This window comes from Ensifer sp. Root127, assembly GCF_001425225.1.
GTDB classification, from domain to species: Bacteria; Pseudomonadota; Alphaproteobacteria; order Rhizobiales; family Rhizobiaceae; genus Ensifer; species Ensifer canadensis.
Map to the genome: position 1 here is coordinate 57,672 of NZ_LMDX01000052.1, position 56,536 is coordinate 114,207.

The window sequence follows — 56,536 nt, forward strand, 5'->3', positions numbered from 1 at the left end:
CGTCACGTCCAGTCTACCGATGGCATGCATCGGCTGACGCTTTCCGGCGGCGGCGGCTTCGGCTCGCTGATGCCGCCGGCCTTGCGCCCGATGTTCGAGGGCCAGACCAGCATCGATCTTGCTGCTGCCTTCGACGGCAAGGGCATGGTGCGCGTCGACAAGGGGCACGTGGCGACCGGCGCGCTTGCCTTCGCCGCCTTCGGCACCTTCGACAGCAAGGGCGAGAACAATCTGCAGGCAAGGCTCGCCGGTACCAATGGCGCCATCGATTTCCGCTGGCCACTGGAAAAGGGCGAGGCCCGCGTCCTGATCAATACCGTTAATCTGTCGCTGATCGGCGATGCCCAATCGGCAATCCTTGACGCGGCCGCCGACGTCGCCTCTGTCGCACTGCCGGACGTGGCCCTCGGCGCCATCAAGCTGTCGGCTGCGAGCGATGGCTTCAACCTGGCGACACAGTCGGGTCCGATCAAGACGACGGTCGAGGTCGGCCAGGTCGGCTTCGACAATGCCGATCTCGTCCGGCTGGTCCAGGCGCCGATGAAGATCGTCGGCGACATCACTGTTGCCAAGGACAGCATCACCTTTGCGCCGGTGACGCTGGAAAGCCCCGGCGTTGGCGGCACCGTCGAAGGCGCCTTCTCGCGCGAAACCAATACGGTTGCCGCGACCTTCAAGCTCTTCACGGTCCCAGGCGCCCTGCCGCCCGCTGCCGCTGCAAAATTCGACGGCACGATTGCGCTTGCCGGGAGCATCAAGACCGGCGCCAACGGCAGCGTCACCGTCGAAAACATCGATCTCAAATCCGGGACGATCGAGGCTGCCGGCTCCGTGGCGCTCGCTGAAGGCAATCTGACGGCGGATCTTAAAGGTGTCCTGCCGGATCTCGGCAAGCTGCTCGCCGACGCCAAGGGCAAGGCCGACTTCACCGCCGCTGTGACCGGACCGCTCGCCGAACTCGGCATCAAGGCGGAACTGTCCTCGAGCGGCGCGACGCTCGCCGGTCGCACGCTCAGCGACCTGACCATCAAGGCCGACGCCACCGCAAACCAGAGCAGCCCGCAGGCCAAGCTGACGGCAACCGGTGCGCTCGACGGTCAACCGATCGACGTGCGTGCCGACGTCGTCTCGAAGGACGGTCGCACATCGATCCCGGTGCTCGAAGCCACGATCGGCGAGAACACGCTCAACGGCGCCATCAACTTCACCCCCGACTTCAAACCCGACGGCACTGTCGATTTCAATCTTCCGGACCTTGGGCTGCTTGCCGCCATGGCCGGCCAGAAGGCGTCCGGAGATCTCTCTGGATCGGCGGCGATCCGGACGGCCAACGGCATCACCTCCATCGTGCTCAAGGCCGGCGGCAGCGGCATCAAGCGCGATGACCTGACGATCGCCAAGCCGACGGCCGACATCACCATTGCCGACCTTTCGGCACTGGCGATCAAGGGCAGCGTCCGGGCAGAGACAATTGCCCAGGGGGCCAACCGGGTTTCCGGATTGAGCCTCGACTTCACCCAGCAGGCCGGCAAGACAGGCTTTGCCATCGACGGCAAGTATGACGGCGGGCCTTTGACGGCGAGGGGCGACCTGACGAGTTCGAACGGGCGCACGGAAATCCGTCTTTCCTCCTTCGGCGCGACGCCGAAACAGATTGCACTAAAGCTCGCGGCGCCGACCGTGATCGCGATCGAGAAGGGCACCGTGCGCCTGAATGCGCTCACGATCCAGGCATCGAAAGGCACGATCGCGGTCAGCGGCACCGCCGGCCAAAAGCTCGATATTACCGCAAAGCTGAACGCCCTGCCGGCAGCCCTGGTCAATGCCTTCGCACCGGGCCTCGGCGCGGAAGGGGCAATCGGCGGCACCGTCGATGTCGGCGGAACGGCGGCAGCGCCGGTCGTCGCCTATAACCTCAAATGGTCCGGCGCCTCGCTGGCAGCCGCGCGCACCGCCGGCGTCGGTGCCTTCGACATCTCGGCCAATGGCAAGTTTGCCAACAACCGCGTGACGCTCGACACCACGCTCTCCGGCGCCGGCGGCCTCGCATTCAAGGGCGGCGGCAATGTCGATATCGGCGGCAACATGCCGATCGCCATGAAGTTCAACGGCAATGTGCCCTTCGCGCTCGTTGCCAACCTGATGGCCCAGCAGGGCTTCACGCTCACGGGCCAGGCCTCCGTCGACCTTTCGATTTCCGGCTCGGCCAAGGCACCGCAGATTGCCGGCACGATCACCACCTCAGGCGGACGCCTTGTCGACGTCCGGCGCAACCTCGCGCTCAACAACCTGACGGCCAACGTGGCGCTCGACGGCAAGCAGGCGACGATCTCCAAGCTTTCCGCCAACCTCGCGACCGGCGGCTCGGTCGAGGTCACCGGCACGGTCGGCACCGTACCCAGCTCCGGCTTTCCGGCCAACCTGATCATCAGGCTCAACAACGCCACCTATGTCGACGGCACGCTGTTCACTGCGCAGCTTGCCGGCGAGATGACCTTGACAGGTCCGCTGGTCGCCACCCCGACACTCGGCGGCAAGGTGACGATCCGCAAGGCAGCAATTACCATTCCCGAGAAACTGCCGACCTCGCTCTCGGCTATCGACATCAAGCACAAGAATGCGCCGGCCAAGGTCAAGCGGATGGCCAGGGACATCCGCAAGGACGAGAAGCCGGCAGGCGCCAATGCCAGCGGCGTCATCGCCTTCAACCTTGGCGTCACGGCCAATCAGGTCTTCGTGCGCGGCCGCGGCATCGATGCCGAACTCGGCGGCGACCTGACGATCCGCGGCACGGCCGTGCAGCCGACCATTTCGGGCGGTTTCGAGATGCGCCGCGGCCGTTTGGAAATCCTCGGCAAACGCCTGACCTTTACCGATGGCACCATCGGCTTCGGTGGCGACCTGATCCCGACACTCAATCTCAAGGCGACATCGACCGCCGGCGCGACGACCATCACCGTCAGCGTCACAGGCCTTGCCAACAATCCGCAGATCACCTTCTCGTCGTCGCCAGCCCTGCCCCAGGACGAAATTTTGGCGCAGCTGATCTTCAACCGCTCGCTGTCCAACCTCTCGGCCTTCCAGATTGCTCAGCTTGCCTCTGCCGTCAGCCAGCTGGCGGGCGGTGGCTCGACCTCGCTGCTCGACGGTCTGCGCAACAAGCTCGGCGTCGACGATCTCGACGTCACCACCGACGAGAACGGCGGCGCCTCGGTGCGCGCCGGCAAGTATCTTAACGACCGCACCTATATCGAGCTGCAGCAAGGCTCGGATTCAGGCTCCAGCAAGGCCGTGATCAATCTCGATGTCGGCAAGGGCGTCAAGCTGAAGGGTGCGGCCGGCGGTGACGGCTCCGCATCGGGCGGCATCTTCTTCGAAAAGGAATATTGAGGCGGCGCGTCATCAATACCGTTTTGACTGACGGCGTGCCTACCTTCGCCACAAAGAATACGCCCGCGGGTCGCTAACGATCCGCGGGCGTATTCTTTGTCGTCTTCCGTCTTCGGACGGCCGGGACGGATCAGTCGTCCGTCACAGCCCCGGGCGAAAATAGATGCCACTGAGCTTGCCGCCGGGGGCAAGCATCAGCCCGCATTCCAGCGTTCCCTTTTCGAAGCGCACGTCATAGACATCCCAACCTTCTTGCAGCACGCCCTTGAACGCCACGCTCTGCAGTGACCCCAGGCGGTCGAGTTCGGCTTTGGCGAGGGGCGCCTGCTCGCGCGCCACCGCTGCGAGCGGCGGCGTCATGCCTTCGTAGTCGGGCTCGCCGCGCTGGTGCTCGGCGATGACGCGGCGAAGCAATGCCTCACTGTCGGGAAACGGGATCTTATCCTTCACGCGCTTCTCCAGGTCGTCGGCAACGGCACGCGCCTTCGTCTCGTCGATGCGTTTCGCCGCCTGTTCGTAGCCGCCCTGATGCAGCACTACGCCTTCCACCTCACCTTGCTCGTTGCGGGTGAAAGAGAGTTGCGCCTGGACGATGCGATAGAAGAACAGGTCATCCGCTTCGGGATAGATTTCGAGCGCATTCTGCCCGGTCAACTGCGCCATCAGTCCGCCCTCGCGGCGGGTGACGCTGAGCACATCGCCGGCCTCGAACTGGAAGTCGCCCACAACAGAGCCGTGTTTTTCGGGATCGAAACGAACCTCGGTTCGAGGCCGTGCCTGCTCATAACGTCGCCACGCGACGGTATCCGGCGATAGGTCGGTCATCCTGGTCTCCTTGGCAAGAGTGATGAGTTCGCTGATAGAGACGGCCCGACCGCTCGATATTTTCTGCAGCGCCGCGCCGATCAGCGACAGGCTGTGCTCGACCCGATCACGCAGATCGACGAGCGCGGATTGCTGGATCGTCAGTGTCTGGCCGAGATCCGGCGCGGCGCCCGCCAGCAACACGGTGATCCGGGTCAGGCTCAGGCCGAGACGCTTCAATGCGAGGATCTCGGTCAGCCGGGCGATTTCCGCAGCGCCATAGAGCCGCCAGTTCTTTTCCGTCCGGCGCGGTGCGATCAGCCCACGATCCTCGTAGACACGCAGCGCCCGCACGGTCAGGCCGAGACGATCGGCACATTCGGCGGCGGACAAAAGGGGATCATGGTTTCGCTTGTCGCTCATGGGAGCCTCCTGGAACTATCTTCTAAGGTATGACCTTAGGTTCGGCTCAAGCGATATTTGGTGTGGGTAGAATCAAGATTTCGCGGAGGATGCTCGCGCTTGGGTCGGGTCGCCATGGATTTTGCACAATTCCGTCCCTACCTGCCCTCTCGCGCAAATTGCATGTTTCCCTAAATCGTATCCGATTTAAGGCTAAAAACATGCAACGGTTCATAGTGCCACAGCGACCTTTGTACGTCGAAAAAGACGCGCGGCGCTGTAGGCCGCAATTTCGGAACAACCCGTATTTTCAGGTGGTTTTTTGTCTCTCCAGCTTCTCGATATCGATCTTCCGCCCACCCTGGCACCGCTGCTCGCAGGTTATGACTGCCGAAAGGATAGCCTCGGCCAGTCAGACTCCAGCGTCTTCCTGTTCGACGCAAAAGACCGCCCGCCCCTCGTTCTCAAGGTCGAAGAGGCCGGTCCCTTTGACGAGCTTGTCGATGAGGCCGAGCGGCTCGAATGGCTGGGCAAGCAGGGAATGCCCTGTCCGCGCGTCGTCGCCCGCGACGTGTACGCGCAAAAGAACTGGCTGCTGATGGAGGCGGTCGAAGGCATCGACCTCGCCTCAAGCACCCTTGCCGCCTCGGAGCAGGTTGTTCTGCTCGCCGAAGCGCTACGCCGCATGCATGCGCTCGATGTCGATGCCTGCCCGTTCGATCACCGGATTGGTGCGCGTGTCGCGATCGCCAGGCTGCGTGCAGAAGCGGACCTGGTCGATGAGACCGACTTCGACGACGAGCGCCTCGGCAAGACCGCCGACGAACTCTTCGTCGAGCTTCAGGCGCGCATCCCTCAGGAGGGAGAGCCGGTCGTCACCCATGGCGACGCCTGCCTTCCAAACATCATCGTCAGGGATGGCCGCTTCGCCGGTTTCATCGATTGCAGCCGTCTGGGCGTCGCCGACCCCTATCAGGATCTGGCGCTGACCTGCCGCAGCATTGCCTACAATCTCGGGGAGGAATGGGTTCAGCCGTTTCTCGATCTCTACGGCATCCGTCGTGCCGATCCCGAAAAACTCGGCTTCTATTGCCTTCTCGACGAGTTCTTCTGACCTCGGGGAAAGCAAGCGCAGGATGGCCCGCGCCGCCTTATGCGGCGTCGCGGGCCTCGATATTGAGATCGACGATATCGGCATCGCCGAGGTCGATGTCTTCCAGGGCGTTGAACAACGCCCAGATATGGCCGAACGGGTCGATGAAGGCACCGACGCGGTCTCCGGTCGACAGCGTCTCCGCCGGGTTTCTGAGGGCGGCACCCGCCCCGATCGCCCGGCCGATGACCCGGTCGACATCCTTCACATGCAGTTCGAGAATGACCGCCGTCGTGCCGAGCGCATGCGGCGATCTCGGCCCGCCTAGTTTCGGCTCCGCGTCCCGCCGCGGATTGGCACCGGCGATCCGGAAGACGGATTCGCCGATCCTGAGATCGGCGCTGGTTAAAATCCCGCTCGGCCATTCATGCCGTTGCACCAGTTCGGCACCCAGCACATCACGATAAAAGGCAATGGCGCGATCCTCGTCGCCATGCCGGACAAATAGCTTCACACAGATCTGCCGATCGGCCAGCCTGCCGCCATTGATGACCATGACATCCTCCAATCTCGGGTGAGGCGCACATCATATACAAAAACGAGAACAAATCAAGAACGACTGGCGCAAAAACGCAACTTTCGACCCTCGCCCTCCACGCGGAAAGAAGGCACTAAAATGCGCCCGTCAGCTTGCTGGTCTTCAACAGGATGTTCGTCTCCGTCACGGTAATGCCGTCGATCAGCCGGATCCGCCTCAGCGTCTCGTCGAACGACACCAGGTCCCTGTCCTCAAGCTCGGCGATGAAGTCCCAGCGGCCGTTGGTGCTGTGCAGCGCCCTCACCTGTGGCAGACCGCGCAACTGCCCGGCGACCCGGTCGGCCATCTTGCCGTGGACCTCGATCATCACCACGGCCCGCACGCCGGAGGCCGGGATTTCCTGTCCCGTGCGAATGGTAAAGGCGGCGATCGTCCCGTTGGCGACCAGCCGGTCGATGCGTGCTGCAACGGTTGCGCGCGATACGCCGGTCCGCGCCGAAAGGGTCGAAACAGGCAGACGGGCATTTTGGCGCAGGGCACTGATCAGCGCCTGATCAAGGTCGTCCATATCTCTCACTTTGCAAAATCGGACTTAGCAATCTGTCGATCTTACCTTTCCAATCGACAGTTTTCCATCTTTTTGCTGTCACGCGTTTTGAGGATAATCCGCGCCATCCACGGGAATCATGACAGAAGGAACAGGGCGGATATGACGACCATCACGCTGATCGGCGCACCCATCGAGGAAGGTTCTGGACGACGCGGCGCGGCCATGGGCCCCACGGCACTTCGTATCGCCGGTATCGACACCGTTCTGCGCGAACTCGGCCACACGGTTTACGATGAAGGCGACGTCAAGCCGCTGCCGGCACGCGACCTCGCCAACCACCCCGGCGCCAACAACCTGCAGATCGTCGCCGCCTTCGCCCGCGCGCTGCACGATTCGGTCCATGACACCGTTCGCAAGGGCCATTTCCCGATCATTCTGGGCGGCGACCACGCGCTTTCGATGGGCAGCGTTTCCGGCATGGCGCGTTACGCCGCCGAAGTCGGCCGACCGCTGTTCGTGCTCTGGCTCGACGCCCATGCCGACTTCAACTCCCCGGCAACCTCGCCGTCGGGCAACATGCATGGCATGCCGGTCGCCTTCTACTGCGGCAAGGCCGAGTTTGCCCCGATCCTGCCTGCGGACCGGCCTATGGTCGATCCGACCAAGGTCTTCCAGGTCGGCATCCGCTCGGTCGACGACCGCGAACGCGAAGAGATCGCCGAACATGGCGTGCGTGTCTACGACATGCGTGCGGTCGACGAGCTCGGCATGGCGCACATCATGCGTCATATCCTCGATGAAGTGCGCTCGGCCAACGGCCTCCTGCATGTCAGCCTCGACGTCGACTTCATGGATCCCGAGCTGGCACCGGGCGTCGGCACCACCGTTCCGGGCGGCGCCACCTTCCGCGAAGCCCACCTGATCATGGAAATGCTCTGGGAGAGCGATCTCGTGTCCTCGCTCGACGTCGTAGAACTTAATCCGTTCCTCGACGATCGCGGCAAGAGCGCGCGTGTCCTGGTCGAGCTGACCGCGAGCCTTTTCGGCCGCCGTGTCCTTGACCGCCCGACCCGCAGCGCCTGAAATAGAAACAACGGAGGACGACGGATGAACACCACGGCAGACCTGATCGAAACCGAATACCGGCTCGGCGCACACAACTATAAACCGCTCGACGTTGTGCTTTCACGCGGCGAAGGCGTCTATGTCTGGGACATGGAAGGCAACCGCTACCTCGACTGCCTGTCGGCCTATTCCGCCGTCAACCAGGGCCACTGCCACCCGAAGATCTTCCAGGCGATGATGGAGCAGGCGCAGAAGCTGACGCTCACCTCCCGCGCCTTCCGCAACGACCAGCTGGCGCATTTCTATGAAGAGATCGCAGCACTCACCGGTTCGCACAAGGTGCTGCCGATGAACTCGGGCGCAGAAGCCGTCGAGACCGCCGTCAAGGCGGTGCGCAAGTGGGGCTACGAGGTCAAGGGTGTCGCGGAAAACAAAGCGGAGATCATCGTCTGCTCCAACAATTTCCATGGCCGCACGATGGGCATCGTCGGCTTCTCGACCGATCCGGACGCCCGCACCGGCTTCGGCCCGTTTGCGCCGGGCTTCAAGGTCGTCCCCTTCGGCGACATCGACGCCTTCCGCGCCGCGATCAACGAGAACACCGTCGCCTTCCTGGTCGAACCGATCCAGGGCGAAGCAGGTGTTCTGGTTCCCACCTCCGGCTATTTCCCGGCAGTGCGCGAGCTTTGCACCAAACACGGCATCACGCTGATCCTGGACGAGATTCAGACCGGCCTCGGCCGCACCGGCAAGCTGCTGGCTGAAGAACACGAGGGCATCGAAGCCGATGTGACGCTGATCGGCAAGGCGCTTTCGGGTGGTTTCTACCCGGTCTCGGCCGTGCTTTCGAACTCGGAAGTGCTCGGCGTGCTTAAGCCCGGCCAGCACGGCTCGACCTTCGGCGGCAATCCGCTTGCCTGTGCCATCGCCCGCGCGGCGCTGAGGGCCCTGACCGAGGAAGGCATGATCGAGAACTCGGCGCGCATGGGCGACCGCTTCCAGAAGGGCCTGACCGACATCCGTTCGAACATCATCAAGGAAGTTCGCGGCCGCGGACTGATGCTGGCGGTCGAGCTGGTGCCGGAAGCCGGTGGCGCCCGCAAATATTGCGAAGCGCTGAAGCAGCTCGGGATCCTTGCCAAGGACACCCATGGCGACACGATCCGCATCGCGCCGCCGCTGGTGATCACCGCCGAACAGGTCGATTGGGCGGTGGAACAGTTCGCCAAGGTTCTCGCTTCCGCTTGATCCCCTGACATTCTTTGTGTTCCATTGCGCCCCGGCTTCGACCGGGGCGCAATGTCTTACTACCAACCTGCGCCGATACTGGCCTATTGCGCCGGAGCGATTTTGGTTTCCGGCAAGGAGAAAACCGGAACCGGACCCAGCGTCCGGTGAGGATCGACGCAGGCTGGAGGCCAATATCGGCACAGGTTGGTATTAGCACTTGCAAAAGCAAGTCTTAACGAATCCCGGCCTATAGTCCCTTCCCAAAGCGCAAAGCGGTTCCTCCGCGCATGATGCAGCTGCGCCCCGCCGGATGTCGTCGGCGGACTTTTGAAAACTCTCCCCATCGGCTCAATGGCCGCGCCAGCCGCGACCGCACCGCACGGAGATGTAACGAGTTTGGCGGTGTCGCGCGCCTTAAGGCGTCGACCGGAAAGCTGGAAGGACCTTCGATGACAAGCACACTCAGGACGGCTGGTTTCGACGGCGAGACGCTGGAAATCATCGCGTTCCGCCTCCACGATCAGGAATTCTGCGTCAAGACCACCACGATCCGCGAGATCCGCGGCTGGGCCCCCTCGACCCCCATTCCGCATTCGCCACCCGAGGTCATCGGCGTGATGAACCTGCGCGGCACCGTGATCCCGATCATCGACCTTGCCCACAAGCTCGGCATGAAATCGACCACGGCCAATGAGCGCAGCGCCATCGTCGTCGCCGAAGTGCACAACATGGTGATCGGTCTCGTCGTCGACCGTGTCTCCGACATCCTCACGGTCCAGGGCAACCAGGTGCAACCGGTTCCCGAAGTCACCGCATCCTTCGACAAGAGCTTTGCCGAAGGCATCATCGCCAACGAGAACGGCATGATCTGCTTCCTCAACCTCGCTCGCATGTTCAAGGAACGCGAAGTCGAGGAAATGGCCGCCTAAACAACAGATTCTGCGTCGCATCAAGGCCCGCTTTGCCCTGGGCAAGGCGGCCTTTTTGCGTTCGGGCGGCGTGGCCCCGTGGCGCCACCCATGATTCGTAAACGATGAGTTGCTAATTCAACCTAGAAACAGCATACGAGTTTTCACAACTAAAATTTGATGTTTGCTATTTTAACAGCTGCTTAATAAGCCTGCCACTAATCTAGATTGTATAAGCAAGACGTCATGGGCATGAACGCCCACGAGTTCGAACTCCCCCCTCGAAGCACGAAAACGCTGACCCCGTTTGGGCCGGCGACGACGGACCAGACAATTTTCGGCAAGCCGGCATTTGTCCTTGTCCCCGGAGTCTGCGCCGCTCTTGGCCCCGCACGCCCTGTCGACAGCACAAGCAACAATGATCCGGCTTTCCGGTTTGAAACAACAAGAACCAAACCAGAGGGTAATCATGTTCTCTTTCGGGCAGAGTCTGGATTCACGCCAGATCGTCGCCGCGCTTTCAAAGTCGCAGGCCATGATCCAGTTCGATCTCACGGGAAAAATTTTGACGGCCAACGAAAACTTCTGCCAGGCACTTGGCTACAACCTGCAGGAGATCGTCGGCCAGCACCACCGCATGTTCTGCGCGCCGGATTATGTCCAGACCCAGGAATATCGCGACTTCTGGGCGCGGCTCGGACGCGGCGAGTTTGACGCCAATGCCTACAAGCGCGTTGCCAAGGGCGGCCGCGAAATCTGGATCCAGGCGACCTACAATCCGGTGTTTCACAACGGCAAGCCCTACAAGGTCGTAAAATTCGCAAGCGACATCACAGCGGCCAAGATCAAGGCCAACGAGGATGGCGGCAAACTCGATGCCATATCGAGATCGCAGGCGGTGATCGAATTCACCCCCGGGGGCGAAATCCTCATGGCCAACGAGAACTTCTGCAACGCACTCGGTTACAGCCTTCAGGAAATTCAGGGCAGGCATCACAGCATGTTCTGCGAACCCAGCTATGTGCGCGGCACTGAGTATGCCGAATTCTGGAAGAAGCTGGCCGCCGGCGAGTTCATCTCCAACGAGTTTGTCCGTTACGGCAAGGCCGGCAAGGAGATCTGGATCCAGGCGGCCTATAATCCGATCCGCGATCCGAGCGGCAAGGTCTACAAGGTCGTCAAGTTCGCGACCGACGTCAGCGAGCGCATGGGCGCAATCAAGGCGCTCGGCCTCGGCCTGCAGGCGCTTGCCGAGGGCGACCTCACTCACAGCCTGCCGACACCCTTCGTTCCCAGCATGGAAACGGTGCGTACCGATTTCAATGGCGCGATCGATCGGCTTTGTCGGGCGATGCAGACTGTTGGCGACAATGCCAACGCCATCGCTTCCGGCGCCCGCGAGATCCGCTCGGCCGCCGACGATCTTTCCAAACGCACGGAGCAGCAGGCGGCCTCTGTGGAGGAAACCGCAGCCGCCCTCGACGAGATCACCACGACAGTCGTCGATTCCAGCCGTCGCGCCGAAGAAGCGGGCGGACTGGTCGCCAAGACCAAGGCGGGCGCCGAACGCTCCGGCAACGTCGTCAAGAACGCGATCGGAGCGATGGATCAGATCGAGCAATCGTCACGCGAGATCTCCAACATCATCGGCGTCATCGACGACATCGCCTTCCAGACCAACCTCCTGGCGCTCAATGCCGGCGTCGAGGCGGCACGTGCCGGTGAAGCCGGCAAGGGCTTTGCTGTCGTCGCCCAGGAAGTGCGCGAACTCGCCCAGCGCTCGGCCCAGGCCGCCAAGGAGATCAAGGCGCTGATCACCGCCTCCAGCGACCACGTCAAGAACGGCGTATCGCTTGTCGGACAGACGGGGGCGGCGCTCGAGGAAATTCTGGTCCAGGTCCAGGAGATCAATCTCAACGTTTCGGCCATTGTCGAGGCCGCACGCGAGCAGTCGACGGGGTTGAAGGAGATCAACCAGGCGGTCAATTCGATGGATCAGGCAACCCAGCAGAATGCAGCGATGGTCGAGGAAAGCACGGCCGCAAGCCACAACATGTCGCGGGAAGCCGAAGCCCTCCACGCCCTGCTACGCCAGTTCCGCATCGGCCAGGACACGGCGCCGTTCGAGATGCAGCGTCACGCCGAGGAACGACAGCAGGCAACACGACTGAACGCCACCGCCCGCGCCATGCGCGGCGGACAAAGACAAGCGCTCGCCGGCGCACCATTGAACGACGGATGGCAGAATTTCTGAGCGCAATCCCTGCACCCCGCGCTCAGGAATGAGGGAAGGTGGCGACCGGTCGCCGCCTTCCCTAAAAACTCTATGGGATCGCGCCATCGCCGCATGGCGAGTACCGATCGACAGCCGCTCTCCAGTGTTCGACATCGTCAGGCGGTTCCGCAAACAAGCTGACAATCAAGATCCTCAGGCCGCTTCCGGGCGCTTGATCTTCGACGCCGCTTCAAGCACCAACGGGCTCAGACCCTCGCCGCCGCCATCGATATGCCGGAACAGCTGTCGCCGCATGCGCGGCTCCCAGAACTTGTTGATATGCGTCGCAACGCCCTCAGCGGCTTCGTCCTGCGGCTGGCTCTTGAAGAAGGTGGCGATCTGGTTCGCCATGTAGATCAGCTTGGCATTGGTGTCATGCGACATCGGCGACGGCTCCGGACTTGATGCGTTCGGCATGGGTGAAGATTTCGAATTCGTCGCCGCGCACCAGCGCGATCAACGTCATGCCCGCCGCTTGCGCCGTGCGGATCGCCAGCGCCGTCGGCGCCGAGATCGCGATGATGACTGGGCTGCCGACGACAGCGGTCTTCTGCACCATCTCGACAGAAACGCGGCTGGTAACGATGACGGCGCCGTCGCAGCCGCGGAAGCCGGCACGCGCTGCCGCGCCGACGAGCTTGTCCAGCGCATTGTGACGGCCGACGTCCTCGCGCACCGCGATCAATCCCTTGCCCGGCACATAGAATGCGGCGCCGTGCACGGCGCGCGTTTCGAAATGCAGCGGCTGCTGACCGTTGAGCAGCGCGACCGCCTTGACCACGTCTTCCTGCGACAGACGAAGCGTCGATGCCGAAACGTCGGGCGTCGGCCGCACCGCCTGCTCGATCGATTCGATGCCGCAGAGACCGCAGCCGACAGGGCCGGCCATATGGCGGCGGCGCAGGCGCAGCATGTCGTTCTGCTTGTCCTTGAGCGTGATCTGCAGGTCGATGCCGAGGTTGCCGGCAACCTCGTCGGCCATCGCCTCGACCGCTTCGATCTGGCCGGGCTCGGTGATGATACCCTCGGTCAGGCTGAAGCCGACGGCGAAGTCCTCGAGGTTCCCGGGGGTGGCCATCATCACCGCATGGGTCGAACCGCCAAAGGTGAAGGCCACCGGCGTCTCCTCCGGGACCACACGGGACCCGTCCCGCAAGGCCCCATTGCGACGGGCGGCTTCCGGCACGGTCTTCGACATCTGGAATTTCGGCATTGATGGCCCGGACATGGAGGCTACTCCGCAGCCTCCAGCTTGCCGGCGATCCGGCGTGACTGCCGCGCCTGCTCGTCATAATCCTGCTGCCAGTCCGACGGCCCGTTGGACGGCATCACCTGAACCGCCGTCACCTTGTATTCCGGGCAATTGGTCGCCCAGTCGGAGAAGTCGGTGGTGATGACGTTTGCCTGCGTCGTCGGGTGGTGGAAGGTGGTGTAGACGACACCGGGTGCCACCCGATCGGTGATCTGCGAGCGCAAGGTCGTCTCGCCGGCGCGGCTGGCAAGCCTGATCCAGTCGCCATCGTGGATGCCCCGTTGCTCGGCGTCGTGCGGGTGGATTTCCAGCCGGTCCTCCGCATGCCAGACGACATTGTCGGTGCGCCGCGTCTGGGCGCCGACATTATACTGGCTGAGAATGCGGCCGGTGGTCAGAAGCAGCGGGAAGCGCGGACCGGTGCGCTCGTCCGTCGCGACATATTCGGTGCGGATGAATTTGCCCTTGCCGCGTACGAAGCCGTCGACATGCATGATCGGCGAGCCCTCCGGGTGTTTCTCATTGCAGGGCCACTGCACGGAACCCATCTTGTCCAGATAGTCGTAGGAGACGAGCGCAAAGCTCGGCGTCGTCGCGGCGATCTCGTCCATGATTTCGGAGGGGTGGCGATAGCTCCAGTTGAGACCCATGGCCTGCGCCAGCTTCTGCGTCACTTCCCAGTCGGCATAGCCGTTCTTCGGCGTCATCACCTTGCGCACGCGGTTGATGCGGCGCTCGGCATTGGTGAAGGTGCCGTCCTTCTCGAGGAAGGTCGAGCCCGGCAGGAACACATGAGCGTAGTTGGCCGTCTCGTTGAGGAAGAGGTCGTGCACGACGACGCACTCCATCGCCGCAAGGCCGGCGGCCACATGCTTGGTATCCGGGTCGGACTGCAGGATGTCCTCGCCCTGGATGTAGATGCCCTTGAAGGTGCCGTCGACCGCGGCGTCGAGCATGTTCGGGATGCGCAGACCCGGCTCGTTGGAAATCTCGACACCCCAGAGCTTCTCGAAGGTCTCGCGCGTTGCATCGTCGGAGACGTGGCGGTAACCCGGCAGCTCGTGCGGGAACGAGCCCATGTCGCAGGAGCCCTGTACATTGTTCTGGCCGCGCAGCGGGTTAACGCCGACGCCCGGCCGGCCGATATTGCCGGTGACCATCGCGAGGTTGGCGATCGCCATGACGGTGGTCGAGCCCTGGCTGTGTTCGGTGACGCCGAGGCCGTAATAGATCGCGCCGTTGCCGCCGGTGGCATAGAGCCGTGCCGCCCCACGCACCAGTTCGGCAGGGACGCCGGTATAGGCCTCGGTCGCTTCCGGGCTGTGATAGGGCTCAGCGACGAAGGCTGCCCAGTCCTCATATTCCGACCAGTCGCAGCGTTCGCGGATGAAGGCCTCGTTGGCGAGGCCCTCCGTAACGATGACATGCGCCAGCGACGTCAGAATGGCAACGTTGGTGCCGGGCTGCAGAGGCAGGTGATAGGATGCTTCGATATGCGGCGAGCGCACGATATCGGTGCGGCGCGGATCGATGACGATCAGCTTTGCGCCCTCACGCAAACGCTTCTTCAGCCGCGAAGCAAAGACTGGATGGCCGTCCGTCGGGTTGGCGCCGATGATCACCGCAACGTCGGTGAACTCGACCGAATCGAAGTTCTGCGTGCCGGCCGAGGTGCCGAAGGCCTGGCCGAGGCCGTAGCCGGTCGGCGAGTGGCAGACGCGGGCGCAGGTGTCGACATTGTTGTTGCCGAAACCGGCGCGCACCAGCTTCTGCACCAGATAGGTCTCTTCGTTGGTGCAGCGCGACGAGGTGATGCCGCCGACCGAATCGCGGCCATACTGATACTGGATGCGCCGGAACTCCGCGGCCACATGCGCATAGGCCTGCTCCCAGGTCACTTCGCGCCAGGGATCGGAGATCTTTTCGCGGATCATCGGGTTGAGGATGCGATCCCCATGGTTCGAGTAGCCATAGGCAAACCGGCCCTTGACGCAGGAATGGCCGCGGTTCGCCTGGCCGTCCTTCCACGGCACCATGCGCACCAGTTCCTCGCCGCGCATCTCCGCCTTGAACGAGCAGCCGACGCCGCAATAGGCGCAGGTGGTGACGACGGAATGCTCCGGCTGGCCGATCTCAATCACCGACTTTTCCGTCAGCGTCGCCGTCGGGCAGGCCTGGACGCAGGCGCCGCAGGAGACGCATTCCGACGACATGAAGTCTTCGGCCATGCCTGCGGAAACGCGGCTGTCGAAACCACGGCCGCCGATCGTCAGCGCGAACGTGCCCTGCACTTCCTCGCAGGCGCGCACGCAGCGCGAGCAGACGATGCATTTCGCCGGATCAAAGGTGAAGTAGGGGTTGGATTCGTCCTTCGGCTGCCATTTGGCGTTGATGCCGCCGTTGTTGCGCGCCTTGACGTGATTGTCACCCTCATAGCCGTAGCGAACATCGCGAAGGCCGACTGCGCCGGCCATGTCCTGCAGCTCGCAGTCGCCATTGGCGGCACAGGTCAGACAGTCGAGCGGATGGTCGGAAATATAGAGTTCCATCACCCCGCGGCGAACGTCCTTCAGCCGCGGCGTCTGGGTCGACACTTCGAGCCCCGGCGCCACTGGCGTGGTGCAGGAGGCGGGCATGCCGGCCCGGCCCTTGATCTCGACGAGACAGAGCCGGCACGACCCGAAGGCGTCCATCATGTCGGAGGCGCAGAGCTTCGGCACCTCGATGCCGGCATCCATCGCCGCCCGCATGATCGACGTGCCCTCGGGCACCGTCACCTCACGGCCGTCGATAGTCAGCGTCACCATGGTTTCGGAGCGGGAGGCCGGCGTTCCATAGTCGATTTCATGAATGAGAGACATGGTCTTCCTCCTCACTCCGCCGCTTCGACAAGCGGAGCCGGTTTAAAATCATCCGGAAAATGCGTCATGGCGCTGACGACGGGATAGGGCGTGAACCCGCCGAGCGCGCAGAGCGAGCCGAACTTCATGGTGTTGCAGAGATCGGAGAGCAATTCGCGGTTCTTCTCCGGCTCGATGCCGGCGGCGATCTTGTCGGCCACCTCGACGCCGCGGGTCGAGCCGATGCGACAGGGCGTGCACTTCCCGCAGCTCTCGATGGCGCAGAATTCCATGGCGAAACGCGCCTGTTTCAGCATGTCGGCGGTATCGTCGAAGACGACGATGCCGGCATGGCCGATCAAACCGTCCCTTGCGGCAAAAGCTTCATAGTCGAACGGCGTGTCGAACAGCGCGCGCGGGAAATAGGCGCCGAGCGGGCCGCCCACCTGCACCGCCTTGACCCGACGGCCGCTCGCCGTGCCGCCGCCGATATGATCGATGATCTCGCCGAGCGCCAGGCCGAAGGCGGTTTCGAATAGGCCGGGATGCTTGACGTTGCCAGCGATCTGGATCGGGATCGTGCCGCGCGAACGGCCCATGCCGAAGTCGCGGTAGAAGACAGCACCCTTGTCCATGATGACAGGAACGGAGGCGAGCGAGATGACGTTGTTGATGACGGTCGGACAGTCGAACAGGCCCTTGTGTGCCGGCAACGGCGGCTTGGCGCGCACGATGCCGCGCTTGCCCTCGAGGCTGTTCAGGAGCGCCGTTTCCTCGCCGCAGACATAGGCGCCGGCGCCGGTGCGCACCTCCATGTCGAACGCCCGGCCGGAGCCGAGCACCGATGGCCCGAGCACGCCAGCGGCACGCGCGATCTCGATCGCCTTAGCCATCGTCGCGATCGCATGCGGATATTCGGACCTCGTGTAGATGAAGCCCTTGGTCGCACCGGTCGCGAGCCCTGATATCGCCATGCCTTCGATCAGCACGAAGGGATCGCCCTCCATGATCATCCGGTCGGCAAAGGTGCCGCTGTCGCCCTCGTCGGCGTTGCAGACGATGTATTTGCGTGCGCCAGCGGCTTCGAGCACGGTCTTCCACTTGATCCCGGTCGGAAAGCCGGCGCCGCCGCGACCGCGAAGACCACTGTCGGTCACCTGGGCAACGATTGCCATCGGCTCCATGGCGATGGCGTTCTCAAGTCCGCGAAGACCGCCATGCGAGCGGTAATCGTCGAGCGACAGCGGATCGATGACGCCACAGCGCGCAAACGTCAGCCGTGTCTGCTGCTTCAGGAACGGAATATCCTCGGTCTTCCCGAGACAGAGCGCGTGATCGCCGCCGGCAACAAGCCCGGCATCAAGCAGAGAGACAACATCACGGGCCTTCACCGGCCCATAGGCGACGCGCCCCTCCGAGGTTTCCACCTCGACCAGCGGCTCCAGCCAGTGCAGTCCGCGCGAACCGTTGCGCACAATGGCAACGTCGAGGCCGCGCGCGGCGACCGCGTCCTCCATCGCCTTTGCAACCTTGTCGGCGCCCAGCGCCAATGCTGCGGCATCACGGGGAATGTAGATCTTTGTTGTCATCGGCGCGCCTCCGCGACGAGAGCTTCGAGATCGTCGGCATCGACCCGGGCATGCACCTCTCCGTCGAGCATCGCGGAGGGTGCGCAGGAACAGAGCCCGAGACAGTAGACCGGCTCGAGCGTCACCGCGCCGTCGGGTGTCGTCTCGTGGAAGTCGATGCCGAGCAGGTGCTTGGCGCGTTCCGCAAGCGCATCGCCGCCCATCGACTGGCAGGCTTCGGCGCGACAGAGCTTCAACACATGACGACCGGCCGGGTGCTCGCGAAAATCGTGATAGAAGGAAAAGACGCCGTAGACTTCGGCGCGCGACAGGTTGAGCTCCCGCGCGATGACAGGCAGACAGTCCTGCGGCACATATCCGAACTCGTGCTGGATCTCATGCAGGATCGGCAGCAGCGGCCCTTCGAGCCCCTTCAGTTCCTCGACGATCGCAAGCGTGCGTCCGGGCACATCGCCACGCGGCTGGTGAATATTCACTCAGGAGCCCTCCCGGCTCGCGGCTGCAGCGCCCCTTGTACGGACCTCGCCCAGCTCGAATTGGCATCTTCTGGGAAGGCCGTTTCCTCCACGCCCTTGCCCAAGAGTGAAAAGCTTCGCCCTTCTGGCCGGAAGGGTCAATAAGGCTGTTTCGTTGATTGATAGAAAAAATCTATTGAACCTGATTTCGTTCGCCGAGAATGCGCGCTTCGTGCAAAAGCGCCGATACCAGCGGCGTGAATGGTTCACGATGGGTCGCAACCAGGCCAACGGTGTGGCGGGCATCCGGTTCGACGATCGGAATCATCTTGATATCATCGTGAAAGCCGAATGATTTCGCGACGTTAAACGGCATGATGCTCGCCCAGCGACCGGTGCGCACATGGGAGAAAAGCACGATCATCGAGTTTGATTCGAGCGTCGGCTCAGCGACGACGCCGGCCTCGGAAAGATGCTGGTTGACGATGCGGCGGTTCTGCATATCGGCGGTCAATAGACAAAGCCGAACGTTGCTAACCTCCTTCCACGTCACGGTTTCGCGATCGGAAAGCGGCGTTCCGGTGGCCGTCACGAGGTGATATCGCTCGATCTGCAGCGGAACGCTGGTCACGCGCCCGAGCGGCTCGTTCTCCAGATAGGTCAGTCCGGCATCGATCTCGAGGTTTTCGAGCAGCGCCAGGATCTGCAACGAGGTGGTCGACAGCACCGAGAACGTCACATCCGGATGCTTCTCCTGAAACGGCGCGGTGATCATCGGCACCATGGCAAGCGTCGTCGGGATCGCCGCCAGCCTGATATGCCCGGAGAGCCCCTTGCGCGCCGCGCGCATTTCCTCGCGCATCGTGCGGGCATCGCCGACGATGCGCCGCGCCCATTCCAGCACCCGCTGCCCCTCCGGGGTCAGCCCCTGAAAACGCGAACCGCGGCTGACGAGCATGACGCCGAGCTGTTCTTCCAGCTGGCGGATTGCCGCCGACAACGTCGGTTGCGTCACGCCGCATTCAAGCGCCGCCCGGCCGAAGTGCCTTTCGCGAGCGAGCACCAGGAACATTTCCAGCTTGTCGATCATCACACGTGTCTCAAGCGATCAACTGGCCGCCGTTGACCTCCAGCACTTGGCCCGTGATGTAGCCGGCAAGCGCATGGGAGGCGAGGAAGAGATAGGCCGGCGCGCAGTCTTCGGCGGTTCCGAGCCTGCCGATCGGGATTGTCTTGCGCGTTGCCTCCAGTTTCTCCGGCGACGAGTAACGCTCGTGAAACTCTGTCGTGATGGTGCCGGGCGAAACGCAATTGACCCTTATGCCTTCCGGGGCCAGTTCGCGCGCCAGCGCCTTGGAATAGGTGGAGACGAACGCCTTGGTTGCCGAATAGATCGAGGAGCCGGCGCTGCCGCCGGTCAGCGCCGAAATCGACACGGTGTTGACGATCGCCGGATGCGTGCCTTTGCGAAGAAGCGGCAACATGGCGCGTGTCATCTCGACCACCGAGGTCTGGTTGAGCTGAACGACGGTGCGATACTGTTCGTCCGTCAGTTCCGCCGCCGGAAAGCGGCCAACCATCGTGCCGGCATTGTTGACAAGGATATCGACGCTGTCGAATCGGCTGCGGATCGCCTCCGCCAAAGCCTCGACGCCGCCATCCGCCAGGAAGTCGGCTGCAGCCACATGCGCCCGGCCCTCGGTCGCTGCCGTCTCCAGAAAATCCGGCAGTTCCCCGACCGATCGCCCGGCATGCACGAAGACACGCGCGCCGCAATCGAGGAACTGGCGCGCCACCTCAAGGCCGATGCCGCGTCCGCCACCGGTCACCACCACATTCATGCCCTTGAACAAGGCCGGATGAAACATGTCTTTTCCCTCTTCCCGTCATTGCCAAAGTCGCCTATCGCCGAGGCGATTGCAACGCGCGCAATCGACATAGCCGACGACGAAAGCAGATTCGCGACAAACGCCGATTTCTGAAATTGCACAGCTTTCGTTTTTGCATATTATGAAAAAAAACGAAAACGGGAGGTTTCGGAATGTATCTGACGGGGCGGCAGGCGGAAATCCTGGAACTGGCGAAGAACGAAGGACGCGTGCTCGTCGAGGAGCTGGCGCAGCGCTTTTCGGTGACGCCGCAAACCATCCGCAAGGACCTGAACGACCTCTGCGACGCCAAGATCCTGAACCGGATTCACGGCGGCGCGATCTTCCCGAGCGGCAAGGAAAACGTCAAATACGATGCCCGCCGCCAGATCGCCGCACCGGAGAAGCAGGCGATCGGCAGGGCGGCCGCCGCCCTCATCCCCGACAACGCCTCGCTGTTCATCAACATCGGCACGACGACGGAAGCGGTCGGCGAAGCACTTCTCGACCACAAGGAATTGATGGTCATCACCAACAATATCAACGTCGCCAACCACTTGCGCGTCTTTCCCTCGATCGAGGTGGTTATCACCGGCGGCGTCGTTCGCGGCTCCGACGGCGGTATCGTCGGCGAGGCTGCGGTCGATTTCATCAAGCAGTTCAAGGTCGACTTCGCCGTCATCGGCGCCTCGGCCATCGACCATGACGGCGCGCTGCTCGATTTCGATTTTCGCGAAGTGAAAGTCGCCCAGGCGATCATCGCCAATGCCCGCCATGTCATCCTCGTTTCCGACTCGACAAAATTCGAAAGAACGGCCCCGGTCCGCATCGGCCATATCTCCCAGGTTCAGACCTTCATCACCGATCGCTGTCTCATTGATAACGTGCGGAAAATCTGCGCAGAGCAGGACGTTCGCCTGATCGAAACCGAGGCTTGAAGATCGTTTTTTAGACTGTCCTGAGATTCGAACAACATTCGTTTGACATTCGATATCTTTTCGCTTTAACTGATTTCGCTTTCGCGACTGCATCAATTTGTGCATTGCGAAACGTGGGAGGGGAAAAGCAGTGGCAGAGCAGGCAATCTTCGACGTCTTCATTATCGGCGGCGGCATCAACGGATGCGGCATTGCGCGTGATGCGGTCGGTCGGGGATACTTCGTCGCGCTCGCTGAAATGAACGACTTTGCCTCCGGCACGTCGTCCGGCTCGACCAAGCTCATCCACGGCGGCCTGCGCTATCTCGAACATTATGAGTTCCGCCTGGTGCGCGAGGCGCTGATGGAGCGCGAAGTGCTCTGGGCAATGGCACCGCACGTCATCTGGCCGATGCGCTTCGTCCTTCCCTATCATAAGGGCGGCCCGCGCCCGGCCTGGCTCATCCGCCTCGGCCTGTTTCTTTACGACCATATTGGCGGCCGCAAGCTGCTGCCGGCAACGGCCACGCTCGACATGACGCGCGATCCGGCCGGAAAGCCGCTGAAGCGGCTCTTTACCAAGGCTTTCGAATATTCCGACGGTTGGGTCAACGATGCCCGACTGGTCGTGCTCAATGCCCGCGATGCCGCCGACCGCGGCGCCCGGATCATGGCGCGCACCCGGGTGATCTCGGCAAAGCGCGACAACGGCAACTGGGTGGTCGACACGGAAAATGCCGCGACCGGCGAACGTCGGCAGATCCGAGCGCGCATGCTGGTCAATGCCGCAGGCCCTTGGGTCGATGCGGTACTATCAGGCGCGCTCGGCAAGAACGACGTTCACAATGTGCGCCTGGTCCAGGGCAGCCACATCGTCGTCCGCAAGAAGTTCAACGACCCCCGCGCCTATTTCTTCCAGAATCCGGATGGCCGGATCATGTTCGCCATCCCCTATGAGGACGATTTCACGCTGATCGGCACCACCGATCGCGACTATACCGGCAACCCGGCCGACGTCCGCATCAGCGACGCCGAGGTCGACTACCTCTGCAAGGCCGCGAGCGAGTATTTCCTCGAGCCGATAGAAAAGGACGACATCGTCTGGACCTATTCCGCCGTTCGCCCGCTGTTCGACGACGGCGCCAGCAAGGCGCAGGAAGCAACCCGCGACTACGTTCTTCGCGTCGAAGGCGACAGGGCCGCGGCCCCGCTCCTCAACGTTTTCGGCGGCAAGCTGACGACCTATCGCCGCCTGAGCGAATCCGCGCTCGAGAAGATCGGCGATGCCATCGGCGTCAAGGGTGCCAAGTGGACCGCCGGCTCAAGCCTGCCGGGCGGGGACTTCCCGGCCAAGGGCTACGCCGACGAAGTCGCAAAACTTCACAAGAAGTATCCCTTCCTTGCCGCCGGCCATGTGCGTCGGCTGGTACGCCTCTACGGCACGCGCGCGTCCGCGCTCATTGGAGCGGCAGCGAATGAAGCAGCCCTTGGCCATCATTTCGGCGCCGACCTCTATGAGGCGGAAGTGAAGTGGCTGATCGAGCAGGAATGGGCCCGGCACGCCGAGGACGTGCTGTGGCGGCGCACCAAACTGGGATTGAAGCTGACGTCCGGCGAGGCGACGGCGCTGGAGGAATACATGCGGGGCGCGGCGCACGCCGCCGCCTGAGGGCCCCGCATTCAAGACTGCCGATGGCTGGGTGGAACACCGGAGAATTCAATGCTTGAAATGAAGAAGATATCCAAGGTCGTGGGTGGGGAGACGCATATCCTCCCGACCGATCTTGTGCTGGAAAGGGGGTCGCTCAATGTGCTGCTCGGCCCGACCCTTTCCGGCAAGACGTCGCTGATGCGGCTGATGGCCGGCCTCGACAAGCCTGCCTCCGGCTCGCTGATCTTCGACGGCACCGACGTCACCGGCCTGCCGGTGCAGAAGCGCTCCGTAGCGATGGTCTACCAGCAGTTCATCAACTACCCGTCGATGACCGTCTATGACAACATCGCCTCGCCGATGCGCATCAAGGGTTCGGACGCAGCCACGATCGACCGCGAAGTGCGCAAGGCCGCCGAACTGCTCAAGCTCACGCCCTATCTCGACCGGACGCCGCTCAGCCTTTCCGGCGGCCAGCAGCAGCGGACGGCGCTGGCGCGCGCCATCGTCAAGAATGCCGATCTCGTGCTGCTCGACGAACCGCTCGCCAACCTCGACTACAAGCTGCGCGAAGAACTGCGCGAGGAACTGCCGAAGCTCTTCGCAGCCTCCGGCGCGATCTTCGTCTATGCGACCACCGAACCTTCCGAAGCTCTGCTTCTCGGCGGCAACACCGCTACGCTTAGCCAGGGCCGGATCACCCAGTTCGGCAAGACCATCAACGTCTTCCGTCGCCCGGTGGACCTGGTGACGGCACGCACCTTCGCCGATCCGCCGCTGAACACGATCGAGCTCATCAAATCAGGCTCGATCTTCACCTTTGACGGCAAACACGTGCTGTCGGTTCCCGCCCATCTGTCGGCGTTGCCGGACGGCCCCTGCACGGTCGCCTTCCAGCCGCACCATCTGTCGTTCGACCGTCCCTTCGACGGCGCGACGCCGCTGACGGTAAAGACGGCAATCTCGGAAATCGCAGGTTCCGAAAGCTTCATCCACGTCGGATTTTCCGGCGCGCGCTGGGTCATGCTGGCGCCGGGCATTCACGACATCGAACCGGACGCAACCCTCGAGGTTTTCGTCGATATCCGCCACCTGATGGTCTTCGGGCCGGATGGGCGCGCGATCGGCGGAACCGCCTGAGGAGGCGCTGGGAGGAAACGAAAATGGCACGCATCGATCTCGAACATATCCGCCACGCCTATGGCGCCAAGCCGAAGTCGGAAAACGACTACGCGCTCAAGGAAGTGCACCACAAATGGAACGATGGCGGCGCCTACGCGCTGCTCGGTCCGTCCGGTTGCGGCAAGACCACGCTGCTCAACATCATCTCGGGCCTGATCAATCCGTCCGAGGGACGCATCCTCTTCGACGGCAAGGACGTGACGCACCTGTCCACGCAGGACCGCAACATCGCCCAGGTGTTCCAGTTCCCGGTCATCTACGACACGATGACCGTCTACGACAATCTCGCCTTTCCCCTGCGCAACCGGCATGTGCCGGAGACCGAGGTCGATCGCCGCGTCAAGGAGATCATCGAGATGATCGGCCTTGGCGGCTGGGCGGGCAAAAAGGCGCAAGGGCTGACGGCCGACCAGAAGCAGAAGATCTCGCTTGGCCGCGGCCTGGTGCGCTCCGACGTCAGCGCCATCCTGTTCGACGAGCCGCTGACCGTCATCGACCCGGAAATGAAATGGGTGCTGCGCTCGCAGATCAAGCGCCTGCACAAGCAGTTCGGCTTCACCATGGTCTATGTCACCCACGACCAGACCGAGGCGCTCACCTTCGCCGACAAGGTCGTCGTCATGTATGACGGCCAGATCGTGCAGATCGGCACGCCGGCCGAGCTTTTCGAGCGGCCGCGCCATACCTTCGTCGGCTACTTCATCGGTTCGCCGGGCATGAACGTGCTGCCGGCCAGGATCGACGGCAGCACCGCGACGATCGGCAGCGAGACCATCGCTCTCAACTTCCGGCCCGAGATCAAGGCCGGCGCCAAGACCGAACTCGGCATTCGCCCGGAATTCGTGTCGATCGGTCGCGAGGGCATGCCGGTTGCGATCACCAAGGTCGAGGATATCGGCCGCCACAAGATCGTGCGCGCCCGCTTCGCCGACCAGCCGATCTCGATCATCCTCGACGAGGACGGCGCCATTCCGGCCGAGCCGCGCATCGCCTTCGACCAGAAGGCCATCAACATCTACGCCGATTCCTGGCGCGTCGGCGGGGAGGCCTGATCATGGAAAAGACCTGGAACAACAAAGCCTGGTTCATGGTTCTGCCGGTGCTGGTGCTCGTCGCCTTCTCGGCGGTGATCCCGCTGATGACCGTGGTCAACTACTCGGTTCAGGACACCTTCGGCAACAACGAGTTCTTCTGGGCCGGCACCGACTGGTATGTCGACGTGCTGACCTCAGACCGGTTCTGGGACGCGCTCACCCGCAACCTGATCTTCTCGGCGATCATCCTCGCCATCGAAATTCCGCTCGGCATCATCATTGCGCTCAACATGCCCAAGAAGGGCCTCGGCGTTCCGGTCTGCCTCGTCCTGATGGCACTGCCGCTTTTGATCCCGTGGAACGTCGTCGGCACCATCTGGCAGGTCTTCGGCCGCGTCGACATCGGCCTGCTCGGCCACACGCTGGAAGCGTTGGGCATCAACTACAACTATGTACAAAACCCCATGGACGCCTGGGTGACGCTGATCGTCATGGACGTCTGGCACTGGACGAGCCTCGTCGTACTTCTGTGCTATGCCGGTCTCGTCTCGATCCCCGACGCCTACTACCAGGCCGCCAAGATCGACGGCGCATCGCGCTGGTCCGTCTTCCGCTACATCCAGTTGCCGAAGATGAAGCGCGTGCTCCTGATCGCCTTCCTGCTGCGTTTCATGGACTCATTCATGATCTATACCGAGCCCTTCGTCGTCACCGGCGGCGGCCCCGGCAACTCGACCACCTTCCTGTCGATCGACCTCGTCAAGATGGCCATCGGCCAGTTCGACCTCGGTCCGGCGGCAGCCCTGTCGATCATCTACTTCCTCATCGTCCTGCTGCTCTCGTGGATCTTCTACACCGTGATGACCACAAGCGACGCGCAGAGCTGAGCCGGAAGGGAGGAAAAACCATGACCGCTACAACACAACCCCTGTCGCAACGCCTCTCCTGGCTGATCCCGACGGTCTATATCCTGTTTCTGCTGCTGCCGATCTACTGGCTCGTCAACATGAGCTTCAAGGAGACGAGCGAGATCCTCAGCACGTTTTCGCTGTGGCCGCAGAACCCGACCCTGCGGAACTATACGGTGATCTTCACCGATCCGTCCTGGTACAAGGGCTATATCAACTCGATCATCTATGTCGTCATGAACACGGTGATCTCGGTGGCAGCCGCCCTGCCTGCAGCCTACGCCTTCTCTCGTTATCGCTTCCTTGGCGACAAGCACCTGTTCTTCTGGCTCTTGACCAACCGCATGGCGCCGCCGGCCGTTTTCGCCCTGCCGTTCTTCCAGCTCTATTCGGCCTTCGGCCTGATCGATACGCACATTGCCGTGGCGCTTGCCCACTGCCTGTTCAACGTGCCGCTGGCGGTCTGGATCCTGGAAGGCTTCATGTCGGGCGTGCCGAAGGAGATCGACGAAACCGCCTATATCGACGGCTATTCGTTCCCGCGCTTCTTCGTGAAGATCTTCACGCCGCTGATTGCCTCCGGCATCGGTGTCGCGGCCTTCTTCTGCTTCATGTTCTCCTGGGTCGAGCTGCTGCTGGCCCGCACGCTGACGACAACCGCGGCAAAGCCGATCGCCGCCATCATGACCCGGACCGTGTCCGCCTCCGGCCTCGACTGGGGCGTTCTGGCCGCGGCCGGCGTGCTGACCATCATCCCCGGCGCGCTCGTCATCTATTTCGTGCGCAACTACATCGCCAAGGGCTTTGCCCTGGGCCGCGTCTAAAGGAGCTTCGTGATGAATTTCTCATGGATGGCATGGACGCTGCCGACGGCGTTGTTCTTCATCACCATCGCGCTGCTGCTCATCGGCATGGGCGTGTGGGAATATGTCTCGCCGGGCGGCAACCCGCGCGTCGGCATCCTGCGCTTCGAAACGACCCGAGGTGACCGGCTCTTCGTCTCGCTGCTCGGCAGCGCCTTCATTCACCTCGCATGGCTCGGCTTCGGCGGCGGACAGGACCTCTGGTGGGCGCTGGCGCTCTCCGTCGTCTATGCCGTCGGCGTCTTTCGCCACGTCTGAGGCGATCGAAATGGCAGGTCCGGGAGGGCCTTCCGACACTGCAATGAACGCAATCGCAAAACCCAAAGGGAGGAAATTATGCGACGGCACCTTTTCACGACGACAGCGGCAGTGCTGCTGGCTCTTACCGGCACGGCATTCGCCGGCATGGACGAGGCAAAACAGTTCCTCGACAAGGAAGTCGGCGATCTCTCCACGCTCGACCGCGCCGGCCAGGAAGCGGAAATGCAATGGTTCATCGATGCCGCCAAGCCGTTTGCCGGCATGGACATCAAGGTCGTTTCCGAAACGCTGACCACGCATGAATACGAATCCAAGGTGCTGGCTTCCGCCTTCACCGCGATCACCGGCATCAAGATCACCCACGACCTGATCGGTGAAGGCGACGTCGTCGAAAAGCTGCAGACGCAGATGCAGTCCGGCGAGAACATCTACGACGCCTATGTCAACGACAGCGACCTGATCGGCACCCATTGGCGCTACCAGCAGGTGCGCAACCTCACCGACTGGATGGCCAACGAAGGCAAGGACGTCACCAATCCCGGCCTCGACATCGCCGACTTCATCGGCACGTCGTTCACCACCGCTCCGGACAAGAAGCTCTACCAGCTTCCCGACCAGCAGTTCGCCAACCTCTACTGGTTCCGCTACGACTGGTTCAACGACGAGAAGAACAAGGCGGACTTCAAGGCGAAGTACGGCTACGACCTCGGCGTTCCCGTCAACTGGTCTGCCTATGAGGACATCGCCGAATTCTTCACCGGCCGTGAGATCGACGGCAAGAAAGTCTATGGCCACATGGACTACGGCAAGAAGGACCCGTCGCTCGGCTGGCGCTTCACCGACGCGTGGCTGTCGATGGCCGGCAACGGCGACAAGGGCATCCCGAACGGCCTGCCGGTCGACGAATGGGGCATCAAAGTCAACGAGAAATCCCAGCCGGTCGGCTCGTGCGTCGCCCGTGGCGGCGACACCAACGGCCCGGCCGCGGTCTACTCGATCGCCAAATACCTCGATTGGCTGAAGGCCTATGCGCCGCCGGAAGCCCAGGGCATGACCTTCTCCGAATCGGGCCCGGTCCCCGCCCAGGGTGCCGTCGCTCAGCAGATCTTCTGGTACACGGCGTTCACCGCCGATGCCGTCAAGAAGGGCCTGCCTGTTGTCAACGAGGATGGCACGCCGAAGTGGCGCATGGCCCCCTCGCCGCATGGCGTCTACTGGAAGGACGGCATGAAGCTCGGCTACCAGGACGTGGGTTCCTGGACGCTGATGAAGTCGACCCCGGAAGACCGCGCCAAGGCCGCATGGCTCTATGCGCAGTTCGTGACGTCGAAGACTGTGGACGTGAAGAAGAGCCATGTCGGCCTGACGCTCACCCGCGAATCCTCGATCCAGCACGAGAGCTTCACCAAACGTGCGCCGGAACTCGGCGGTCTGATCGAGTTCTATCGTTCGCCGGCCCGCGTGCAGTGGTCGCCGACGGGCACCAACGTTCCTGATTATCCGAAGCTGGCTCAGCTCTGGTGGCAGGCCATCGGTGACGCCTCCTCTGGCGCCAAGACACCGCAGGAAGCGATGGACTCGCTGTGCGCCGAGCAGGAGAAGGTGCTTCAGCGCCTCGAACGCGCCGGTATCCAGGGCGAGATCGGTCCGAAGCTCGCCGAGGAACACGACCTCGAATACTGGAACGCTGAAGCCGTCAAGGCCGGCAACCTCGCTCCGCAGCTGAAGATCGAGAACGAAAAAGAAAAGCCGATGACCGTCAATTACGACGAACTGGTCAAAAGCTGGCAGCAGTAACAAGCCCAAGACGACGGCCGCCCGTGCAAACGGGCGGCCGAAGATCAGGAGATGCGGCACCGGGGTCGGCAACGGCCCCGGTTTTTTCATGCCTGTCAGCCGGAGCGGGACGGAAATCCATGCCGGCTAGCCCATGCCACGGCCGGGGCCTGCAGCAGGATCGCCAGCAGGACCGCTGGAAAGATCGCTGCGCCGACACTGTCGAGCAGCACGCCGCCGGCCAAGCCGCCGCCGGCCATCGCCGCGTTCCAGGCCGTGACGATCATCGACTGCGCCGCATCCGCTTCCGTCCCGGCCGCCTTTGCGGAGGCGGTCTGAAACAGCGTCGCTGCACCGCCGAAGGCGAGACCCCAGGCGACAACGCCGATATAGATCGCGGCCGACTGCTCGCCCCAGACGGCAAGCAGCAGTGACGCTGCCGCAAAGAGCATCATGCTCGCCAGCACCAGCAAACGCAGATGCCTATCGACAAGGGCGCCGATGATCGGAATGACAACGAGCGAGGCGATGCCAAAGACAAGAAGTACCGTGTCAGCCCGCGCATCAAGCCCTGACGGTTCCAGGAACGGCACGATGTAGGTGTAGAGGATGTTATGGGCGAAAACGACGGCAAACATCACGAACAGAATGGGTCGGATCCCGGGCAGCCGGAACACCGACGAAAGCGCCAGGCGTCGTTCGGCGCGCTGCCCCGGAGAGTTGGGAAGCGACCATAAAACCCAGCCGACGAGCAGGGCCGCCATGATGCTCAGGAGGCCGAAGGTCAGGCGCCAGCCGGCCATAGCGCCAAGCAGGGTGCCGGCGGGAATGCCTATCGAAAGCGCCACCGGAGCACCGAGCATGGCAACGGTGATCGCCCGCCCCTGCTGCTGCGGCGGTACCATGCGGCTGGCGTAGCCGGCGGCCAGTGCCCACAACAGCCCGGCAAAGACGCCGGCAAGGAAACGCGCCGCCATCGTCACGACATAGTCGGTCGAGAGCGCTGTGACCGTGTTGACGACGGCAAATCCCGAGATCGCCGTGATCAGCAGCGGCCGCCGACGCCAGGTCTTCGTCAGCGCCACGAGCGGGATGGCCGCGACCAGCGAGCCGATCGCATAGATCGTCACCATCTGCCCGGCCAGGGACTGAGAGACGTCGAGATCGGCGCTGATCTGCAGCAACAGGCCGGCCGGCGACGCCTCCGTGAGGATGGTGATGAAGCCGGCGGTCGCAAGCGCAAGCAGCGCCGCAAGCGGCAGCCCGGCCCCGGCGACAACGACGGGCGTGGATGCTGCTTCCTGCGGAGCCGGAAGCGCGCAGTCGGTGGATTGCATGGATAGTGTCTTTCAGGATGATCGCCAGTGACGTCTCTCTTGACGGCAATAGCGGAATGGAAGCGCGTGCCAGGTGTTCGCCGCCGGCCGAAGCGGGCGGCGATCTCGTTTGTGCCTAAGCTGCGGTTACGGCGCGCTTGGGCAGCACGATGTCATCGACGCGATAGGTGTGAAACTCGCAGGTTGAGACCGAATTCAGCGCCCTGAACTTTTCCAGGAAGACCGCGTCGGTGAAGAACTCCTCGACGTTTCCTTCGCCGGCTATCGCTTCGATATTGACCACCGTCTGGCCGTCGGTGCTCTTGGAGAGGTTGCTCCAGAGAAAGCCCTCCTTGCGCTCGGCCACATAGTTCACGACGTCCTGGATCAGCCGGAACGCTTCCTCCTGCTTGCCCGGGTGGGCGTGGATGACATTGACGATGAAGACGGTCGGTTCCGGATCCCTATGGAAACCCGCCACAAGTGCCTGCTGCATGTTTTCTCCTTCTGTCGCCGACGATGTTTTCGCACGTCACGAACGCGCGTTTGTCGGACGGGCGGACTATGACGAGCTTCCAATCAGAGAAAAATACGCTACAGCTCCGAAGATATCGGACAAAAATATCCACAATTCCCGAAACGGATGAGGACGGCGGATGGACAGCCTTGGTGCACTCAATGCTTTCGTGCAGGCGGCGGACTTCCGCAGCTTTACGGAGGCCGCAACCCAGCTCGGCGTTTCACCCTCCGCCGTCGGCAAGGCGATTGCCCGGCTGGAGGAGCGGTTGAGCGTTCGCCTCTTTCATCGCAGCACCCGCAGCGTCACGTTGACCCCGGAAGGCACGCTGTTTCTCGAACGCTGCCGGCGGATTTTTTGCGAAATCGAAGCGGCCGAGGCCGAACTGGTTCAGAGCCAGGAGGCTCCGCGCGGCAAGCTGCGCGTCAGCCTGCCCATGGCCGGCATGCTGCTGATGCCGACGCTGACGGCCTTCATGCGCGCCTATCCGGAGGTCGAGATCGATCTCGATTTCTCCGACCGCATGGTCGACGTTATCGAGGAGGGGTTCGACGCGGTCGTGCGCAGCGGGGAAATCGGCGACTCCAGGCTGATGACGCGTCAGCTTGGCACGTTTCACCCCTATCTCGTCGCATCACCCGACTACTTCGAAAGACATGGGAAGCCGGAGGCGCCTGCGGATCTCGAACAACACCACTGCCTGCACCATCGCTTTCCCTCGACGGGCAAGCTCGAGCCCTGGCCGCTGGTGCAGGACGGCGCCGAAGCCAACGTCGATGTGCCGGTAACGGCCGTCTCCAATGCCCTGGAGCCGCTGATCCATATGGCCGAGGAAGGGCTCGGTATCGCCTGCCTTCCCAACTTCACGATCAGACGGCAGATGCGCGAGGGAACACTCGTATCGGTTCTCGATAACCAGCTGCGCCGCTACGGCACCTACCGGATCCTGTGGCCGTCCAGCCGGCATCTCGCGCCGAAACTGCGCGTCTTCGTCGACTTCATGGCTGCCAATCTCTTCCCGACCAGTGGTGCGTCATCGGGCTCGGCTTGACCGATAGCGGCCGCACTACGATTTCGCCATCACGCGGCGCGCGGTTTTGCCCGGCCGATCCTTGTCGAAAATCGCTCTGATTGCCTGTTTCGTGCCATCGTCCATCAGCACGATCATGTCGAGGTAGAGCTGCTTGTCGACGATGACGAAGCGGACATCGAACGGCTTGCCACCATAGTGGCCGCTGACGTTCTCGCTCCATCGGCCGATGCCGGCCGCAGTCGTGGAGCCCGTCTTCAGGTCCGCATGGGCAAAGGCAAACCAGCCGTTGTTGGAAGACACCTTCAGGATAGGCCCGTGCTGCTTGATCGCCAGCCAGCAGGTTCCGCAGGTGCCGGCGTTCGACACCATCTGTCGCCACTGCCCCGGAAAATCTTCGGTTTCGGCGTTGGCGGCAAACGGCCACAGAACAATGGCGACGGCAATCAATGCGCCGACCAAACGGCGAAACGTGCCAGCAGGCGACGAAAATCTCATATGCTGCAATCCCATGGACACCGGCGGAGGCGAGCCTTCGCCTCGACGCCAGTGCACACTGCCTGCGCTGCATTGCGGCAACGTTGCATCCGTTGGCGTCTTTTTCCGCGGTGCCTTCGGTGCAGCATTCCCTTTGCCCACTCCCCCCGGATTCCCGAAAGTGTTTACTCCACGGTTGCACTTGCGGCACTCTGTCTCGGCACCAAAGATACCCTTTACCCTGTTGGAGGATGGGGCCCCCTGTTGGAGGACGGGGGAAGCGGACTGGTCGACGTGATGGGAGGAGTAACCATGAGCGACGCATCCAGCATACACCCGGTGGACGAGAGCCAATCGGCAAGCTCGCGACCCTCGGGATTCAGCATGTCCTTGTCATGTACGGTGGCGCCGTCGCGGTTCCGCTGATTGTTGGCCGGGCCCTGCAGCTCAGCCCTCAGGACGTCGCTTTCCTGATTTCCGCCGATCTTTTCGTCTGTGGCCTCGTCACCATCATCCAGTCTCTCGGCATTACCCGGAGCGTCGGCATCCGTCTTCCCGTGATGATGGGCGTGACCTTCGCTTCCGTCGGCCCGATGGTGTCGATGGCAACGATGACGCCCGGACAGGAGGGCGCCCGACTGATCTTCGGCGCCATTATCGGCGCCGGGTTGGTCGCGCTGCTGCTCGCCCCGATCATGGGGCGGCTGTTGCGTTTCTTCCCGCCGATCGTCACCGGCACCATCATTCTGGTGATCGGCGTGACCTTGATGCGCGTCGGCGTCAACTGGATCTTCGGCAATCCCTTCGGACCGACGGCACCGAAGCTGGTCGATCCGACCCACGCCGAATGGCTGGCCGAGCTGAAGAAGCTCGCCACGACAGGCGGCCCGGCCGTTCCCGACGGCGTCGTGCTTGGCGCAACGGTGCCGAACCCTGCTTATGCCGAACTGAGCCATGTGGTACTTGCCGCCTTCGTGCTCATCTCCATCCTCGTGGTCGCGCGCTACGGCCGCGGGCTGATCAGCAACATTGCGGTTCTGACCGGCATCGTCATCGGCTGCGTCTTTGCAGCGAGCCTTGGCATGATGCATTTCGACCGGGTTGCGGATGCCGGCTGGTTCGCGGTCGTCACGCCGTTGCGTTTCGGCATGCCGATTTTCGATCCGGTGCTGATCGCCACCATGTCGCTGGTGATGATCGTCGTCATGATCGAATCGACAGGCATGTTCCTGGCGCTGGGCGAAATAACCAACAAGGAAGTCTCGCAGCAGCAGCTGACGGCCGGCCTTCGCGTCGACGGCATCGGCACGATGATCGGCGGCCTGTTCAATACCTTCCCCTACACCAGCTTCTCGCAGAATGTCGGTCTCGTCGGCGTCACCGGCGTGAAGAGCCGTTATGTCTGCGTCATGGGCGGCGTGATCATGATCGTGCTCGGCCTGATCCCGAAGATGGGCGCGCTGGTCGAGGCGGTTCCAACCTTCGTGCTCGGCGGCGCCGGCCTGGTGATGTTCGGCATGGTGGCAGCCACCGGCGTGCGCATCCTGTCGACCGTCGACTTCAAGTCATCGCGCAACAACCTGTTCGTCGTTGCCGTCTCGGTCGGTTTCGGCCTGATCCCGCTGATCGCGCCGAACTTCCTGATGTGGATGCCGCATGCGATCCACCCGATCATCGAATCGGGCATCGTGCTCGCCTCGATCTCGGCAGTGGTGCTCAACGCCTTCTTCAACGGATTGAGCGTCGAACGCTCTGCCCGGCAGGCCGTTCCAAAAAGCCCCGACACTTCGATCGCCAACGAAGCATCGACAGGTGTCGGCACGGTAGAAAGAGGACAACGAAAACGCCCCGAAGGATTCGACGACGATGGCCAAGACCAACCTCACCCTCGAGCTTCTGCTGCTCGCTCTTCTCGCAACGCTTTGGGGCGCATCCTATACCTTCATCAAGATCGGCGTCGAAACCATTCCCCCGGTGACGCTGATTGCCGCCCGCACGCTGATCGCCGGCACCATCCTGCTCGCCGTCCTCCGCTTTCGCGGCATCAAGCTGCCGCGCGACGCAGCCACATGGAAGCGCTTCCTGTTCCAGGCCTGCCTCAACAGCGTCTTCCCGTTTACCCTGATCGCCTGGGCAGAGCAGACGATCGACGCCGGCGTCGCCTCGATCCTCAACGCCGCCACCCCCATCTTCGCCTTCCTGCTGACGGCGCTGATCACCCGCCACGAGCCGGCATCGACAAGAAAGCTGATCGGCGTCGTGGCCGGCATGGCCGGCATCAGCCTGATCATCGGCGTTGAAGCCTTCGGCGGCCTGGGTGACCAGCTGCTGGCCCAGCTTGCCGTGGTCTTCGCAACCGTCTGCTACGCCGGCGCCGCCATCTTCGGAAAGAGCTTCAGGGGCCTCGACCCGATGGTTCCGGCCGCAGGCTCGCTCCTTGCAGGTGCCGTGCTTCTCATCCCCGCAAGCCTTGTCATCGACCAGCCATGGACGCTTGCCCCTTCCGCTCAGTCGGTGATCGCGCTCGTCTGCTTGGCGGTGTTCTCGACGGCGCTGGCCTTCGCCATCTATTTCCGGCTGATCCAGACGCTCGGTTCGGTCGGCGCTACCGCGCAAGCCTACCTGCGCGTTCCCGTCGGGGTCACCATCGGCGTTCTCTTTCTCGGAGAAAGATTGTCGGACACGATCTGGATCGGCCTTGCCTGCGTCGTCATCGGCGTCGCAGCCATGACCATCCCGGCGCGCCGGGCCGGGCCGGCCCTTGCCGATCGCGGCTAGTCTCAAGGCCAAAACGGAAAAGGCGCAGCGATTGCCCCGCTGCGCCTTTCGTCAGTCACGGCGCTATGTCGATCAGTCCTTGCGCTTGCGGCAATAGAGCTCGAGCCGGTGACGAACCAGGTCGTAACCGAGTTCGGCGGCGATCTCCGCCTGCAGCTGCTCGATCTTGTCGGAGCGAAACTCGATCACAGCGCCGGTGTCGATGTCGATCAGGTGGTCATGGTGCGGAGCGTCGGCCGTCTCGAAACGGGCGGTGGCACTTTCAAAGGCGTGGCGATGGACGACGCCCTGGTGCTCCAGCGCCGACAGTGTCCTGTAGACCGTCGACAGCGAAACGGTGGCATCGATTTCCTTGGCGCGGCGGTGCAATTCGCTCGCATCCGGGTGGTCTTCGGCGGTCGCGAGAATCTTCAGGATTGCCGCACGCTGCCGCGTCACGCGCACACCACCATCTCTCAGGACGCCTTCCAGCTCTTCGATGCGATTTTTGTTCTGTTTCATGGTCGTACACTAGCCAAGGCCGATAAGTTTGAAAATAGCTAGTTGCGAATGCTTCTCATGTGCATTGACTTATGCAAATCATTCGCCTAGTCCTGTGAACGACAACATCGGGGAGTATGGAATGATCGATCACATGAGACGCGCGATCCTGGTTGCCGCCACGGCATTGGCAGGTTTCGCGCTCGTTCCGGGTGCCGCTTGCGCGCAGGAAAAGTTCAAGGCCGTCACCACCTTCACGGTGATCGCCGACATGGCCAAGAACGTCGCCGGCGACGCGGCAATCGTCGAATCGATCACCAAGCCCGGCGCCGAGATCCACAACTATCAGCCGACGCCGCGCGACATCCTGAAGGCGCACGATGCAAAGCTGATCCTCTGGAACGGCCTCAATCTCGAACTCTGGTTCGAAAAGTTCTTCCAGAACTTCGACGAGGTGCCCGGCGTCGTGGTTTCTCAAGGGATCGAGCCAATGGGCATCGCGGAAGGCCCCTATAGCGGCAAGCCGAACCCACATGCCTGGATGTCGCCTTCGGCGGCGCTGATCTATGTCGACAACATCCGCGACGCTTTCGTCAAATACGATCCCGGCAACGCCGAGACCTACAAGGCCAATGCCGAAGCCTACAAGCAGAAGATCGAGGCGGCGATCGCCCCTATCCGCGCCGAGATCGGCAAGATCCCGGAAGACAAGCGCTGGCTGGTGTCGAGCGAGGGCGCCTTCAGCTACCTCACCCGCGACTTCGGCATGAAGGAACTCTATCTCTGGCCGATCAATGCCGATCAGCAGGGCACGCCGCAGCAGGTTCGCAAAGTCATCGACGCGGTGCGCGCCAACAATATACCGGTCGTCTTCTCCGAAAGCACGATTTCGCCCGACCCGGCACAGCAGGTGGCGCGGGAAACCGGCGCAAAATACGGCGGCGTGCTCTATGTTGATTCCCTGAGCGAAGCGGACGGTCCGGTACCGACCTATATCGACCTCTTGCGCGTCACGTCCGAAACCATCGCGAAAGGCCTTTCGCAATGAACCTTCAGGTAAAACCTCGCTCCGGCCCGGAAGCCGCCTCCGGGGATGCAGGCGGTGGCATCCGCGTCTCCGGCGCGACCGTGACCTATCGCAACGGCCACCGCGCGCTTCTCGATGCCTCCTTCGAGATCCCGACCGGCACGATCACAGCACTGGTCGGCGTCAACGGCAGCGGCAAGTCGACCCTCTTCAAGGCGATCATGGGCTTTGCCCGGCTGGCGCGCGGAGAAATCTCCATTCTCGGCCTTTCGGTCCAGGAGGCGCTGAAGAAGAACCTTGTCGCCTATGTTCCGCAAGCCGAAGAGGTCGACTGGAATTTTCCGGTTCTGGTCGAGGACGTGGTGATGATGGGCCGCTACGGCCATATGAACATGCTGCGCATCCCGAAGAAGGCCGACCATGAGGCGGTGGGGGCCGCGCTTGCCCGTGTCGGCATGAGCGACTTCCGCAAGCGCCAGATCGGTGAGCTCTCCGGCGGCCAGAAGAAGCGCGTGTTCCTGGCGCGCGCCCTTGCCCAGGACGGCCGCGTGATCCTGCTCGACGAGCCCTTCACCGGGGTCGACGTCAAGACCGAAGATGCCATCATCCGCCTGTTGATCGGCCTGCGCGACGAGGGCCGCGTCATGCTGGTCTCGACCCACAACCTCGGCAGCGTGCCGGAATTCTGCGACCGGACCGTTCTCCTGAAGAACACGGTGCTGGCCTATGGCCCGACGGAAACCACCTTCACCCGCGAAAACCTCGAACTCGCCTTCGGCGGCGTCCTCAGGCATTTCGTGCTCGGTGGCGACAGCCTGCATGACGACGCGGATCCGCGGCAACTGTCCGTCATCACCGACGACGAGCGTCCGCTGGTGATGTATGGCGCCAAGGGGCAGATGGTGTCGCAACCGGCCAAGCCTGAGAGCGACCCGGAGGCAGCAGGCAAATGATCGCCACGCTCTTCGAGCCCTTCACCTACAACTACATGGTCAACGCCATGTGGGTCAGCGCGCTGGTTGGCGCCGTCTGCGCCTTCCTGTCGTCCTATCTGATGCTGAAAGGCTGGTCGCTGATCGGCGACGCGCTCTCGCACTCGATCGTTCCGGGCGTTGCCGGCGCCTATATGCTCGGCCTGCCCTTCTCGCTCGGCGCCTTCTTCTCCGGCGGGCTTGCGGCCGGCGCGATGCTGTTTCTCAACCAGCGCACCCGGTTGAAGGAAGACACCATCATCGGGCTGATCTTCACCTCGTTCTTCGGCCTCGGCCTGTTCATGGTGTCGCTGTCGCCAACCTCAGTAAACATCCAGACGATCGTTCTCGGCAACATCCTCGCCATCACGCCTGCCGACACGTTGCAGCTTGCGCTGATCGGCGTCATCTCGCTGATCATCCTGACGGCCAAGTGGAAGGATCTGATGGTCACCTTCTTCGATGAGAGCCACGCACGCTCGATCGGTATCCCGACGACCTTCCTGAAGGTGCTGTTCTTCACGCTGCTGTCCGCCTGTACGGTCGCCGCGCTGCAGACGGTCGGCGCCTTTCTCGTCATCGCCATGGTGGTGACACCGGGCGCCACCGCCTATCTGCTCACCGACCGCTTTCCGCGGCTGATCGTCATCAGCGTCGCGATCGGCGCGCTCACCAGCTTCTTCGGCGCCTATTTCAGCTACTTCCTCGATGGCGCTACCGGCGGCATCATCATTGTGCTGCAGACGCTGATCTTCCTCTTTGCCTTCGTCTTCGCGCCCAAGCACGGATTGCTGGCTGCCCGCAGGCGCAGCGCCGAAGCCCTGGAGGTCACGCAATGATCTCGCTCGACCTTTTGCTTGCCGTCTTCGAATTCGAGTTCATGCGCAATGCGCTGCTGATCTCGGTCCTGGTGGCGATCCCGACGGCCCTGCTCTCCTGCTTCCTCGTGCTCAAGGGCTGGTCGCTGATGGGCGACGCCATCTCGCATGCGGTCTTTCCCGGCGTCGTCATCTCCTACATCGTCGGCCTGCCGCTCGCCGTCGGCGCCTTTGCCGCCGGCATGTCCTGCGCGCTTTTGACCGGCTACCTCAAGGAAAACAGCCGCATCAAGCAGGACACTGTCATGGGCGTGGTGTTCTCCGGCATGTTCGGCTTCGGCCTGGTGCTCTACACCAAGATCCAGAGCGACGTGCATCTCGACCATATCCTCTTCGGCGACATGCTCGGCATCGGCTGGCCCGACATCATCGAAACCGGTCTGATCGCCCTGGTGGCAACCGGGATCCTGGCGGTAAAATGGCGCGACTTTCTGCTGCACGCCTTCGACCCCGCACAGGCCAAGGCCGTCGGCCTGCGCGTCAACTGGCTGCATTACGGGCTCTTGGCGATCCTGTCGCTCACGATCGTCGGCGCGCTGAAGGCCGTCGGCCTGATCCTTGCCATCGCCATGCTGATCGCGCCCGGCGCCATCGCGTTTCTGATCACCCGCACCATGGGCAGCATGCTCATCGTTGCGGTGCTGGTGGCAACCGTCGCCTCGTTCTCAGGCGTCTATCTCTCGTTCTTCATCGACAGCGCCCCGGCACCGACCATCGTGTTGTTGATGACCGTGATCTTCCTCGCAGCTTTCCTCTGGTCGTCCTGGCGGACGGCCCGCATCGAGGCCCAGCGAACGACGGTCGAATGAGGGCGGGGCTCCCCTCCCCCCGGGAAGGGAGCCTCTCCACTGCAACCTCAATGGCTCGGATGCAGCGCGTCGTTGAGATACATGCAGGTCAGCATGGTGAAGATATAGGCCTGGATGACCGACATCAGCAGTTCCAGACCCGTCAGCGCCACGGTCATCATCAGCGGCATGACCGCGCCGAGCGTACCGAGCGCGCCGAAGCCACTGAGGCTGACGACGAAGCCGGCGAACACCTTGAGCGTGATGTGACCGGCGAGCATGACGGCGAAAAGACGAACCGAATGGCTGACCGGGCGCGACAGGAAACGACCTCGATCGGGATGATGATCGGCGCCAGCACCAAAGGCACGCCCGACGGCATGAACAGCCTGAGAAAGCCGAAACCGTGTTTAATCAAGCCGTAGAGCGTCACGGTCAGGAACACGAGCAGCGCCAGCGCAAAGGTCACCGCAATGTGGCTCGTCACGGTGAAGGCATAGGGAAACATGCCGATTAGGTTGGCGACCAGGATGAACATGAACAGCGAGAACACCAGCGGGAAGAAACGCATGCCGTGCTCTCCGGCATTCTCGCGCAACGTCTTCGATACGAACTCGTAGAGGATCTCGGCCGCCGACTGGGCAAGGTTCGGCACCAGGCCGCGCCTGCGCGTCGAAAGGATCAGGAAAAGGCTGGCGATCGCCACGGTCACGGCCATGTAGACGGCCGAATTGGTAAAGCTGATGTCGTGTCCGCCGACCTCGGCGATGTGGAAGAGCGACTTGATCTCGAATTGTTCGATGGGTCCGGCCATCATGAACCTCGTGCGTTGGCAACGGAGCAACCACGGCGCGGCGGCCGCGGGCGCATCAATGTGTGTGGGAAGCGGGTGAAAGCCGATCGCGAGACGGGGCGCGATGGCGCCCGAAGCAAACGTTCAGCTCTGTCAGGAAGGAAAAGCTCACGCGGGCGTGCCGCAGGCCAGGATGCTGCATGATGCGATCGACTCCATTATCTCAAGCGGTCGAGATAGTGGGGCCGTCCCCAGGCGAAGCATCGACGCGGGTCGTCCCGCGTGCGCCTGACCTAGAGACAATTTTTGATGAGGTCAAGCCGAGACGATACCTGCCGATAGGCCTGCGGCATCGGGGCCGGCATCAATCTGCCCGCCGAGGCTCAGCCAAATTGCCGATGGTCGGCAAGCACCTGCTCGATCACCGCCAAGCTCTTTTCCGCTTCGGCGGAGTTGGTACCGGGAAGACCAGCATAGACGATCAGCGCCTTCCACAGGGTCCAGCCGCGACCGCGCGCCCAGGTGCCGGCGTCGAGCGCCACGCCGGCGCGAAACGCCTCCCGGCTTTGCCCGTGGAACAGCGTCCAGGCAATGGCAAGGTCGCAGGCGGGATCACCGATACCCGAGGTGCCGAAATCGATGACTGCGCTCAGGCGACCGTCTTCGACCAGCAGATTGCCCCAACTGATATCGCCGTGGAACCAGACCGGCGCGCTCTGCCAGCTTGCCGCCAATGCGGCCTCCCAGACATCGCGCGCCGCTTCCGTGTCGATGCGTCCCTCGAGCGCGACGAGCGCGCGGCGGGTTTCCTCGTCATAATGGGCAGGTGGCCCGCCGCGAAGGAAATTGTGCGGGCCAGGCAACGGCCCGCCGCGCGCATCGACCTGCCGCAAGGCGACAAGAAAGCGCGCCAGATCCTGCGCAAAGACCTTGAGGTCGCCGATCCGATCATCCGTCGCCGTCTCACCCGGCCGCCAGCGATAGACCGACCACGGCCATGGATAGCCCTCGCCTGGCACGCCCCTTGCCAAGGGCACCGGGATAGGCAGCGGCAGGTGCGGCGCCAGCTTCGGCAGCCAGAACTGCTCCTTTTCCACCTGCAGCGCATAGGACTCAGCACTCGGCAGACGCACGGTCATGTCTCGCCCGAGATGGAAGGTCCTGTTGTCCCACCCGCCGGGCAGCACCGGCCTGATGTCGAGTGCGGCCCACTGCGGAAACTGTGCAGCGATCAGGCGCCGGACGAGCAGCGCGTCGATGGTGGGAGTGATCGTCGATTGATCGGACATAACGGGACAAATGCCTCACGCCAGAAACTCGGACGCCTGTTTTAGCCGATCGTCGCCTGTTCGCAACTTTTCCGCTCGGGGATGGCGAACGGACAACCCGATCCAGCCGAAACGCGTCGCCTTCAACCTGCCTTCGTCGAGCACCACACCGGGCCGGACGCGTCACCGTCCCGATGGTCGCATGGATATTGTCTGCCAGGCGGATTCCGGGAATGATGGAAGTGGAAAAGGACAGGCCGTCTTCCGGTCGCCGTGGGATGATCGCTTTACCCCGCATCACAATCTGATATTTTCAACTCCACCGAATTTTCGGCCTTTTTGATAACCTGAGATCATGGAACACCGGCTGCTCGACCGCATATCGCTGGAGGCTTTTCGCGTTTTCGACGCGGCCAGCCGGCATATGAATTTTTCTGGCGCCGGTCGCGAGATCAACATCACTCATGCCGCCGTCAGCTGCCGCGGCAAGGACCTGGAATTGACGCTGCTGGGCGAGCGGCTGTTTCAGCACGTACGGGCGATCATCCCCGCTGGCACCTGTCGCCGCTGATGGCAGAGGAGCTCTCGTCGGTCACATCATCAGACTATCTCGCTTCGCGCGCCCTCGACGCGGAAAGGCTGGCCTCTCTCGGCCTGCCCCGCAACCGGCCATCGAGGGACGAGGCGCTGCGCCTGCACGCCGCACTCGGAAGATCGACATGAGCGGCGGACGCGGAAAGGCGACGACACCGCCAAAACAGCCGAGCCGCACCGGCATCGCCTTCTTTCTCGTTGCCTTTGCATTGATCGCAACAGTGATCCTGGCGACCGCTCTGCTCGCCAACGGACAGAGGAACCTGAGACAGTTGCTGAAGGCACTCGATCTTCCGACGACGTTTCTCGATCCGGAGAAGCCGGTGGCGCAGGCCCCGGAGGTCCACGTCAAGCGACAGCCGCCGCGCATCGCCCTGCCGGTCTGGACGTTTCAGGATCTGCAGACGCCGGAACAGCAGTTCCTGCGGGTGCTCCGCAGCGATCCCCGCGCTCTCTGCGATGAGCTGCGCGAGGCCGGATTCCGCGAACTCGAATGGAAATCGAGCGCCGGCGAGCGTGGCCAGTGGGAATGCTCCTCACTCGTATCCTTTCCGCGCCCTGGGGTCGACAAGATCTCGTCGATCTTCATTTTCATCAAGGGCAACGGCGAAGAAGAGATCACCTCGTTTCGCGTCAAGCTCAACATCGAGCGCCCGGAGGACGCGCAGGTGGTGACAACAAGCGCCGCGCGCGCCGCGTCGGTCTTCCTCGACCATGTCCGCTGGGCCGATGGCGGCAGCATTGCGCTGCAGATCCAGGCGTTGAAGGAATTTGACGTAAAGCGCTTCGGCAGCCGCGTGCAGTTCAAGCGCGAAACGGACGAGACCACGGCACGCTACAATTTCCTCGCCAACCAACCGGCCCGCGCCCGCCCGAAGAGCATTGCCGAACTCTATTTCGACCGTGAAAAATGGCTCGCCTATGGCAACGCCGATGCGCGTAGCTTCGTTCTCGGCCCGACGGCGTGGAATGGCCCGGCGAAGATACCCGAAGGCGGCGACGCCGTAGCAGACCCGGCATCACCAGAGGGTGCCGGCACTGCGAAGGCAAACACTGACGCAAGACCCTGACTTGAAGCGCGTCGCGGTCTCTACAGCGGCGCGCGTCTTATTGGACGCTGCGCTTTAAGCTCGTGTTTCGCGCATGTCGTTATCGCAAAGCCGCTACGCACTTTTGCGCGACATGCTTGAGGTCAGCGATCGATCCGGGTCGAAAGGATGATCGACGACAGCGTGCGGTCGACACCGTCGATTTCACCGATACGATCGATCAGCAGGTCGAGTTCGCTGATCGATGCTGCCGCAACGACGGCGATAAGGTCGAAGCTACCGCTGACGGAATGAAGGGTGCGGATCTCGCGGATGGCAGCAAGTTCCGGGGTGACGCGGCTGAGTGCCCTTGGCGCGATGGTGATCAGCACATGCGCCTTGACCAGACCCTTCTCATAGCTCTCCGACAAGCGGACGCCATAACCGGCGATCACGCCCTCGCGCTCCAGCCGCTCGATCCGGGCCTGCACGGTCGTCCGCGACAGGCCGAGCCTGCGGGCAATCGTTGCTGTCGGCATGCGGGCGTTTTCGCTGAGCACGGCGAGGAGCTCGCGATCCTTGTCGGTAATCTGCATTTCGTCGGTCCATATAGGCATTCTGCCGAATATCTATAGGCGATTTAGTCATATTACAGCTTCAAATCAACAGCTCTCGGTCGGACAATAGGGTCTGAAACGCATTTCATACCCTGGGGGAAAGTCATGAAGGACATCGTCGTCATCGGAGCAGGCAAGATCGGCTCCACCATTGCTCGCATGCTCGCGCACACCGGCGATTACAGCGTCTGCGTTGCCGACCGTAGCGCCGAGCAGCTGGGCCAGATCGAGAAGCATGCCGCCATCACGACGGCAGCCGTCGATATCTGCGACAAGAAGGCGCTCGTTGCCCTTCTCTCCGGCAAGTTCGCCGTTCTCAGCGCCGCCCCGTTCCACCTGACGGTTGCCATTGCGGAAGCCGCTGCCGAAGCCGGCATCCACTACCTCGACCTGACCGAAGACGTCGAATCCACCCGCCAGGTCAAGGCGATCGCCGCCAAGGCCAGCACCGCCTTCATTCCGCAGTGCGGCCTCGCACCGGGCTTCATCTCCATCGTCGCCAATGACCTTGCCAGCCGCTTCGAGACGCTCGAAAGCGTGCGCATGCGCGTCGGCGCGCTGCCGCAGTACCCGTCGAATGCGCTCAACTACAACCTGACCTGGAGCACCGACGGCGTCATCAACGAGTATATCGAGCCCTGCGAAGCGATCGTCGAAGGCAGCCTGATCGAAGTTCCCGCCATGGAAGAGCGCGAAGAATTCTCGCTCGACGGCGTGACCTACGAAGCCTTCAACACCTCGGGCGGCCTCGGCACGCTCTGCGAATCGCTGAAGGGCAAGGTCCGCACCCTGAACTACAAGACGATCCGCTATCCCGGCCATGCCGCCATCATGAAGGCGCTGCTGAACGACCTTGGTCTGCGTCATCGCCGCGAAGTCCTCAAGGACATCTTCGAAAACGCGCTGCCGACCACCACCCAGGACGTCGTCGTGATCTTCGTGACGGTTTCGGGCTTCCGCGAAGGTCGCCTGATCCAGGAAACCTACGCCAACAAGGTCTATAGCGGCGTCGTCGCCGGCCGCATGCAGAGCGGCATCCAGATCACCACCGCCGGCAGCATCTGCGCCGTGCTCGATCTGCTCGCCAACGGCAAGATCGCATCCAACGGCTTCGTTCGCCAGGAAGACATCGCTCTCGATACCTTCCTCGCAAACCGCTTCGGTCACTACTACGCCCAGAAGGGCGAGACAGAACGCGTCGCCGGCTGAGGCCACTCGGCTCGTCTGCGCTGACTATAATGCCCGGGTCCTGCCCGGGCATTTTTTATGTGTCGAACTGAACGTCGCCGCTTCGATTACCGCGGTTTCGACCCGAAACGTGTTGGATGGCCGTATTATGTCCGGCCGAACTCATCCTCGATGCGGATGATGTCGTCCTCGCCGAGATAGGACCCGGTCTGAACCTCGATCAGCTCCAGCGGGATCTTGCCTGGATTGTGCAGTCGGTGGACGGTCCCCTGCGGGATATAGACGGACTCGTTTTCATGCAGCAGACGGGTTTCGCCGGCCATGGTGATCTCCGCCGTGCCACGCACGACAATCCAGTGCTCGGCCCGATGATGATGCTTCTGCAGCGAGATCTTCTTGCCGGGGCTGACCTTCAGTCGCTTGACCTCGTAGCGCTCGCCGCTGGAGACCGAAGAGACCGCGCCCCAGGGCCTGTAGGACGTCGGGTGCTCCTGTGTAAGCCCTAAGGTTGCCTGCGACCGTGCGAGCACCTTGACGATGTTTCCAACGCTCTGGCTGTCTTCCAGGCGCCCGACATAGACGGCGTCTTCGCTGGCGATCACGGCGATATCGTCAAGCCCCTGCACAGCAAGGTGGATGTCGCGGGAGAGCACTAATGAGTTGCGCGTGTTCGCTACCGTCGCCTTGTCGGTAACGACATTGCCGTCACCGTCCTTGCGACCGATCTTCCACACGGCATCCCAGCTGCCCAGATCCGACCAGGCGAATGAGGATGGAACGACGGCAGCGCGAACGGTCTTTTCGAAGACCGCGTAGTCGACGGAAATATCCGGCGCCTTGGAGAAGGCCTTCGCTTCCAGCCGGCTGAAATCGAGATCCTTGCTGGCGCCCTCGACGGCCGCCTTTGTCGAGGCATAGACGTCAGGCGCATAGAGCTGCATCTCGTCGAGGAACACCTTAACCGGCAGCATGAACATGCCGGAGTTCCAGAGATAGCGCTCGGTCGCCAGCATCGCCTCTGCCTTGGCGCGATCCGGCTTCTCGACGAAACGGGCAACCCTGTTGGCGCCGGCCGGCAACGCTTCCCCAAGTTCGATATAGCCGTAGCCGGTCGCGGGCTCCGTCGGAGTGATGCCGAACGTCACCAGTTCACCGGCCTCGGCTGCCAGCTGCGCCCGCAGCATGCAATCGATGTAGACCGCTCCGGCATCGATCTCGTGATCGGAGGCGAGCACCTGCATGATCGCCGCCTCCCCGAACTTGGCGAGCACGACGAAGGCGGCCGCCGCCAGTGCCGGCGCCGTGTTGCGTGCCACCGGCTCGAGCAGAATATCGCTGAGCGGCGCATCGACGGCGCGCGCCTGTTCGGCGACGATGAAGCGGAAATCGCTGTTGGTGACGATGATCGCCGGCTCATACAGCCTGCTATCGCTCACCCGTTCCAGCGTCTGCTGGAACAGCGATCGATCGGACAGGATCTGCAGAAACTGTTTCGGCGCGCCCGAGCGCGACAGCGGCCACAGGCGCGTACCTTTTCCACCCGCCATGATCACGGGAACGATCTTAGACGTCATGCCAAGCCTCTGCGCGCATCGAACGAGAGTCCATCCATACAGGACCGATGCTAAAGAATGCCTGAAGCCGGCCGTGCAAACAAACCGCACCAAAGGTGAGGCATGCCCCTCACTTCGGATAGGACGCCAGCTTGCCCATCGTCTTACGCCGTACCAATTCGCATCGGCACAACGATGAGGCGGCTCTGTCGCGGCCATCGCGGGCAACAAAAAACCCCGCTCGAAGGCGGGGCTTTTTCATTGGTTTATCCCGTCGGGATGTCCCTTTCAGGCCGGGATCACGATTTCCCCGAGCTTCGTCAGTTCGGCGATGAACTGCTCGGCGCGCGTCTTCTTCTCGTCGCCGGCACCGTCCAGCTCGGCACGGACCGCCTCGATGCGCTTTTCAAGCGCGGTGCGGTCGAGTTCGTCGACGTGCACGGCGGATTCGGCAAGCAGAGTGCAGCCGGTCGGCAGGATATCGGCAAAGCCGCCGAAGACGGCGAACCGCTCGGTCTTGCCGTCAGCCGTTTTCACGGTAACGACGCCGGGCTTCACCGTCGTCATTGTCGGGGCATGATTGGCCATCACGGTCATCTCGCCCTCGGTCGCCGGAATGACGACTTCCGTCACCTTCTCGGAGAGGAGCAGGCGCTCGGGGGAAACAAGCTCAAAATTGAAACTGTCGGCCATGACCATTCACTTCTCGTGGGCGCGCCACCTGAGGTGGCAGGCTGTGCATGTCTTCCCTGCTCCGCAATATGGCGGAACGCAGGATGAAAGCCTCGGCGCATCGCTGCGCCGAGGCTCACGATGCTATCAAGCGGCTTCTGCAGCCAGCTTCTTGGCCTTTTCGACCGCTTCTTCGATCGAGCCGACCATGTAGAACGCGGCTTCCGGAAGATGGTCGTAGTCGCCGTTGACGAGGCCCTTGAAGCCCTTGATCGTGTCTTCGAGAGCGACGAGCTTGCCCGGAGAACCGGTGAAGACTTCGGCCACGAAGAACGGCTGCGACAGGAAGCGTTCGATCTTACGAGCGCGGGCGACGGCCAGCTTGTCCTCTTCCGACAGTTCGTCCATGCCCAGGATGGCGATGATGTCCTGGAGAGACTTGTAACGCTGCAGGGTCGTCTGGACCTTACGCGAAATCTCGTAGTGCTCTTCGCCGACGATCATCGGGTCCAGCATGCGCGACGTGGAGTCGAGCGGGTCAACGGCCGGGTAGATGCCCTTTTCAGCGATCGAGCGCGACAGAACCGTCGTTGCGTCCAGGTGGGCGAACGAGGTTGCCGGCGCCGGGTCGGTCAAGTCGTCGGCCGGAACGTAAATGGCCTGAACCGAGGTGATCGAACCCTTGGTCGTCGTGGTGATGCGTTCCTGCATCTGACCCATGTCGGTCGCCAGCGTCGGCTGGTAACCCACGGCCGATGGAATACGGCCGAGCAGAGCCGAAACTTCGGAGCCTGCCTGGGTGAAGCGGAAGATGTTGTCGACGAAGAACAGAACGTCCTGGCCCTTGTCGCGGAAGTCTTCAGCGATCGTCAGACCGGTCAGAGCGACGCGAGCGCGGGCGCCCGGCGGTTCGTTCATCTGGCCGTAAACGAGGGCTGCCTTCGAGCCTTCGCCGCCGCCGAGCTTGTTAACGCCGGACTCGATCATTTCGTGGTAGAGGTCGTTGCCTTCGCGGGTACGTTCACCCACGCCAGCAAATACCGAGTAACCACCGTGCGCCTTGGCGACGTTGTTGATCAGTTCCATGATGAGAACGGTCTTGCCGACGCCTGCGCCACCGAAGAGGCCGATCTTGCCGCCCTTTGCGTAAGGAGCGAGAAGGTCGACGACCTTGATGCCGGTGACGAGGATCTGCGCTTCCGTCGACTGCTCGACGTAGGACGGCGCGTCCTGGTGGATGGCGCGCTTGCCCGACGTGATCAGCGGACCAGCTTCGTCGACCGGCTCGCCGATGACGTTCATGATGCGGCCGAGCGTTTCATCGCCAACCGGAACCGTGATCGGTGCCCCGGTGTCGGTGACCGGCTGACCGCGGACGAGACCTTCGGTCGAGTCCATGGCGATCGTGCGGACGGCGTTTTCGCCGAGGTGCTGCGCGACTTCGAGAACGAGGCGGTTACCGTGGTTCTCGGTTTCCAGTGCGTTCAGGATCTGCGGAAGCTGGCCTTCGTCGAACACAACGTCGACGACGGCGCCGATGACCTGCGTTACGCGACCGACAGCGCCGGCTGCCGCAACTGCGGTCTTGGCGGAAGCTGCCTTCCTCGGTGCAGCCGGCTTCTTCGCCGCTGCGGTTTCTTTCGGGGTAGCTGCCTTAGCCATAATCCTTACCCTCTTCTCGTAACCTTAGAGCGCTTCCGCGCCCGAGATGATTTCAATGAGTTCCTTGGTGATCTGAGCCTGGCGCTGACGGTTGTAGTTCAGCGTCAGCTTATTGATCATGTCACCAGCATTGCGCGTCGCATTGTCCATCGCGCTCATCTTTGCGCCCATTTCGCCGGCGACGTTCTCGAGCAGGGCCCGGAAGATCTGCACCGAAATGTTGCGCGGAATGAGGTCGCTCAGGATCGCGCCCGCGTCCGGCTCATATTCGTAGACGGCCGAAGCATCCGATGCTTCCACTGCGACCGGGCCGGCCGAAGCGGGGATCAGTTGCTGTGCCGTCGGAATCTGGGCGATAACGGACTTGAACTCAGAATAGAACAGCGTGCAGACATCGAACTCGCCCTTTTCAAAGAGCGCGATGACCTTGTGGCCGATCTGGTCGGCATTCTGGAAGCCGATCTTCTTGACCTCACGCAGGTCGATACGATCGATGATCAGCGACGCGTATTCGCGACGCAGAATATCGAAGCCCTTCTTGCCGACGCAGATGATCTTCACCGTCTTGCCGGCGGCAAGCAGCTTGCGAAGGTGGTCGCGAGCGTGGCGGGCGATCTGCGAGTTGAAGCCGCCGCAAAGACCGCGTTCCGCCGTGCAGACGACCAGAAGATGCGTATCGTCCTTGCCGGTGCCGGTCATCAGCTGCGGCGCATCGTCGTCCGCGCCAACCGCCTGGGCGATGTTGGCGAGAACGGCAGCCATGCGCTGCGAGTAAGGCCGGGCGGCCTCGGCCGCCTCCTGCGCACGCCGAAGCTTCGCCGCGGCGACCATTTTCATCGCCTTGGTGATCTTCTGCGTCGCCTTGACGGAGGCGATCCGGTTCTTCAGATCCTTAAGTGAAGGCATCCGTTATCCGTCCTAAATGAAATCCGCTCAGGCGAAAGACTTGGCGAAGCTGTCGATTGCAGCCTTCAGCTTGCCCTTGACGTCGTCGGAGATCGCCTTGTCCTTGCGGATGGTTTCCAGGATGTCCTTACCTTCCGAACGCATGTACGAAAGCAGGCCCTGCTCGAACTTGCCGACCTGATTGACCGGCAGCTTGTCGAGGTAACCGTTGACGCCTGCGAAGATGACAGCAACCTGCTCTTCCGTCTTCAGCGGCGAGAACTGCGGCTGCTTCAGGAGTTCGGTCAGGCGTGCACCGCGGTTCAACAGACGCTGCGTAGCAGCATCGAGGTCCGAACCGAACTGCGCAAAGGCCGCCATTTCGCGGTACTGAGCGAGTTCGCCCTTGATCGAGCCGGCAACCTGCTTCATCGCCTTGATCTGCGCGGCGGAACCGACGCGCGAAACCGACAGACCGACGTTAACGGCCGGACGGATGCCCTGGTAGAACAGGTCGGTTTCAAGGAAGATCTGGCCGTCGGTGATCGAGATCACGTTGGTCGGAATGAACGCGGAAACGTCGTTGCCCTGCGTTTCAATGACCGGCAGAGCCGTCAGCGAACCGCCACCATTGTCGTCCGAGAGCTTTGCAGCGCGCTCGAGCAGGCGGGAGTGCAGGTAGAAAACGTCGCCCGGGTAAGCTTCGCGGCCCGGCGGGCGGCGCAGCAGGAGCGACATCTGACGGTAGGAAACGGCCTGCTTCGACAGGTCGTCGTAGCCGATCAGGGCATGCTTGCCGTTGTCGCGGAAGTATTCGCCCATCGCGCAACCTGCAAACGGTGCGAGGTACTGCATCGGAGCCGGGTCGGATGCGGTCGCAGCAACGATGATCGAGTACTGAAGAGCGCCACGCTCTTCCAGAACCTTCACGAACTGGGCAACCGTCGAACGCTTCTGGCCGATTGCGACGTAGACGCAATACAGCTTGTCGCCTTCCGGACCATTGTCGTGAATGGCCTTCTGGTTGAGGATCGTGTCGAGGATGATCGCGGTCTTGCCGGTCTGGCGGTCGCCGATGACGAGCTCGCGCTGGCCACGGCCAACCGGGATGAGGGCGTCAATGGCCTTGAGGCCGGTCGACATCGGCTCATGCACCGACTTGCGCGGAATGATACCAGGAGCCTTGACGTCAACGCGCGAGCGCTGCTTGGCGTTGATCGGGCCCTTGCCGTCGATCGGGTTGCCGAGCGCGTCGACGACGCGGCCGAGCAGTTCCGGACCAACCGGAACGTCCACGATGGCGCCGGTCCGCTTAACGGTGTCGCCTTCCTTGATGTCACGGTCCGAACCGAAAATAACGACGCCGACGTTGTCGGCTTCGAGGTTCAGCGCCATGCCGCGAATTCCACCCGGGAATTCGACCATCTCGCCTGCCTGAACATTGTCGAGGCCGTAGACGCGGGCGATACCGTCACCGACGGAAAGCACCTGGCCGACTTCGGAGACTTCTGCTTCCTGGCCGAAATTTTTGATCTGATCTTTAAGAATTGCGGAAATTTCCGCGGCGCGGATATCCATCAGCCGACCTCTTTCAGTGCAAGCTTAAGGGTAGAGAGTTTGGTGCGAAGGGAGGTGTCAATCTGGCGGGACCCGACCTTGACGATCAGACCTCCAAGAATAGACGGGTCGACGGTGACGTTAACAGTCACGTCTTTGCCGGTGACGCTCTTGAGCGTCGCCTTCAATTCAGTTTCCTGCGCTGCAGTGAGCGCATGGGCCGACATTACGTCGGCGGAGATTTCACCCCGGTGGCGCGCGGCGATCAGGCGAAACGCCTTGATCATGCCCGGCAGCGTGAAGAGGCGGCGATTGCGTGCAACAACCTTGAGGAAGTTACCGACGAGACCAGAAATACCGGCCTTGGCGGAGATCGCCGAAATGGCCTTGAACTGGTCGTCGGCAGAAAAGACGGGGCTTACGATCAGCCGCTTCAGGTCATCGCTGCCGTCGATCAGGGCCTGGACGCGGGTAAGATCCGCACCGACCGCCTCGACGGAACCCGCTTCGAGAGCGAGGTCAAAAAGCGAGGACGCATACCTTTCTGCAACACCGGAAATAAGCTGGGATGTGTCTGCCACGGGCACAAGCTTCTCTCAATTTCATCCAAGAACGGTGGTGGCGGCGAGCCGTCAACTTAACGTTTTGAATTTGCTGCAATAATTTGCAGGATATCGAGGCCTGGCGACCCACTTCCCCCGCAATTCGCGGTTCGTCTAGCATAGGATGTTTGGACTCGCAACACGCGAACGGCAGGAATGCGGCATAAGTCGACCCGGATTGGCCGAATTTTGCCGTAAATTGGTTTCTGAGGATGTGAATCGCGAAAACGCGAGGGCGGCGGTCAGATCATTCCGAAGACATAAGCGAGCGGAAGTATGGCAAGTGCGGCCTGCACCAGGAGCGCCACCCAGTTGTAGAGCGTGCCGCCGTTGTCGCTCATCATGGAGAGAATGCGGCCGAAGGCGGCGAGCGCAAAAGCGGCGCCGACAGCGAGGTAGACCATCGGCTGCGCCAGCAGGATGGCGGCAAGGCCAAGGCCGGCATGCATGCCGCCCATGGTCGAGCGCGCCTCGGCCAGACCGCCGCGACGGCCTTCGGCAATGCCGATGCCGGCGGCGCGAAAGGTAAGCCGCGGCGCAAACAGCATGACGACACCGATCAGCGCCGCCACCGCCGCCGCACAGAAGGCGAGGAACTCGCCGGTTTCCGTCGGAATATAGAACTCCATGCCCCGTTCCCGCAGATGAGCGCCGATCTTGATCACGTCGCCACGGGACCAGTCCCCGTGAGCGAAGCGTCCCAGACCTCTAGCGCATGTTGCAGCCATTGTGAATCGCCCACGGGCCATTCACGGCCGCGATCACAGGAAACTCTGGGGATCGATGTCGAGCTGAACGCTGATCGAGCCGCGCTCCTTCGGGCCGGCGGCAATCATTGCCTTGACGAAGGCCTGCATGTCGCTGTTGCGGCGCCCGTGCACCAAAAGCCGGAACCGATGGCGGCCGCGGATCAGCGCCAGCGGCGCCTCGGCCGGACCGAGGATCGAAATGCCATCGGTGCGCGGCGCTGCACTTCGAAGTCCGCGGGCGTGGGTCTCGGCATCCTGGCGCGTATCGGCCGATACGATCAGCGACGCCAGCCGGCCGAACGGCGGCAGCAGCGCCTTTTCGCGCTCGGCGATCTCGCGGTCGTAAAAGGCATCCGCATCGCCCGAGACGATCGCCTGCATCACCGGGTGCTGCGGCTGGTAGGTCTGCAGCAGGCCGAGGCTCTTCAAACCCGTTCGGCCGGCGCGCCCGGTCACCTGCGACAAGAGCTGGAACGTGCGCTCCGCCGCTCGCGGATCGCCATTGGCAAGCCCGAGATCGGCATCGATGATGCCGACCAGCGTCATCAGCGGAAAATTGTGGCCCTTAGCGACAAGCTGCGTGCCGATGACGATATCCGCTTCGCCACGCGCAATCGCCTCCAGTTCCAGCCGTAGGCGCTTCACGCCCATCAGATCGGAGGAGAGCACGATCGTGCGCGCCTCTGGAAAATGGCGCTCGACCTCTTCGGCGATGCGCTCCACACCCGGACCGCAGGCAACCAAGTGATCGAAGGTGCCGCATTCCGGGCAGGCCTCGGGTGTCTTTTCCGCATAGCCGCAATGGTGGCACTGGATCTGGCCGCGGAAGCGATGCTCGACCAGCCAGCTCGAACAATCAGGGCACTGGAAGCGATGGCCGCAGACGCGGCAAAGGGTCAGCGGCGCATAACCGCGCCGATTGAGAAACAGCAGCGCCTGCTCGCCACGCTCGACGGCCTTGCCGATCTGGTTGATGAGAACCGGCGACAGGAACCCGCCGCGCGCTGGCGGATGCTGGCGCATGTCGACGACGCCGAGCCGCGGCAGCGCCGCATCGCCGAAGCGGGTCGGCAGATGGATCGGTTTATAGCGACCAACCTCGCCATTGACCCGGCTTTCGACCGATGGCGTTGCCGAAACAAGCACCACCGGAAAACCGGTGATGCGCCCGCGCACCACGGCCATGTCGCGGGCATTGTAGAACACCCGGTCCTCCTGCTTGTAGGCGGGGTCGTGTTCTTCATCGACGATGATCAGGCCCAGTTCCTCGAACGGCAGGAACAGCGCCGAGCGGGCACCCGCGACCACGCGCACCGTGCCGGTCGTCACCTGCCGCCAGACTTTTTCGCGCGTCCGCGGCGCGAGATCCGAGTGCCACTCGGCCGGCTTGCTGCCGAAGCGATCCTGGAAGCGTTCGAGGAAGCTTGCGGTCAGGGCGATTTCGGGCAGCAGGATCAGCACCTGCTTGCCGGCCCTGAGCGTCGCGGCAATCGCTTCGAAATAAACTTCGGTCTTGCCCGAGCCGGTGATGCCGTCGATCAGCGACACCGAAAACCCGCCCTGCTCGACAGCGGCCAAAAGGTCGGCAGCCGCATCCTTCTGCGGTCCTTCGAGCCGGTGGGCGGCGAATTCCGGGTCGGGAGCCGCTACTACAGGCGGCGGCGCCATGAAGACGGTCTCGAAGACGCCCTGCTGGGCAAGGCCGTCGATGACGCTCGATGACGCACCGGCCGCATGGGCAAGGCCCGAACGGGTCCAGGCAAAGCCGTCGCCGGCCGCTGCGATGACACGCTCGCGGGCCGTCGTCATGCGCTCCGGGCGCATGTCGGTCAGCCGCAGCGCCTCTACCATCGGTTCCGGATCGAAGGCCGCCGGCGCGCGCAGCGCCATGCGCGCCACCAGACCTGGCGGCGTCACGGTATAGGTCGCCACCCAGTCGAGAAAGCTGCGCATGTCGGGCGTCAACGGTGGGCAGTCGAAGACCTTTTCGATCGACTTCAGCTTCTTCGGATCGACGCTGCCATCATCATCGCCATCCCAGACGACGCCCACGACCAGACGGGGGCCGAGCGGCACCTGGACGATCGAGCCTGGCTCGACCGCCATGCCATCAGGCACCGCGTAGGAATAGGCCTTCGAGGCCGGCATCGGCACCAGAACTGGCACGACGCGACGGCCGGAAACAGGCCCGAATAAATCGGTTGAATCGCGAGTCATTTTGCCGTGACCTTGCCACGTGTTTCGGTTAAAGAAAACTGCGCTGCGAACCGCAGCCTTGCCGGCGCAGGGTTTCTCACGGTTCCACCAGAGTTTCAACGCGCGCGTTCTCTGCCAAAGGAATTCCTCCCGGTAGATATGCGCCCGAACGGCAATCGTGCCCCAAGGGAGTGACCCCATGAAATTTTTCGTTGATACCGCCGACGTCAAGGAAATCCGTGAGCTGAACGATCTCGGCCTCCTTGATGGCGTGACCACCAACCCTTCGCTGATCCTCAAGTCGGGCCGTGACATCACCGAAGTCACCAAGGAAATCTGCGGCATCGTCGAGGGCCCGGTTTCGGCCGAAGTGACCGCCACCGAATACGCCGAGATGATGAAGGAAGCGGCCGTTCTTTCGAAGATCGCCGACAACATCTGCATCAAGCTGCCGCTGACGCTTGACGGCCTCAAGGCCTGCAAGGCCCTGACGTCTGACGGTCATCAGACCAACGTGACGCTGTGCTTCTCGGCCAACCAGGCGCTGCTTGCCGCCAAGGCCGGCGCGACCTTCGTTTCGCCCTTCGTCGGCCGCCTCGACGACATCGCGTTCGACGGCATGGACCTGATCCGCGAAATCCGCCACATCTTCGACAACTACGGCTACGAGACCGAAATTCTCGCCGCCTCGATCCGCACCGTGAACCACGTCAAGGAAGCTGCCCTCATCGGCGCCGATGTCGTCACCGCACCGCCGGCAACACTGAAGGCACTGGTCAAGCACCCGCTGACCGACAAGGGTCTCGAAACCTTCCTCGCCGATTGGGCGAAGACCGGCCAGAAGATCGCCTGATCTTTTCGCGATAAAGATTCGAAGGCTCCGCAGCGATGCGGGGCCTTTTTTATGCGTCATCGTCGTCCATCAGGCCGGTGAGCCGCATGCCGTCGATCCAGGTGGCGCTGTCCTTGCGGATCACCCGGCGGGCGCGAACGCCGCAACGCTCGCGGATGGCATCGGCCAGACGCTCCGAATGGGTGACGATCCAGATCTGGCTGTCGCGCGAAGCACTGGCGATCATGTCGGCGAGCGCCGGCAGCATATCCGGATGCAGGCTGGTTTCCGGCTCGTTGAGCGCGATGAAGGGCGGACGGCGATAGGAAAGCAACGCTGCCGCAAGCGCCAGAAACCGCATCTGCCCGTCAGACAGCTCACGCGTCGAAAACGGCCGCTGCGGGAAATCGGGAAAGACCAGCGAGAATTCAGCAAACTGACCCGGATGCGGCACGTCCAGATAGGCGCCGCCGAAGGCATCGGCGATGGCGCGGTCGAGATCGACGGTGTCCTCGCGGGTATGGCGCAGTGTCGCAAAGACCGCCGCCATGTTGGTACCGTCCTCGTCCAGCATCGGCGCGGTGACCGCAAGGCACGGCAGGCGCAGGGGTGAATCGCGATCGGTGCGGAAGCCGTGGAAGAACCGCCACTGATCGACGGCCCGGCGGAAGGTGCCGATCTCGGGATAGTGCCCGGCATCGCCCAACAGCGCGATGGCCGTCTCCGATTGCAGCGCCTGCTCGGGATAGTCCTCCATCCGCCCGCGGTCGCCGCGCACGAAGATGCCGGGACCGGCGCGCTTCATCATCGTCACCGGACGTCGTCCGGTCTCGACGCTCAGCTCTTCTTCCTTGACCTGCGGTTCATAGGCAAATCCTGCCGCCGCCTTTGGCGGACGCAAGCCGGCTTCGATCCTGTAGCGGAAGGTGATGGCCCGCTCCTCGTCCATCAACTCCGTCTCGAGCCGGATGCGCGCCGGTTTGTCGGCCCGTCGCCGACCGCTCCAAAGTGCGGACGACATGCCGCCCTCCTTGGCGATCTCATGGGCAAGGTTGCCGCGCACAGCCGCCTGCACCAGTTGCAGCGCGCGATAGAGATTGGATTTGCCGACGCCGTTCTCGCCGATAAACAAATTGACACCGGTCAGATCCATGCGGATCGACTTCAGGGAACGGTAATTTTCGGCGAACATCGAACGAAGCAGCATAGCTCTGCTTTAGCGCATTC

General features: G+C 62.6%; 50 protein-coding genes and 2 pseudogenes (1 of these 52 running past the window's edge). 25 read left to right on the forward strand and 27 right to left on the reverse strand.

Features of this window, described 5'->3' with window-relative positions:
• On the forward strand, positions 1 to 3,390 hold the 3' portion of the coding sequence (locus ASD03_RS32760; RefSeq protein ID WP_025425023.1) for a translocation/assembly module TamB domain-containing protein. It extends 786 nt beyond the left edge of the window; only the last 3,390 of its 4,176 coding nucleotides appear in the window; its start codon lies off the left edge, out of view; it ends in the stop codon at positions 3,388 to 3,390.
• 141 nt (positions 3,391 to 3,531) lie between these two features.
• On the opposite strand, the gene ASD03_RS32765 is transcribed toward ASD03_RS32760, so the two are convergent.
• Positions 3,532 to 4,617, reverse strand: coding sequence for a MerR family transcriptional regulator (locus ASD03_RS32765; RefSeq protein ID WP_025425024.1), 1,086 nt, complete (start codon positions 4,615 to 4,617; stop codon positions 3,532 to 3,534).
• A gap of 301 nt (positions 4,618 to 4,918) precedes the next feature.
• Between ASD03_RS32765 and ASD03_RS32770 the strand changes: the two genes are divergently transcribed.
• Positions 4,919 to 5,710, forward strand: coding sequence for an APH(3') family aminoglycoside O-phosphotransferase (locus ASD03_RS32770; RefSeq protein WP_025425025.1), 792 nt, complete (start codon positions 4,919 to 4,921; stop codon positions 5,708 to 5,710).
• Positions 5,711 to 5,747: 37 nt separating this feature from the next.
• Here the strand turns inward: ASD03_RS32770 and ASD03_RS32775 are convergent, their stop codons facing one another.
• Both ASD03_RS32775 and ASD03_RS32780 read right to left on the reverse strand, forming a co-directional pair.
• Positions 5,748 to 6,245, reverse strand: a complete 498-nt coding sequence (locus ASD03_RS32775) for a VOC family protein (protein ID WP_025425026.1) — start codon at positions 6,243 to 6,245, stop codon at positions 5,748 to 5,750.
• A 115-nt stretch (positions 6,246 to 6,360) separates the two neighbouring features.
• Entirely contained in the window at positions 6,361 to 6,795 is a 435-nt protein-coding gene (locus ASD03_RS32780; RefSeq protein WP_025425027.1) for an Lrp/AsnC family transcriptional regulator, read from the reverse strand.
• 141 nt (positions 6,796 to 6,936) lie between these two features.
• Between ASD03_RS32780 and rocF the strand changes: the two genes are divergently transcribed.
• The 4 genes from rocF to ASD03_RS32800 all read left to right on the forward strand — a co-directional run bounded on the left by rocF (position 6,937) and on the right by ASD03_RS32800 (position 12,234).
• Positions 6,937 to 7,860, forward strand: coding sequence for an arginase (rocF, locus tag ASD03_RS32785; RefSeq protein ID WP_025425028.1), 924 nt, complete (start codon positions 6,937 to 6,939; stop codon positions 7,858 to 7,860).
• A 24-nt stretch (positions 7,861 to 7,884) separates the two neighbouring features.
• Positions 7,885 to 9,090 carry an ornithine--oxo-acid transaminase gene (gene rocD / locus ASD03_RS32790; RefSeq protein WP_025425029.1) on the forward strand — a complete coding sequence of 402 codons (1,206 nt, stop codon included), beginning with the start codon at positions 7,885 to 7,887 and terminating at the stop codon, positions 9,088 to 9,090.
• 431 nt (positions 9,091 to 9,521) lie between these two features.
• The gene (locus ASD03_RS32795) at positions 9,522 to 10,001 is read left to right on the forward strand and encodes a chemotaxis protein CheW (protein ID WP_025425030.1); all 480 of its coding nucleotides are present in this window, start codon (positions 9,522 to 9,524) and stop codon (positions 9,999 to 10,001) included.
• Positions 10,002 to 10,449: 448 nt separating this feature from the next.
• The gene (locus ASD03_RS32800; protein ID WP_025425031.1) at positions 10,450 to 12,234 is read left to right on the forward strand and encodes a PAS domain-containing methyl-accepting chemotaxis protein; all 1,785 of its coding nucleotides are present in this window, start codon (positions 10,450 to 10,452) and stop codon (positions 12,232 to 12,234) included.
• Between the two features lie 174 nt (positions 12,235 to 12,408).
• Here the strand turns inward: ASD03_RS32800 and ASD03_RS32805 are convergent, their stop codons facing one another.
• The 7 genes from ASD03_RS32805 to ASD03_RS32835 form a co-directional block, all read right to left on the reverse strand.
• Entirely contained in the window at positions 12,409 to 12,639 is a 231-nt protein-coding gene (locus ASD03_RS32805; protein ID WP_025425032.1) for a formate dehydrogenase subunit delta, read from the reverse strand.
• Complete coding sequence (gene fdhD / locus ASD03_RS32810) at positions 12,629 to 13,453, reverse strand: formate dehydrogenase accessory sulfurtransferase FdhD (protein ID WP_225906371.1); 825 nt, start codon at positions 13,451 to 13,453, stop codon at positions 12,629 to 12,631. The genes ASD03_RS32805 and fdhD overlap by 11 nt, the downstream gene beginning before the upstream one ends.
• 35 nt (positions 13,454 to 13,488) lie before the next feature.
• The gene (gene fdhF, locus ASD03_RS32815) at positions 13,489 to 16,368 is read right to left on the reverse strand and encodes a formate dehydrogenase subunit alpha (RefSeq protein WP_025425034.1); all 2,880 of its coding nucleotides are present in this window, start codon (positions 16,366 to 16,368) and stop codon (positions 13,489 to 13,491) included.
• A gap of 11 nt (positions 16,369 to 16,379) precedes the next feature.
• On the reverse strand, positions 16,380 to 17,936 hold the full coding sequence (locus ASD03_RS32820) for an NADH-quinone oxidoreductase subunit NuoF (RefSeq protein WP_025425035.1): 1,557 nt from the start codon (positions 17,934 to 17,936) through the stop codon (positions 16,380 to 16,382).
• Positions 17,933 to 18,412 carry a formate dehydrogenase subunit gamma gene (locus ASD03_RS32825; RefSeq protein ID WP_025425036.1) on the reverse strand — a complete coding sequence of 160 codons (480 nt, stop codon included), beginning with the start codon at positions 18,410 to 18,412 and terminating at the stop codon, positions 17,933 to 17,935. The genes ASD03_RS32820 and ASD03_RS32825 overlap by 4 nt, the downstream gene beginning before the upstream one ends.
• 172 nt (positions 18,413 to 18,584) lie before the next feature.
• Positions 18,585 to 19,481 (reverse strand): LysR family transcriptional regulator, encoded by an 897-nt coding sequence (locus ASD03_RS32830; protein WP_025425037.1) that lies wholly within the window; start codon positions 19,479 to 19,481, stop codon positions 18,585 to 18,587.
• A 10-nt stretch (positions 19,482 to 19,491) separates the two neighbouring features.
• Positions 19,492 to 20,259, reverse strand: coding sequence for an SDR family oxidoreductase (locus ASD03_RS32835; RefSeq protein ID WP_025425038.1), 768 nt, complete (start codon positions 20,257 to 20,259; stop codon positions 19,492 to 19,494).
• 173 nt (positions 20,260 to 20,432) lie between these two features.
• Here ASD03_RS32835 and ASD03_RS32840 point away from each other — a divergent pair, with 173 nt between their 5' ends.
• The 8 genes from ASD03_RS32840 (at position 20,433) to ASD03_RS32875 (ending at position 28,872) form a co-directional block, all read left to right on the forward strand.
• The gene (locus ASD03_RS32840) at positions 20,433 to 21,197 is read left to right on the forward strand and encodes a DeoR/GlpR family DNA-binding transcription regulator (protein WP_025425039.1); all 765 of its coding nucleotides are present in this window, start codon (positions 20,433 to 20,435) and stop codon (positions 21,195 to 21,197) included.
• A gap of 130 nt (positions 21,198 to 21,327) precedes the next feature.
• Positions 21,328 to 22,845, forward strand: coding sequence for a glycerol-3-phosphate dehydrogenase (gene glpD, locus ASD03_RS32845; protein WP_057218341.1), 1,518 nt, complete (start codon positions 21,328 to 21,330; stop codon positions 22,843 to 22,845).
• Between the two features lie 51 nt (positions 22,846 to 22,896).
• A complete protein-coding gene (locus tag ASD03_RS32850; RefSeq protein ID WP_025425041.1) occupies positions 22,897 to 23,967 on the forward strand; it encodes an ABC transporter ATP-binding protein in 1,071 nt (356 codons plus the stop codon).
• A gap of 23 nt (positions 23,968 to 23,990) precedes the next feature.
• A complete protein-coding gene (locus ASD03_RS32855) occupies positions 23,991 to 25,061 on the forward strand; it encodes an ABC transporter ATP-binding protein (protein ID WP_025425042.1) in 1,071 nt (356 codons plus the stop codon).
• A gap of 2 nt (positions 25,062 to 25,063) precedes the next feature.
• On the forward strand, positions 25,064 to 25,930 hold the full coding sequence (locus ASD03_RS32860; RefSeq protein ID WP_025425043.1) for a sugar ABC transporter permease: 867 nt from the start codon (positions 25,064 to 25,066) through the stop codon (positions 25,928 to 25,930).
• A 20-nt stretch (positions 25,931 to 25,950) separates the two neighbouring features.
• Complete coding sequence (locus ASD03_RS32865; protein WP_057210833.1) at positions 25,951 to 26,775, forward strand: carbohydrate ABC transporter permease; 825 nt, start codon at positions 25,951 to 25,953, stop codon at positions 26,773 to 26,775.
• Positions 26,776 to 26,787: 12 nt separating this feature from the next.
• Complete coding sequence (locus ASD03_RS32870; protein WP_057218344.1) at positions 26,788 to 27,072, forward strand: DUF2160 domain-containing protein; 285 nt, start codon at positions 26,788 to 26,790, stop codon at positions 27,070 to 27,072.
• A 78-nt stretch (positions 27,073 to 27,150) separates the two neighbouring features.
• Complete coding sequence (locus ASD03_RS32875) at positions 27,151 to 28,872, forward strand: ABC transporter substrate-binding protein (protein WP_025425046.1); 1,722 nt, start codon at positions 27,151 to 27,153, stop codon at positions 28,870 to 28,872.
• Between the two features lie 95 nt (positions 28,873 to 28,967).
• Here the strand turns inward: ASD03_RS32875 and ASD03_RS32880 are convergent, their stop codons facing one another.
• Together ASD03_RS32880 and ASD03_RS32885 are read right to left on the reverse strand one after the other, a co-directional pair.
• Complete coding sequence (locus tag ASD03_RS32880) at positions 28,968 to 30,188, reverse strand: MFS transporter (protein WP_025425047.1); 1,221 nt, start codon at positions 30,186 to 30,188, stop codon at positions 28,968 to 28,970.
• 115 nt (positions 30,189 to 30,303) lie between these two features.
• A complete protein-coding gene (locus ASD03_RS32885; RefSeq protein ID WP_025425048.1) occupies positions 30,304 to 30,663 on the reverse strand; it encodes an antibiotic biosynthesis monooxygenase in 360 nt (119 codons plus the stop codon).
• Between the two features lie 160 nt (positions 30,664 to 30,823).
• On the opposite strand from ASD03_RS32885, the gene ASD03_RS32890 reads away from it, so the two are divergent.
• On the forward strand, positions 30,824 to 31,735 hold the full coding sequence (locus ASD03_RS32890) for a LysR family transcriptional regulator (RefSeq protein WP_025425049.1): 912 nt from the start codon (positions 30,824 to 30,826) through the stop codon (positions 31,733 to 31,735).
• A gap of 15 nt (positions 31,736 to 31,750) precedes the next feature.
• Here ASD03_RS32890 and ASD03_RS32895 read toward each other — a convergent pair whose 3' ends face one another.
• Entirely contained in the window at positions 31,751 to 32,212 is a 462-nt protein-coding gene (locus ASD03_RS32895; protein WP_128090430.1) for a hypothetical protein, read from the reverse strand.
• A gap of 291 nt (positions 32,213 to 32,503) precedes the next feature.
• Between ASD03_RS32895 and ASD03_RS32900 the strand changes: the two are divergent.
• Together ASD03_RS32900 and ASD03_RS32905 are read left to right on the forward strand one after the other, a co-directional pair.
• Positions 32,504 to 33,948: pseudogene (locus ASD03_RS32900) on the forward strand (nucleobase:cation symporter-2 family protein); the annotation flags it as partial.
• Between the two features lie 109 nt (positions 33,949 to 34,057).
• On the forward strand, positions 34,058 to 34,969 hold the full coding sequence (locus tag ASD03_RS32905) for an EamA family transporter (protein ID WP_025425051.1): 912 nt from the start codon (positions 34,058 to 34,060) through the stop codon (positions 34,967 to 34,969).
• A 72-nt stretch (positions 34,970 to 35,041) separates the two neighbouring features.
• On the opposite strand, the gene ASD03_RS32910 is transcribed toward ASD03_RS32905, so the two are convergent.
• The gene (locus ASD03_RS32910) at positions 35,042 to 35,470 is read right to left on the reverse strand and encodes a Fur family transcriptional regulator (protein ID WP_025425052.1); all 429 of its coding nucleotides are present in this window, start codon (positions 35,468 to 35,470) and stop codon (positions 35,042 to 35,044) included.
• 121 nt (positions 35,471 to 35,591) lie between these two features.
• On the opposite strand from ASD03_RS32910, the gene ASD03_RS32915 reads away from it, so the two are divergent.
• From ASD03_RS32915 to ASD03_RS32930, 4 genes are read left to right on the forward strand one after another with little or no spacing between them, the layout of a single operon-like run.
• On the forward strand, positions 35,592 to 36,497 hold the full coding sequence (locus ASD03_RS32915) for a metal ABC transporter substrate-binding protein (protein ID WP_025425053.1): 906 nt from the start codon (positions 35,592 to 35,594) through the stop codon (positions 36,495 to 36,497).
• Positions 36,494 to 37,429, forward strand: coding sequence for a manganese/iron ABC transporter ATP-binding protein (locus ASD03_RS32920; RefSeq protein WP_025425054.1), 936 nt, complete (start codon positions 36,494 to 36,496; stop codon positions 37,427 to 37,429). Before ASD03_RS32915 ends, ASD03_RS32920 begins: the two co-directional genes overlap by 4 nt.
• The gene (locus tag ASD03_RS32925) at positions 37,426 to 38,286 is read left to right on the forward strand and encodes a metal ABC transporter permease (protein ID WP_025425055.1); all 861 of its coding nucleotides are present in this window, start codon (positions 37,426 to 37,428) and stop codon (positions 38,284 to 38,286) included. Before ASD03_RS32920 ends, ASD03_RS32925 begins: the two co-directional genes overlap by 4 nt.
• Entirely contained in the window at positions 38,283 to 39,134 is an 852-nt protein-coding gene (locus tag ASD03_RS32930; protein WP_025425056.1) for a metal ABC transporter permease, read from the forward strand. The genes ASD03_RS32925 and ASD03_RS32930 overlap by 4 nt, the downstream gene beginning before the upstream one ends.
• A 47-nt stretch (positions 39,135 to 39,181) precedes the next feature.
• Here the strand turns inward: ASD03_RS32930 and ASD03_RS41390 are convergent, their stop codons facing one another.
• The 3 genes and pseudogenes from ASD03_RS41390 to ASD03_RS32940 all read right to left on the reverse strand — a co-directional run bounded on the left by ASD03_RS41390 (position 39,182) and on the right by ASD03_RS32940 (position 41,195).
• Positions 39,182 to 39,304, reverse strand: coding sequence for a F0F1 ATP synthase subunit A (locus ASD03_RS41390; RefSeq protein WP_348272080.1), 123 nt, complete (start codon positions 39,302 to 39,304; stop codon positions 39,182 to 39,184).
• A pseudogene (locus ASD03_RS32935) lies at positions 39,259 to 39,930 on the reverse strand (F0F1 ATP synthase subunit A). The gene ASD03_RS41390 and the pseudogene ASD03_RS32935 overlap by 46 nt, the downstream one beginning before the upstream one ends.
• A gap of 359 nt (positions 39,931 to 40,289) precedes the next feature.
• Entirely contained in the window at positions 40,290 to 41,195 is a 906-nt protein-coding gene (locus ASD03_RS32940; RefSeq protein ID WP_025425057.1) for an aminoglycoside phosphotransferase family protein, read from the reverse strand.
• A gap of 334 nt (positions 41,196 to 41,529) precedes the next feature.
• On the opposite strand from ASD03_RS32940, the gene ASD03_RS40870 reads away from it, so the two are divergent.
• Both ASD03_RS40870 and ASD03_RS32950 read left to right on the forward strand, forming a co-directional pair.
• Complete coding sequence (locus ASD03_RS40870) at positions 41,530 to 41,745, forward strand: LysR family transcriptional regulator (RefSeq protein WP_025425058.1); 216 nt, start codon at positions 41,530 to 41,532, stop codon at positions 41,743 to 41,745.
• 148 nt (positions 41,746 to 41,893) lie between these two features.
• Positions 41,894 to 42,838 (forward strand): DUF6030 family protein, encoded by a 945-nt coding sequence (locus ASD03_RS32950; RefSeq protein ID WP_025425059.1) that lies wholly within the window; start codon positions 41,894 to 41,896, stop codon positions 42,836 to 42,838.
• A 122-nt stretch (positions 42,839 to 42,960) separates the two neighbouring features.
• Here the strand turns inward: ASD03_RS32950 and ASD03_RS32955 are convergent, their stop codons facing one another.
• Positions 42,961 to 43,392, reverse strand: a complete 432-nt coding sequence (locus tag ASD03_RS32955) for an Lrp/AsnC family transcriptional regulator (protein ID WP_038575742.1) — start codon at positions 43,390 to 43,392, stop codon at positions 42,961 to 42,963.
• A 126-nt stretch (positions 43,393 to 43,518) separates the two neighbouring features.
• On the opposite strand from ASD03_RS32955, the gene ASD03_RS32960 reads away from it, so the two are divergent.
• A complete protein-coding gene (locus ASD03_RS32960) occupies positions 43,519 to 44,622 on the forward strand; it encodes a saccharopine dehydrogenase family protein (protein ID WP_057218346.1) in 1,104 nt (367 codons plus the stop codon).
• A gap of 125 nt (positions 44,623 to 44,747) precedes the next feature.
• Here the strand turns inward: ASD03_RS32960 and ASD03_RS32965 are convergent, their stop codons facing one another.
• The 8 genes from ASD03_RS32965 to ASD03_RS33000 form a co-directional block, all read right to left on the reverse strand.
• Positions 44,748 to 46,175, reverse strand: a complete 1,428-nt coding sequence (locus ASD03_RS32965; protein WP_025425062.1) for a mannose-1-phosphate guanylyltransferase/mannose-6-phosphate isomerase — start codon at positions 46,173 to 46,175, stop codon at positions 44,748 to 44,750.
• A gap of 267 nt (positions 46,176 to 46,442) precedes the next feature.
• Positions 46,443 to 46,847 carry a F0F1 ATP synthase subunit epsilon gene (locus tag ASD03_RS32970; RefSeq protein WP_025425063.1) on the reverse strand — a complete coding sequence of 135 codons (405 nt, stop codon included), beginning with the start codon at positions 46,845 to 46,847 and terminating at the stop codon, positions 46,443 to 46,445.
• A 126-nt stretch (positions 46,848 to 46,973) separates the two neighbouring features.
• Positions 46,974 to 48,488: a F0F1 ATP synthase subunit beta gene (gene atpD / locus ASD03_RS32975; protein ID WP_025425064.1), complete on the reverse strand. Its 1,515-nt coding sequence runs from the start codon at positions 48,486 to 48,488 to the stop codon at positions 46,974 to 46,976.
• 24 nt (positions 48,489 to 48,512) lie between these two features.
• Positions 48,513 to 49,394, reverse strand: a complete 882-nt coding sequence (locus tag ASD03_RS32980) for a F0F1 ATP synthase subunit gamma (RefSeq protein WP_025425065.1) — start codon at positions 49,392 to 49,394, stop codon at positions 48,513 to 48,515.
• A gap of 27 nt (positions 49,395 to 49,421) precedes the next feature.
• On the reverse strand, positions 49,422 to 50,951 hold the full coding sequence (gene atpA / locus ASD03_RS32985; RefSeq protein WP_025425066.1) for a F0F1 ATP synthase subunit alpha: 1,530 nt from the start codon (positions 50,949 to 50,951) through the stop codon (positions 49,422 to 49,424).
• Positions 50,951 to 51,517 carry a F0F1 ATP synthase subunit delta gene (locus ASD03_RS32990; RefSeq protein WP_025425067.1) on the reverse strand — a complete coding sequence of 189 codons (567 nt, stop codon included), beginning with the start codon at positions 51,515 to 51,517 and terminating at the stop codon, positions 50,951 to 50,953. The genes atpA and ASD03_RS32990 overlap by 1 nt, the downstream gene beginning before the upstream one ends.
• A 257-nt stretch (positions 51,518 to 51,774) precedes the next feature.
• Positions 51,775 to 52,161: a hypothetical protein gene (locus ASD03_RS32995; protein ID WP_025425068.1), complete on the reverse strand. Its 387-nt coding sequence runs from the start codon at positions 52,159 to 52,161 to the stop codon at positions 51,775 to 51,777.
• A gap of 132 nt (positions 52,162 to 52,293) precedes the next feature.
• On the reverse strand, positions 52,294 to 54,498 hold the full coding sequence (locus ASD03_RS33000; RefSeq protein ID WP_025425069.1) for a primosomal protein N': 2,205 nt from the start codon (positions 54,496 to 54,498) through the stop codon (positions 52,294 to 52,296).
• Positions 54,499 to 54,676: 178 nt separating this feature from the next.
• On the opposite strand from ASD03_RS33000, the gene fsa reads away from it, so the two are divergent.
• A complete protein-coding gene (gene fsa, locus ASD03_RS33005) occupies positions 54,677 to 55,330 on the forward strand; it encodes a fructose-6-phosphate aldolase (protein ID WP_025425070.1) in 654 nt (217 codons plus the stop codon).
• A gap of 49 nt (positions 55,331 to 55,379) precedes the next feature.
• Here the strand turns inward: fsa and ASD03_RS33010 are convergent, their stop codons facing one another.
• Entirely contained in the window at positions 55,380 to 56,516 is a 1,137-nt protein-coding gene (locus ASD03_RS33010; protein WP_025425071.1) for an AAA family ATPase, read from the reverse strand.
• Positions 56,517 to 56,536: the final 20 nt, after the last annotated feature.

What these genes read in the sequence shown, in the direction of transcription:
- ASD03_RS41390 (WP_348272080.1), bottom strand. Translation starts at nt 39,304, where the DNA reads ATGCCGCTGATGATGACCGTGGCGCTGACGGGTCTGGAACTGCTGATG.
- ASD03_RS33000 (WP_025425069.1), bottom strand. Translation starts at nt 54,498, where the DNA reads ATGACTCGCGATTCAACCGATTTATTCGGGCCTGTTTCCGGCCGTCGC.
- ASD03_RS32960 (WP_057218346.1), top strand. Translation starts at nt 43,519, where the DNA reads ATGAAGGACATCGTCGTCATCGGAGCAGGCAAGATCGGCTCCACCATT.
- ASD03_RS32870 (WP_057218344.1), top strand. Translation starts at nt 26,788, where the DNA reads ATGAATTTCTCATGGATGGCATGGACGCTGCCGACGGCGTTGTTCTTC.
- ASD03_RS32980 (WP_025425065.1), bottom strand. Translation starts at nt 49,394, where the DNA reads ATGCCTTCACTTAAGGATCTGAAGAACCGGATCGCCTCCGTCAAGGCG.
- ASD03_RS32950 (WP_025425059.1), top strand. Translation starts at nt 41,894, where the DNA reads ATGAGCGGCGGACGCGGAAAGGCGACGACACCGCCAAAACAGCCGAGC.
- ASD03_RS32855 (WP_025425042.1), top strand. Translation starts at nt 23,991, where the DNA reads ATGGCACGCATCGATCTCGAACATATCCGCCACGCCTATGGCGCCAAG.
- ASD03_RS32780 (WP_025425027.1), bottom strand. Translation starts at nt 6,795, where the DNA reads ATGGACGACCTTGATCAGGCGCTGATCAGTGCCCTGCGCCAAAATGCC.
- ASD03_RS32880 (WP_025425047.1), bottom strand. Translation starts at nt 30,188, where the DNA reads ATGCAATCCACCGACTGCGCGCTTCCGGCTCCGCAGGAAGCAGCATCC.
- ASD03_RS32875 (WP_025425046.1), top strand. Translation starts at nt 27,151, where the DNA reads ATGCGACGGCACCTTTTCACGACGACAGCGGCAGTGCTGCTGGCTCTT.
- fdhD (WP_225906371.1), bottom strand. Translation starts at nt 13,453, where the DNA reads ATGTCGAAGACCGTGCCGGAAGCCGCCCGTCGCAATGGGGCCTTGCGG.
- ASD03_RS32860 (WP_025425043.1), top strand. Translation starts at nt 25,064, where the DNA reads ATGGAAAAGACCTGGAACAACAAAGCCTGGTTCATGGTTCTGCCGGTG.
- ASD03_RS32970 (WP_025425063.1), bottom strand. Translation starts at nt 46,847, where the DNA reads ATGGCCGACAGTTTCAATTTTGAGCTTGTTTCCCCCGAGCGCCTGCTC.
- ASD03_RS32915 (WP_025425053.1), top strand. Translation starts at nt 35,592, where the DNA reads ATGATCGATCACATGAGACGCGCGATCCTGGTTGCCGCCACGGCATTG.
- ASD03_RS32865 (WP_057210833.1), top strand. Translation starts at nt 25,951, where the DNA reads ATGACCGCTACAACACAACCCCTGTCGCAACGCCTCTCCTGGCTGATC.
- ASD03_RS32940 (WP_025425057.1), bottom strand. Translation starts at nt 41,195, where the DNA reads ATGTCCGATCAATCGACGATCACTCCCACCATCGACGCGCTGCTCGTC.
- ASD03_RS32765 (WP_025425024.1), bottom strand. Translation starts at nt 4,617, where the DNA reads ATGAGCGACAAGCGAAACCATGATCCCCTTTTGTCCGCCGCCGAATGT.
- atpD (WP_025425064.1), bottom strand. Translation starts at nt 48,488, where the DNA reads ATGGCTAAGGCAGCTACCCCGAAAGAAACCGCAGCGGCGAAGAAGCCG.
- ASD03_RS32835 (WP_025425038.1), bottom strand. Translation starts at nt 20,259, where the DNA reads ATGTTTCATCCGGCCTTGTTCAAGGGCATGAATGTGGTGGTGACCGGT.
- ASD03_RS32895 (WP_128090430.1), bottom strand. Translation starts at nt 32,212, where the DNA reads ATGAGATTTTCGTCGCCTGCTGGCACGTTTCGCCGTTTGGTCGGCGCA.
- ASD03_RS32850 (WP_025425041.1), top strand. Translation starts at nt 22,897, where the DNA reads ATGCTTGAAATGAAGAAGATATCCAAGGTCGTGGGTGGGGAGACGCAT.
- ASD03_RS32795 (WP_025425030.1), top strand. Translation starts at nt 9,522, where the DNA reads ATGACAAGCACACTCAGGACGGCTGGTTTCGACGGCGAGACGCTGGAA.
- ASD03_RS32800 (WP_025425031.1), top strand. Translation starts at nt 10,450, where the DNA reads ATGTTCTCTTTCGGGCAGAGTCTGGATTCACGCCAGATCGTCGCCGCG.
- rocF (WP_025425028.1), top strand. Translation starts at nt 6,937, where the DNA reads ATGACGACCATCACGCTGATCGGCGCACCCATCGAGGAAGGTTCTGGA.
- ASD03_RS32910 (WP_025425052.1), bottom strand. Translation starts at nt 35,470, where the DNA reads ATGAAACAGAACAAAAATCGCATCGAAGAGCTGGAAGGCGTCCTGAGA.
- ASD03_RS32995 (WP_025425068.1), bottom strand. Translation starts at nt 52,161, where the DNA reads ATGGAGTTCTATATTCCGACGGAAACCGGCGAGTTCCTCGCCTTCTGT.
- rocD (WP_025425029.1), top strand. Translation starts at nt 7,885, where the DNA reads ATGAACACCACGGCAGACCTGATCGAAACCGAATACCGGCTCGGCGCA.
- atpA (WP_025425066.1), bottom strand. Translation starts at nt 50,951, where the DNA reads ATGGATATCCGCGCCGCGGAAATTTCCGCAATTCTTAAAGATCAGATC.
- ASD03_RS32890 (WP_025425049.1), top strand. Translation starts at nt 30,824, where the DNA reads ATGGACAGCCTTGGTGCACTCAATGCTTTCGTGCAGGCGGCGGACTTC.
- ASD03_RS32830 (WP_025425037.1), bottom strand. Translation starts at nt 19,481, where the DNA reads ATGATCGACAAGCTGGAAATGTTCCTGGTGCTCGCTCGCGAAAGGCAC.
- ASD03_RS32820 (WP_025425035.1), bottom strand. Translation starts at nt 17,936, where the DNA reads ATGACAACAAAGATCTACATTCCCCGTGATGCCGCAGCATTGGCGCTG.
- ASD03_RS32930 (WP_025425056.1), top strand. Translation starts at nt 38,283, where the DNA reads ATGATCTCGCTCGACCTTTTGCTTGCCGTCTTCGAATTCGAGTTCATG.
- ASD03_RS32805 (WP_025425032.1), bottom strand. Translation starts at nt 12,639, where the DNA reads ATGTCGCATGACACCAATGCCAAGCTGATCTACATGGCGAACCAGATC.
- fsa (WP_025425070.1), top strand. Translation starts at nt 54,677, where the DNA reads ATGAAATTTTTCGTTGATACCGCCGACGTCAAGGAAATCCGTGAGCTG.
- ASD03_RS40870 (WP_025425058.1), top strand. Translation starts at nt 41,530, where the DNA reads ATGGAACACCGGCTGCTCGACCGCATATCGCTGGAGGCTTTTCGCGTT.
- ASD03_RS32905 (WP_025425051.1), top strand. Translation starts at nt 34,058, where the DNA reads ATGGCCAAGACCAACCTCACCCTCGAGCTTCTGCTGCTCGCTCTTCTC.
- ASD03_RS32925 (WP_025425055.1), top strand. Translation starts at nt 37,426, where the DNA reads ATGATCGCCACGCTCTTCGAGCCCTTCACCTACAACTACATGGTCAAC.
- ASD03_RS32840 (WP_025425039.1), top strand. Translation starts at nt 20,433, where the DNA reads ATGTATCTGACGGGGCGGCAGGCGGAAATCCTGGAACTGGCGAAGAAC.
- ASD03_RS32775 (WP_025425026.1), bottom strand. Translation starts at nt 6,245, where the DNA reads ATGGTCATCAATGGCGGCAGGCTGGCCGATCGGCAGATCTGTGTGAAG.
- ASD03_RS32955 (WP_038575742.1), bottom strand. Translation starts at nt 43,392, where the DNA reads ATGCAGATTACCGACAAGGATCGCGAGCTCCTCGCCGTGCTCAGCGAA.
- ASD03_RS32885 (WP_025425048.1), bottom strand. Translation starts at nt 30,663, where the DNA reads ATGCAGCAGGCACTTGTGGCGGGTTTCCATAGGGATCCGGAACCGACC.
- ASD03_RS32965 (WP_025425062.1), bottom strand. Translation starts at nt 46,175, where the DNA reads ATGACGTCTAAGATCGTTCCCGTGATCATGGCGGGTGGAAAAGGTACG.
- fdhF (WP_025425034.1), bottom strand. Translation starts at nt 16,368, where the DNA reads ATGTCTCTCATTCATGAAATCGACTATGGAACGCCGGCCTCCCGCTCC.
- ASD03_RS33010 (WP_025425071.1), bottom strand. Translation starts at nt 56,516, where the DNA reads ATGCTGCTTCGTTCGATGTTCGCCGAAAATTACCGTTCCCTGAAGTCG.
- ASD03_RS32920 (WP_025425054.1), top strand. Translation starts at nt 36,494, where the DNA reads ATGAACCTTCAGGTAAAACCTCGCTCCGGCCCGGAAGCCGCCTCCGGG.